This window comes from Corynebacterium macclintockiae (assembly GCF_027570165.1).
GTDB lineage: Bacteria > Actinomycetota > Actinomycetes > Mycobacteriales > Mycobacteriaceae > Corynebacterium > Corynebacterium macclintockiae.
In genome coordinates, this window is sequence record NZ_JAKMUV010000002.1 from 57,672 (window position 1) to 114,344 (window position 56,673).

At 63.5% G+C, this 56,673-nt stretch carries 56 protein-coding genes (2 of these 56 running past the window's edge); 43 read left to right on the forward strand and 13 right to left on the reverse strand.

Annotated elements, in window-relative coordinates:
- The 9 genes from L8U58_RS01900 to L8U58_RS01940 form a co-directional block, all read left to right on the forward strand.
- Window positions 1-1,272 carry the 3' portion of a Tex family protein gene (locus L8U58_RS01900; protein WP_269954573.1) on the forward strand. 1,002 nt of this gene lie to the left of the window's left edge, so only the last 1,272 of its 2,274 coding nucleotides appear in the window; the start codon falls outside the window, past its left edge; it ends in the stop codon at window positions 1,270-1,272.
- A 111-nt stretch (window positions 1,273-1,383) separates the two neighbouring features.
- Window positions 1,384-1,725, forward strand: coding sequence for a 50S ribosomal protein L19 (gene rplS / locus L8U58_RS01905; protein ID WP_034970496.1), 342 nt, complete (start codon window positions 1,384-1,386; stop codon window positions 1,723-1,725).
- Window positions 1,726-1,810: 85 nt separating this feature from the next.
- Window positions 1,811-2,644, forward strand: a complete 834-nt coding sequence (lepB, locus tag L8U58_RS01910) for a signal peptidase I (protein ID WP_034970500.1) — start codon at window positions 1,811-1,813, stop codon at window positions 2,642-2,644.
- 12 nt (window positions 2,645-2,656) lie between these two features.
- The gene (locus tag L8U58_RS01915) at window positions 2,657-3,283 is read left to right on the forward strand and encodes a ribonuclease HII (RefSeq protein ID WP_034970504.1); all 627 of its coding nucleotides are present in this window, start codon (window positions 2,657-2,659) and stop codon (window positions 3,281-3,283) included.
- Between the two features lie 4 nt (window positions 3,284-3,287).
- A complete protein-coding gene (locus L8U58_RS01920; protein ID WP_005295294.1) occupies window positions 3,288-3,593 on the forward strand; it encodes a DUF2469 domain-containing protein in 306 nt (101 codons plus the stop codon).
- A gap of 165 nt (window positions 3,594-3,758) precedes the next feature.
- Entirely contained in the window at window positions 3,759-4,118 is a 360-nt protein-coding gene (locus L8U58_RS01925) for a YraN family protein (protein ID WP_051873926.1), read from the forward strand.
- Window positions 4,119-4,121: 3 nt separating this feature from the next.
- A complete protein-coding gene (locus L8U58_RS01930; RefSeq protein ID WP_269954574.1) occupies window positions 4,122-5,684 on the forward strand; it encodes a YifB family Mg chelatase-like AAA ATPase in 1,563 nt (520 codons plus the stop codon).
- Window positions 5,681-6,871: a DNA-processing protein DprA gene (dprA, locus tag L8U58_RS01935; RefSeq protein WP_269954575.1), complete on the forward strand. Its 1,191-nt coding sequence runs from the start codon at window positions 5,681-5,683 to the stop codon at window positions 6,869-6,871. Before L8U58_RS01930 ends, dprA begins: the two co-directional genes overlap by 4 nt.
- Window positions 6,872-6,888: 17 nt before the next feature.
- Window positions 6,889-7,812, forward strand: a complete 924-nt coding sequence (locus L8U58_RS01940; RefSeq protein ID WP_269954576.1) for a tyrosine recombinase XerC — start codon at window positions 6,889-6,891, stop codon at window positions 7,810-7,812.
- Here L8U58_RS01940 and L8U58_RS01945 read toward each other — a convergent pair.
- Window positions 7,787-8,368: a M23 family metallopeptidase gene (locus L8U58_RS01945; protein WP_043012568.1), complete on the reverse strand. Its 582-nt coding sequence runs from the start codon at window positions 8,366-8,368 to the stop codon at window positions 7,787-7,789. The genes L8U58_RS01940 and L8U58_RS01945 overlap by 26 nt on opposite strands.
- 478 nt (window positions 8,369-8,846) lie before the next feature.
- Between L8U58_RS01945 and rpsB the strand changes: the two genes are divergently transcribed.
- The 5 genes from rpsB to L8U58_RS01970 all read left to right on the forward strand — a co-directional run bounded on the left by rpsB (window position 8,847) and on the right by L8U58_RS01970 (window position 13,024).
- Window positions 8,847-9,656, forward strand: a complete 810-nt coding sequence (gene rpsB, locus L8U58_RS01950; RefSeq protein WP_034970518.1) for a 30S ribosomal protein S2 — start codon at window positions 8,847-8,849, stop codon at window positions 9,654-9,656.
- 170 nt (window positions 9,657-9,826) lie between these two features.
- Entirely contained in the window at window positions 9,827-10,645 is an 819-nt protein-coding gene (tsf, locus tag L8U58_RS01955; protein WP_034970521.1) for a translation elongation factor Ts, read from the forward strand.
- A 172-nt stretch (window positions 10,646-10,817) separates the two neighbouring features.
- Window positions 10,818-11,519, forward strand: a complete 702-nt coding sequence (pyrH, locus tag L8U58_RS01960) for a UMP kinase (RefSeq protein WP_222866530.1) — start codon at window positions 10,818-10,820, stop codon at window positions 11,517-11,519.
- A 56-nt stretch (window positions 11,520-11,575) separates the two neighbouring features.
- Complete coding sequence (frr, locus tag L8U58_RS01965; RefSeq protein ID WP_034970527.1) at window positions 11,576-12,133, forward strand: ribosome recycling factor; 558 nt, start codon at window positions 11,576-11,578, stop codon at window positions 12,131-12,133.
- Between the two features lie 36 nt (window positions 12,134-12,169).
- Window positions 12,170-13,024, forward strand: a complete 855-nt coding sequence (locus L8U58_RS01970; protein ID WP_034970530.1) for a phosphatidate cytidylyltransferase — start codon at window positions 12,170-12,172, stop codon at window positions 13,022-13,024.
- A 4-nt stretch (window positions 13,025-13,028) separates the two neighbouring features.
- On the opposite strand, the gene L8U58_RS01975 is transcribed toward L8U58_RS01970, so the two are convergent.
- Window positions 13,029-13,391, reverse strand: coding sequence for a LapA family protein (locus L8U58_RS01975; RefSeq protein ID WP_420839819.1), 363 nt, complete (start codon window positions 13,389-13,391; stop codon window positions 13,029-13,031).
- Between the two features lie 98 nt (window positions 13,392-13,489).
- Between L8U58_RS01975 and rlmN the strand changes: the two genes are divergently transcribed.
- Window positions 13,490-14,602, forward strand: a complete 1,113-nt coding sequence (rlmN, locus tag L8U58_RS01980; RefSeq protein ID WP_034972950.1) for a dual-specificity RNA methyltransferase RlmN — start codon at window positions 13,490-13,492, stop codon at window positions 14,600-14,602.
- A gap of 5 nt (window positions 14,603-14,607) precedes the next feature.
- Here the strand turns inward: rlmN and L8U58_RS01985 are convergent, their stop codons facing one another.
- A complete protein-coding gene (locus L8U58_RS01985; protein ID WP_034970539.1) occupies window positions 14,608-15,009 on the reverse strand; it encodes a DUF2631 domain-containing protein in 402 nt (133 codons plus the stop codon).
- Between the two features lie 153 nt (window positions 15,010-15,162).
- Here L8U58_RS01985 and dxr point away from each other — a divergent pair, with 153 nt between their 5' ends.
- The 3 genes from dxr (at window position 15,163) to ispG (ending at window position 18,820) form a co-directional block, all read left to right on the forward strand.
- The gene (gene dxr, locus L8U58_RS01990) at window positions 15,163-16,347 is read left to right on the forward strand and encodes a 1-deoxy-D-xylulose-5-phosphate reductoisomerase (protein WP_420839820.1); all 1,185 of its coding nucleotides are present in this window, start codon (window positions 15,163-15,165) and stop codon (window positions 16,345-16,347) included.
- Window positions 16,332-17,576: a M50 family metallopeptidase gene (locus L8U58_RS01995; protein ID WP_269954577.1), complete on the forward strand. Its 1,245-nt coding sequence runs from the start codon at window positions 16,332-16,334 to the stop codon at window positions 17,574-17,576. The genes dxr and L8U58_RS01995 overlap by 16 nt, the downstream gene beginning before the upstream one ends.
- 83 nt (window positions 17,577-17,659) lie before the next feature.
- Window positions 17,660-18,820 (forward strand): flavodoxin-dependent (E)-4-hydroxy-3-methylbut-2-enyl-diphosphate synthase, encoded by a 1,161-nt coding sequence (gene ispG, locus L8U58_RS02000; protein ID WP_034972946.1) that lies wholly within the window; start codon window positions 17,660-17,662, stop codon window positions 18,818-18,820.
- Here the strand turns inward: ispG and L8U58_RS02005 are convergent.
- Together L8U58_RS02005 and L8U58_RS02010 are read right to left on the reverse strand one after the other, a co-directional pair.
- A complete protein-coding gene (locus L8U58_RS02005) occupies window positions 18,813-19,535 on the reverse strand; it encodes an ABC transporter ATP-binding protein (RefSeq protein ID WP_269954578.1) in 723 nt (240 codons plus the stop codon). The genes ispG and L8U58_RS02005 overlap by 8 nt on opposite strands.
- Window positions 19,532-20,452: an FtsX-like permease family protein gene (locus tag L8U58_RS02010; RefSeq protein ID WP_269954579.1), complete on the reverse strand. Its 921-nt coding sequence runs from the start codon at window positions 20,450-20,452 to the stop codon at window positions 19,532-19,534. The genes L8U58_RS02005 and L8U58_RS02010 overlap by 4 nt, the downstream gene beginning before the upstream one ends.
- A gap of 115 nt (window positions 20,453-20,567) precedes the next feature.
- On the opposite strand from L8U58_RS02010, the gene L8U58_RS02015 reads away from it, so the two are divergent.
- From L8U58_RS02015 to L8U58_RS02035, 5 genes are read left to right on the forward strand one after another with little or no spacing between them, the layout of a single operon-like run.
- Entirely contained in the window at window positions 20,568-21,638 is a 1,071-nt protein-coding gene (locus tag L8U58_RS02015) for a sensor histidine kinase (protein WP_269954580.1), read from the forward strand.
- Between the two features lie 9 nt (window positions 21,639-21,647).
- Entirely contained in the window at window positions 21,648-22,298 is a 651-nt protein-coding gene (locus L8U58_RS02020) for a response regulator (protein WP_043012564.1), read from the forward strand.
- A gap of 20 nt (window positions 22,299-22,318) precedes the next feature.
- A complete protein-coding gene (locus tag L8U58_RS02025) occupies window positions 22,319-24,211 on the forward strand; it encodes a penicillin-binding transpeptidase domain-containing protein (protein ID WP_269954581.1) in 1,893 nt (630 codons plus the stop codon).
- Between the two features lie 11 nt (window positions 24,212-24,222).
- Entirely contained in the window at window positions 24,223-25,092 is an 870-nt protein-coding gene (gene map, locus L8U58_RS02030; protein WP_269954582.1) for a type I methionyl aminopeptidase, read from the forward strand.
- Window positions 25,093-25,117: 25 nt separating this feature from the next.
- Complete coding sequence (locus L8U58_RS02035) at window positions 25,118-25,669, forward strand: carboxymuconolactone decarboxylase family protein (protein ID WP_269954583.1); 552 nt, start codon at window positions 25,118-25,120, stop codon at window positions 25,667-25,669.
- Here the strand turns inward: L8U58_RS02035 and L8U58_RS02040 are convergent.
- Window positions 25,666-26,817 carry an HNH endonuclease signature motif containing protein gene (locus L8U58_RS02040; protein WP_070551545.1) on the reverse strand — a complete coding sequence of 384 codons (1,152 nt, stop codon included), beginning with the start codon at window positions 26,815-26,817 and terminating at the stop codon, window positions 25,666-25,668. The two genes, L8U58_RS02035 and L8U58_RS02040, sit on opposite strands and share 4 nt — an antisense overlap.
- Before the next feature lie 214 nt (window positions 26,818-27,031).
- On the opposite strand from L8U58_RS02040, the gene L8U58_RS02045 reads away from it, so the two are divergent.
- Entirely contained in the window at window positions 27,032-27,403 is a 372-nt protein-coding gene (locus L8U58_RS02045; protein ID WP_034982077.1) for a GntR family transcriptional regulator, read from the forward strand.
- 10 nt (window positions 27,404-27,413) lie between these two features.
- Window positions 27,414-28,493: a DUF1648 domain-containing protein gene (locus L8U58_RS02050; protein ID WP_269954584.1), complete on the forward strand. Its 1,080-nt coding sequence runs from the start codon at window positions 27,414-27,416 to the stop codon at window positions 28,491-28,493.
- Here L8U58_RS02050 and L8U58_RS02055 read toward each other — a convergent pair.
- The 3 genes from L8U58_RS02055 to L8U58_RS02065 are packed head-to-tail and all read right to left on the reverse strand — an operon-like array spanning window position 28,485 to window position 31,731.
- Complete coding sequence (locus L8U58_RS02055) at window positions 28,485-29,306, reverse strand: SDR family oxidoreductase (protein ID WP_269954585.1); 822 nt, start codon at window positions 29,304-29,306, stop codon at window positions 28,485-28,487. The two genes, L8U58_RS02050 and L8U58_RS02055, sit on opposite strands and share 9 nt — an antisense overlap.
- Before the next feature lie 18 nt (window positions 29,307-29,324).
- Entirely contained in the window at window positions 29,325-30,695 is a 1,371-nt protein-coding gene (gene mtr, locus L8U58_RS02060; RefSeq protein ID WP_269954586.1) for a mycothione reductase, read from the reverse strand.
- A complete protein-coding gene (locus L8U58_RS02065) occupies window positions 30,688-31,731 on the reverse strand; it encodes an alpha/beta hydrolase (RefSeq protein ID WP_269954587.1) in 1,044 nt (347 codons plus the stop codon). The genes mtr and L8U58_RS02065 overlap by 8 nt, the downstream gene beginning before the upstream one ends.
- A gap of 114 nt (window positions 31,732-31,845) precedes the next feature.
- On the opposite strand from L8U58_RS02065, the gene mqo reads away from it, so the two are divergent.
- Window positions 31,846-33,318, forward strand: a complete 1,473-nt coding sequence (mqo, locus tag L8U58_RS02070; protein ID WP_080716033.1) for a malate dehydrogenase (quinone) — start codon at window positions 31,846-31,848, stop codon at window positions 33,316-33,318.
- Here the strand turns inward: mqo and L8U58_RS02075 are convergent.
- Entirely contained in the window at window positions 33,315-34,685 is a 1,371-nt protein-coding gene (locus tag L8U58_RS02075; protein ID WP_420839821.1) for a protein adenylyltransferase SelO family protein, read from the reverse strand. The two genes, mqo and L8U58_RS02075, sit on opposite strands and share 4 nt — an antisense overlap.
- On the opposite strand from L8U58_RS02075, the gene cobA reads away from it, so the two are divergent.
- Entirely contained in the window at window positions 34,684-35,415 is a 732-nt protein-coding gene (gene cobA / locus L8U58_RS02080; RefSeq protein ID WP_051879472.1) for a uroporphyrinogen-III C-methyltransferase, read from the forward strand. The genes L8U58_RS02075 and cobA overlap by 2 nt on opposite strands.
- Here cobA and yaaA read toward each other — a convergent pair.
- Window positions 35,412-36,137: a peroxide stress protein YaaA gene (yaaA, locus tag L8U58_RS02085; RefSeq protein WP_269954589.1), complete on the reverse strand. Its 726-nt coding sequence runs from the start codon at window positions 36,135-36,137 to the stop codon at window positions 35,412-35,414. The two genes, cobA and yaaA, sit on opposite strands and share 4 nt — an antisense overlap.
- A 69-nt stretch (window positions 36,138-36,206) precedes the next feature.
- On the opposite strand from yaaA, the gene L8U58_RS02090 reads away from it, so the two are divergent.
- Window positions 36,207-37,985 (forward strand): proline--tRNA ligase, encoded by a 1,779-nt coding sequence (locus L8U58_RS02090; RefSeq protein ID WP_269954590.1) that lies wholly within the window; start codon window positions 36,207-36,209, stop codon window positions 37,983-37,985.
- On the opposite strand, the gene L8U58_RS02095 is transcribed toward L8U58_RS02090, so the two are convergent.
- Entirely contained in the window at window positions 37,982-38,935 is a 954-nt protein-coding gene (locus L8U58_RS02095) for a ferritin family protein (protein ID WP_269954591.1), read from the reverse strand. The two genes, L8U58_RS02090 and L8U58_RS02095, sit on opposite strands and share 4 nt — an antisense overlap.
- A gap of 42 nt (window positions 38,936-38,977) precedes the next feature.
- Here L8U58_RS02095 and rimP point away from each other — a divergent pair, with 42 nt between their 5' ends.
- From rimP to L8U58_RS02135, 8 genes are all read left to right on the forward strand, one after another.
- Window positions 38,978-39,541 (forward strand): ribosome maturation factor RimP, encoded by a 564-nt coding sequence (gene rimP / locus L8U58_RS02100; protein WP_034972920.1) that lies wholly within the window; start codon window positions 38,978-38,980, stop codon window positions 39,539-39,541.
- A 10-nt stretch (window positions 39,542-39,551) separates the two neighbouring features.
- Window positions 39,552-40,565, forward strand: coding sequence for a transcription termination factor NusA (gene nusA, locus L8U58_RS02105; protein WP_034972918.1), 1,014 nt, complete (start codon window positions 39,552-39,554; stop codon window positions 40,563-40,565).
- A gap of 33 nt (window positions 40,566-40,598) precedes the next feature.
- On the forward strand, window positions 40,599-40,991 hold the full coding sequence (locus L8U58_RS02110) for a DUF448 domain-containing protein (protein ID WP_080716034.1): 393 nt from the start codon (window positions 40,599-40,601) through the stop codon (window positions 40,989-40,991).
- A gap of 125 nt (window positions 40,992-41,116) precedes the next feature.
- Window positions 41,117-43,873, forward strand: coding sequence for a translation initiation factor IF-2 (gene infB / locus L8U58_RS02115; RefSeq protein ID WP_034970609.1), 2,757 nt, complete (start codon window positions 41,117-41,119; stop codon window positions 43,871-43,873).
- Window positions 43,874-43,909: 36 nt separating this feature from the next.
- Complete coding sequence (rbfA, locus tag L8U58_RS02120) at window positions 43,910-44,335, forward strand: 30S ribosome-binding factor RbfA (protein WP_034970610.1); 426 nt, start codon at window positions 43,910-43,912, stop codon at window positions 44,333-44,335.
- Window positions 44,332-45,648 carry an MATE family efflux transporter gene (locus L8U58_RS02125; protein ID WP_420839824.1) on the forward strand — a complete coding sequence of 439 codons (1,317 nt, stop codon included), beginning with the start codon at window positions 44,332-44,334 and terminating at the stop codon, window positions 45,646-45,648. Before rbfA ends, L8U58_RS02125 begins: the two co-directional genes overlap by 4 nt.
- 74 nt (window positions 45,649-45,722) lie before the next feature.
- A complete protein-coding gene (locus L8U58_RS02130; RefSeq protein WP_034982063.1) occupies window positions 45,723-46,532 on the forward strand; it encodes a metallophosphoesterase family protein in 810 nt (269 codons plus the stop codon).
- Between the two features lie 67 nt (window positions 46,533-46,599).
- The gene (locus L8U58_RS02135) at window positions 46,600-47,310 is read left to right on the forward strand and encodes a 4'-phosphopantetheinyl transferase family protein (RefSeq protein WP_155269868.1); all 711 of its coding nucleotides are present in this window, start codon (window positions 46,600-46,602) and stop codon (window positions 47,308-47,310) included.
- On the opposite strand, the gene truB is transcribed toward L8U58_RS02135, so the two are convergent.
- A complete protein-coding gene (gene truB / locus L8U58_RS02140; RefSeq protein WP_269954592.1) occupies window positions 47,307-48,236 on the reverse strand; it encodes a tRNA pseudouridine(55) synthase TruB in 930 nt (309 codons plus the stop codon). The two genes, L8U58_RS02135 and truB, sit on opposite strands and share 4 nt — an antisense overlap.
- A 30-nt stretch (window positions 48,237-48,266) precedes the next feature.
- On the opposite strand from truB, the gene L8U58_RS02145 reads away from it, so the two are divergent.
- The 7 genes from L8U58_RS02145 to L8U58_RS02175 form a co-directional block, all read left to right on the forward strand.
- A complete protein-coding gene (locus L8U58_RS02145) occupies window positions 48,267-49,247 on the forward strand; it encodes a bifunctional riboflavin kinase/FAD synthetase (RefSeq protein ID WP_269954593.1) in 981 nt (326 codons plus the stop codon).
- A gap of 132 nt (window positions 49,248-49,379) precedes the next feature.
- Window positions 49,380-49,649 (forward strand): 30S ribosomal protein S15, encoded by a 270-nt coding sequence (gene rpsO / locus L8U58_RS02150; RefSeq protein ID WP_034970619.1) that lies wholly within the window; start codon window positions 49,380-49,382, stop codon window positions 49,647-49,649.
- Between the two features lie 233 nt (window positions 49,650-49,882).
- Window positions 49,883-52,177 (forward strand): polyribonucleotide nucleotidyltransferase, encoded by a 2,295-nt coding sequence (locus tag L8U58_RS02155; RefSeq protein WP_034976016.1) that lies wholly within the window; start codon window positions 49,883-49,885, stop codon window positions 52,175-52,177.
- A gap of 54 nt (window positions 52,178-52,231) precedes the next feature.
- A complete protein-coding gene (dapB, locus tag L8U58_RS02160) occupies window positions 52,232-53,005 on the forward strand; it encodes a 4-hydroxy-tetrahydrodipicolinate reductase (RefSeq protein WP_034972902.1) in 774 nt (257 codons plus the stop codon).
- A gap of 4 nt (window positions 53,006-53,009) precedes the next feature.
- Window positions 53,010-53,762, forward strand: a complete 753-nt coding sequence (gene thyX / locus L8U58_RS02165; protein WP_269954594.1) for an FAD-dependent thymidylate synthase — start codon at window positions 53,010-53,012, stop codon at window positions 53,760-53,762.
- Between the two features lie 75 nt (window positions 53,763-53,837).
- On the forward strand, window positions 53,838-54,740 hold the full coding sequence (gene dapA / locus L8U58_RS02170; protein ID WP_269954595.1) for a 4-hydroxy-tetrahydrodipicolinate synthase: 903 nt from the start codon (window positions 53,838-53,840) through the stop codon (window positions 54,738-54,740).
- A 7-nt stretch (window positions 54,741-54,747) separates the two neighbouring features.
- Window positions 54,748-56,673 carry the 5' portion of a ribonuclease J gene (locus L8U58_RS02175; protein WP_034991656.1) on the forward strand. 195 nt of this gene lie beyond the right edge of the window, so only the first 1,926 of its 2,121 coding nucleotides appear in the window; it begins with the start codon at window positions 54,748-54,750; the stop codon falls past the right edge of the window.

Sequence of the window (56,673 nt, forward strand, 5' to 3'; positions counted from 1 at the left end):
GGCACCGGCAAGGTGCTGGACACTGTGGTGGTCTACCCGCACTCCGGCCAGTGGGATAAGGCGCGGGCAATCCTCAGCGCGCTGGTGAATAAGCACGGCGTGGAGCTGCTGGCGGTCGGTAACGGCACGGCCAGCCGCGAAACCGAGAAGCTGGCCAAGGAGATCGCCGGTCTGGCCGAGGGAACCAGGCCGCAGACGGTTGTTATCTCCGAGGCGGGCGCCTCTGTGTACTCGGCCTCCGAGGTGGCGGCCCAGGAATTTCCGGACATGGATGTCTCGCTGCGCGGTGCGGTCTCCATCGCCCGCCGCCTGCAGGATCCGTTGGCGGAGCTGGTCAAGATCGACCCGAAGTCCATCGGCGTGGGACAGTACCAGCACGACGTGAACCAGACCATGCTGGCCGCTGGCCTGGATAGCGTGGTCGAAGACGCGGTGAATTCCGTGGGCGTGGACGTGAACCTGGCTAGTGCATCCTTGCTGAACCGGGTGGCGGGCGTTACCCCGACGCTGGCGGAAAACATCGTGGCCTACCGCGACGAAAACGGCGCATTTAAGTCCCGCAAGGAGCTGCTGAAGGTGCCGCGTCTGGGGCCGAAGGCTTTCGAACAGGCCGCGGGCTTCCTGCGCATCAACGGCGCGGCCGATCCGCTGGACGGCTCCGCCGTGCACCCGGAGGCCTACCCACTGGTGCGCCGCATCGTGGAATCCACCGGAGTGGAGGTTGCCCAACTGGTGGGGAACACCGCCGTGTTGAGCAAGCTGCGGGCCGGGGACTTCGCCGACGATACGTTCGGTATCCCCACGGTCACGGACGTGCTGGCTGAGCTGGACAAGCCGGGGCGCGACCCGCGCCCGACGTTCAAGACGGCTACGCTCGCCGAGGGGATTGAGACCATCAAGGACCTCACACCTGGCATGGTGCTAGAAGGCACCGTGACGAATGTCGCCGCCTTCGGTGCCTTCGTCGACATCGGAGTGCACCAGGACGGCCTGGTCCATGTCTCCGCCATGAGCAACAGCTTCGTCAAGGATCCGCACGACGTGGTCAGCTCCGGCGAGGTTGTGAAGGTGCGGGTCGTCGACGTGGATATTCCCCGCAACCGCATCGGCCTGTCGCTACGCCTGCAGGACGAACCCAACGGCCAGACCAAGCCGCAGAAGGGGGCGGGGCAGAAGCGCAACCCTAGGAAGAAACCCAGCTCCCGAAACCAGGCGCCCCAGGGCAGCATGGCCGCCGCGCTGAAGAACGCGGGATTTGGAAATAGCCGCTAGTCGGTGGCATACTACTCAAGTTAATTTCTGTTGTGGGTACGAACCCGTAGGCGCGCGCCACGCGAAAAGCCGCGAGGATCCTCTATCCAGACGAGCAAAAGGATTTCATCCATGCACATTCTAGATAAGGTCGATGCAGCTCAGCTGCGCGACGACATTCCAGACTTCCGTCCCGGCGATACCCTGGACGTCCACGTCAAGGTTATCGAGGGCTCCAAGTCCCGTCTGCAGGTTTTCCGTGGCGTTGTGATCCGTCGCCAGAACTCCGGCATCCGTGAGACCTTCACCATCCGCAAGATCTCCTTCGGCATTGGTGTGGAGCGTACCTTCCCGGTTCACTCCCCGAACATCGACCACATCGACGTTCTGTCCCGCGGTAAGGTCCGCCGTGCGAAGCTGTACTACCTGCGCGATCGTCGCGGTAAGGCAGCCCGCATCAAGGAGCGCCGCTAACCCTTCACCCCGAAGCGGTACCAACCCAGTCACACTCGTGTGGCTGGGTTTTTTGCTGTTGAGGGCACTGGTATCCTGATTCCTTGTGACTCATCGACAGGATTCGAACGACCCCAACGCAAACCCCGACAAGCGCCCCGAAACGGATTACGTCAACGGTGCGCCGCAAGGCGAGGCACAGCCGGAGGAGGGGGCGTCACCAAAAAAGAAACAGAAGAAGACCTACCCATGGTGGGTAGAGATGCCGATAATCATCTTGATTACGATGCTGGTGCTCGGCGCCTTCAACAACTTCGTTGGGCGCATGTACCTGATTCCTTCCGAGTCGATGGAACCCACCCTGCACGGCTGCCACGGCTGCACGCCCGACCGCATCTTCGTGAACAAGCTGGCTTACCGCGGGGACAAGAGCCCGGAGCCGGGCGACGTGATCGTCTTCGTCGGCACGGAATCGTGGAATGAGGAATACGTTTCCCGCCGCAGCTCCAACGGCGTGATGCGTGGCCTGCAGAACCTCGGCGCCACGATCGGCATCATTGCACCGGACGAGAACACCCTGGTCAAGCGCGTAATCGCCACCGGCGGCCAGACCGTGCAGTGCCAGGAAGGTGACCCGGGCATCATGGTCAACGGCAAGAAGGTCGACGATTCCTACACAATGAACCCGCCGGTCAACCCGATCGACCCCACCACGGGCTCCAAGGAGTGCCAGGGTGACTACTTCGGGCCGGTGACCGTGCCGGAAAACTCCGTGTGGGTGATGGGCGATAACCGTACGAACTCGCTGGATTCCCGCGCGCACATGGGCGACGAGTACCAGGGCACGATCCCGGAGGAGAACATCGTCGGCGAGGTCGAGTCCATCCTGCTGCCGTTCAGCCGCATCGGCGGCGTGGATTCCCTGCCGATCCAGGGCTAGATCCCAGGCTCGATGGAAAGTGAGCTCATCGCCGCGGGACTGGGGCCAGTCGCCGGAGTGGACGAGGCCGGTCGCGGGGCGTGCTGCGGGCCGATTTCGATCGCAGCCTGCATTCTGCCCGCGGAGTTGGAGAACACGGGGCTAGACCGCCTGACCGATTCCAAGAAGCTGACGGAGAGGACCCGCGAGCGCCTCTACGACGTCATCCGGGACGTCGCCGTTGCCTATTCGATCATCCACATCAGCGCCGAAGACATCGACCGCTTTGGTATTCAGCACGCCAACGTGTCCGGCATGCGACGGGCAGTGGCGGCGCTGGAGGTGCAGCCCGGCTACGTGTTGACGGACGCGGTCAAGGTTCCCGGCCTGCCTATGCCTCACCTGCCTGTGGTGAAGGGCGATCAGATGGCCAAGTGCATCAGCGCGGCAAGCGTGCTGGCAAAGGTTTCCAGGGATCGAGTGTTGCGAACGCTCGACGAGGAATTCCCGGGGTATGGTTTGGCTAGTCACAAGGGTTATGGCACCAAGGCTCACATGGACGCGGTGAGTCTGCACGGTGGCACCCCGTATCACCGCTACAGTTACAAGAACGTGGCTGCTGCGCACCGGCAGTGGCTCGAGGGAAAGGATCGAGGGTAGGTTCGTGAGCGCTGAGGAACTAGACGACTACGAAGCAAACGTCGAGCTGTCGATGTACCGCGAGTACCGCGACGTGGTCAGCCAGTTTTCCTATGTGGTGGAGACCGAGCGCCGCTTCTACCTGGCCAACGCCGTGGAGCTGATCCCGCGCAACTCCGGCGGCGAGGTCTACTACGAGGTCCGCATGTCCGACGCTTGGGTGTGGGACATGTACCGCCCCGCCCGTTTCGTCCGCTACGTGCGCGTGATTACCTACAAGGACGTCAACATCGAGGAGCTCGACAAGCCCGAGCTGCAATTACCGGACTGACCTGCTTTTTCTCTTGTGAACTCACAGCCCAGGGGTTTTCCACAGCCCCCTGGGCTTTTGTTGTTCTTGTTTGTTTAGTGACGCCCCCTTGCGGGGATAATGCCCCACACTTGTGAACCAGGTGCCGACCGTGGGGGTCGGTGCCGGTATCAAGAAGGGGACGCAATGGCGGTAAACAAGCGCGCGGTGGGCGACGCGGGGGAGAGTCTGGCCACCGAGTATCTACAGCGGGCGGGGTACGAGGTGCTGGATCGGAACTTCTATACCCGCTACGGGGAGCTGGACGTGGTGGCGCGGACACCCGAGGACGGCCTGGCTTTTATCGAGGTGAAGTATCGTACTTCGGACTCCGACGGGGGCGGAGTGGCGGCGGTGGGGCCGCGGAAACTGAGGCGGATCCGCACGCTGGCCGGATTGTGGTTGGAACAGAACCGCGAGGGGGTGCAGTTTTCTGGGGGACTGCGCGTGGACGTGATCGATGTTGGTCCCGATGGGGTACGCGAGCACGTCGAAGGGGTGTGGTGACCAGTGGCCGTGGGGCACGCGCAGTCGATTGCGTTGGAAGGGACACGGCGGACGGTGATCACCGTCGAGTGTGATGTGAGTAGGGGGCTTCCCGGCATCTCGATCGTCGGTATGGGGGATACCGCAGTGGTGCAGGCGAAGGATCGCATCCGTTCGGCGCTGAAGAACTCCGGCGTGGGGTGGCCGGGGTCGCGGACTGTCATGAGCCTATCGCCTGCCGGGTTGCCGAAGCAGGGGGCGGGTTACGACCTGGCGATGGTGTGCGCGATGTTGTCGGCGGTCGCTGACGATGCGCTGGGGGCGGGGAGGCTTTCGGGTGCAGTCCTAGTGGGGGAGCTGGGACTGGACGGGCAGGTCCGTCCGGTGCAGGGGGTATTCGCACTGGTGCTGGCCGCAGCGATGGAGGGCTTTTCCACGGTCGTGGTGCCCGTCGGCAATGAGGCCGAAGCTGCCGAGGCAGCCGCTGCCGTCGACGGATCTATCACTGTCCTGGTCGCCCGCAACCTGGGCGGGGTGATCGATTGGCTGCGCGGTGGGGTGTTGCCGGAAGCGTGCCCGGGGGAGCACGCTGCACCCCGCCCGGTGGGGGATCTGGCGGACGTTCTGGGGCAGCCTGCCGCGTGCCGGGCCGTGGAGGTCGCCGCAGCCGGGGGCCATAACCTGCTGCTGACCGGGCCGCCAGGCAGTGGCAAATCCATGTTGGCCGAACGGTTGCCGGGGATTCTGCCACCGATGACGGACAGTGAGCGCATAGAGGCCGCCGGCGTCCACTCGTTGGCGGGGGTGAAGGGGAACCTGCCGGAGGTACTTGCGGGGCAACGGCCGTTCATCGCCCCACACCACAACGTCACACCAGCGGCCCTGATCGGCGGCGGGCGGATCCCGGTGCCCGGGGCGGTGAGCCTGGCACACCACGGAGTGTTGTTTATCGACGAGGTCGCCGAGGCACGCCGGGATTCCTTGGAATGTCTGCGCGTGCCGATGGAGCAGCGGCGCGTAGAGCTCATGCGCGCGCAGAGGATTTCCAGCTTCCCCGCCGATTTTCAGCTGGTGCTGGCCGCAAACCCCTGCCCATGCGGGGCGGAGCTGCCCATAGATTGCCGCTGCCCGTCGGGCATTCGTAGCCGGTATCAGGCGAAGCTATCCGGACCGCTGCGGGATCGCGTGGACGTGTTCGCAGCCACCACCGGCAAGCCGCAGATCGAGGGGCTTAAAAATTTTGGAGAGCCCAGCGCCACCGTAGCCCAGCGGGTGGCCGAGGCCCGGGATCGTGCCCGACAGCGATGGGGCGCCGCTAGTAACGCGCTGGTGCCCGGAAAAATTTTGCGCCAGGTCGGGGTGGACGAATCCGGCTCGCTACTGCTGGAGGACATGCTGCGCACCGGCACCATCACACAGCGGGGAGTGGACCGCGCCATTCGCGTTGCCTGGACCCTTGCGGACTTGGACCACGCCGCCGCCCCGCATCTGGGCCACATCAGCGACGCGGTCGAACTTTTCGGCGCAGACAGCGAGCTAGCGAGCAGAGAACCGGCGAGTAGAGAACCAGCGGAGGCACAGCGATGACTACTCAAGAAAAATTTTTAACGTGGGCCTACGTGCGGCGAGTCGTTGAGGCCTCCCGCGTGGACCTGCTGGACATGCTCTGGCCCGACGGCTGGGATCAGGCCGGCCCCTCCCAGGTGCGGGCCGTAGCCGATGCCCTGGCGCGCCGGGCTGGGACCCTGCCCGATGCTCTGGCCGACGCGACCTCCCAGCGCTACGACCACGACCCCACGGCCGACGCGGAGCTCGCGGCTGCCCGCGGCTGGCGCCTGGTAACGCCAGAGGATGACGAGTGGCCTACGGAACTGACCGCCAGCTTCGTCCGCATGGCGGATTCGGGCGCGGATCATGATTCTTCCGTCCGTGGCCAGGCTGCCGCTCCTTTCGCCCTGTGGGTGCGCGGCGATATGCGTCTGGACACGGCCGTGCGCCGTTCCGTCACGGTCGTCGGCACCCGCGCGGCCACGCGCTACGGCGAGCAGGTTACCAAGTCCTTTGCAGGAGACCTGGCGGATGCGGGCTTCAGCCTGATCTCCGGCGGCGCGATCGGTATCGACGCACTCGTCCATCGCGCGGCGTTGCAGTCCCAGATTCCCACCCTGGTGGTCATGGCATGTGGCCTTGACGTGCCCTATCCCAAGGCGCACGCGGAGCTGTTCGAGCAGATCGTCGCCGCCGGTGGACTCCTCATTAGCGAGTATCCGCCGGGCACTCCGCCGGCTCGCCATCGCTTCCTCACCCGTAACCGTTTGGCCGCGGCTCTCAGCCAGGCAACCCTGGTCGTGGAGGCGCCCCTGCGCAGCGGCGCACTGAACACCCTGAACTGGGCCGAGGCCTTCGTGAAGCCGACCTTCGCCGTCCCCGGCCCCGTCACCTCGCATGCCTCGCTGGGGTGCCTCGAACGCATCCGCACGTCGCGCGCCACCCTGGCCGTCAGCGCCCGCGACCTCATCGAGGAGCTCAGTCCCCTCGGCGAGCAGATGGCCTTGGGGTTTGGTGCGGAGGATCGCTCGGAGCTGTTGAATTGGGAACATGTCGCGGTTATCGACGCCGCCGCCCTCCCCAGCGGCCGTGGTCCCGAAGGCCGGCTGCCCCAGTTGGTGGAGGCCACCGGTTTGCCCGCGCGCACGGTGATCCGTTGCCTGCGCGACTTGGAGGGGATGGGCAGGCTTCGCCGAGAGGCCGATCGCTGGATTAGGGTCGAGTGACCAGCTAAATTGGTCACATGAACAACTCTCGTCCCACTGGCACCACGGCGCCGCTGTGGTCTGCGCTGGACGACTACGAACAGCACCTGCGCCACGTCGTGGGGCGCAGCGAGAACACAATCCGCGCTTACCGACGGGACCTCGACAGCGCTCTGGAGGGTCTGAAACGCATCGAACAATTCGACCTCGACCGCGCCCGAGACGTGCTCGGCTGGGCGGTTGATAACGGCGCCAGCAGGGCCAGCCTGTCCCGTCTGGCCTCCAGCATGCGCGGTTTCGGGGCGTTCCTGGCCCACCGTGGATTCGTGCAGGCCAACCCCGTCGCAGCGCTGAAGGCACCCAAGCCGCAGCGCACGCTTCCGCGCGTGTTGCGGGCCGATCAGGCCGCCGACTTGCTGGACGGCTTGCGCACGGACGGCTTGCGCACGGAACCGCAGGATTCCGACCCGCAGAGCATCCGCGACTGGGCGATGGTCGAGCTGCTCTACGCCACCGGTATCCGCGTATCGGAACTGGCGGGGTGCGACGTTGACGACGTGGATTTCTCCAATAACCTCCTCCGGGTCACGGGTAAGGGCAACAAGACCCGGGTTGTGCCCTTCGGCGCTACGGTCTCGGCTGCTTTGGAACAGTGGCTTTCGGCTCGCACCACTATGGCCAAGGGAACCCCGGCACTATTCGTCGGGACTAGAGGCAAGAGGATCGACCCCCGCCAAGTGCGCACCGTTGTGAACCGCGTAACCCAGGCAGGCCCTGGCCCGCGCCTGTCGCCGCACGGCCTGCGGCACTCCGCGGCCACGGCAATCCTCGAGGGCGGTGCAGATCTGCGAGTAGTGCAGGAGCTGCTCGGCCACGCCAACATGTCCACCACGCAGATCTATACTCACGTGGGTACAGAACGGCTGAAGGCCGTGTTTAACCAGGCGCATCCCAGAGCCTGACCCGCACGCTGCCGAGCAGAGTCATTGGGTCGATATAGACCCTCCTCTTGTCCTCCAGCTTGGCGCCCCAGGACAGTCCGGGGGAACTGCGGGCGTAGTCGGGCAGGGCAGTGGCATCCGCCAGCACTCCAATGGCCTCGCCCCGGCGGACCTTTTGCCCCGCACGGACGCGGGCGAGCACCGGCTCATACGTGGTGCGAATGCCATCCGAATGGCTGATCGAGACCACAGGAGTGCCCGCCACCACGCCAGCGAAGGCCACGATGCCACCCCTGCTGGCCACGATCACCTGGCCGGGCGCGGCTTGCAGATCCACGCCACGGTGCCCGGGCTTCCAGACCGCGTCCGGAATGTCCGCAGCGCGGATCACCTGCGCATGCTTCGCTGTGGGCAGTCGGTGGGAGCGGACGATGCGGGGTGAATCTGATTGAATCGTTGCAGATTGGGGCTCTGCAGATTGGGATAGGGCAGAAGGCGCAGGGGATAACGGAACGCCCGCACAGAAGAAGACCAGTGCAAGAGTGAGGTAGAGGGTGCGGTTAAGCCGTGGGATCATGGTTAAAGATGATGCGTGGGGGCGTCATAAAAAAGAAAGGGCATAGGCGTGAGGTTGTGGATAACTAAAAGTTGTCCACAGGACACGCGCGGGTGGACTTGTTTCAGCAGCGTGAGTGGGGGTAGGGTAGCAGTCGCAGTATGTCCGGGCTCGTCCTCATGCAACTCGCATGTGACATTCACATGGAGGGCAAGCGGTTTCGCGAAGACCGTGGGGTAGAGCAAGGCTACTGACTACGCGTAGATAATTCGCACCCCACACAATGGCTCACCAGCACGGTCCCGCTATCGACAGCGGGCGAACATGGCGAGTCACAGCTACACCGGGGAAGTATCTGCCAGGATGGTGCATAAGCCACGCACGTACAGTGAGTGTCGAGTGCATCGTGAAGAAAACCGTCAAACCCTAAACTTTGAAAGCGAGGAAGGGGCGGCGCCGACCACACGGTCGGCTAGAAGAAATACGCCCCTGTAACACCATGGCTGTTGTTACTATGCGCGAGCTGCTGGACGCTGGTGTCCACTTCGGTCACCAGACCCGTCGTTGGAACCCGAAGATGAAGCGCTTCATCTTCACCGACCGCAACGGCATCTACATCATCGACCTGCAGCAGACCCTGACCTACATCGATGAGGCTTACGAGTTCGTCAAGGAGACCGTAGCCCACGGCGGCAACATCCTGTACGTCGGCACCAAGAAGCAGGCTCAGGAAGCAGTTGCTAACGAGGCTGAGCGCGTTGGCATGCCTTACGTCAACCACCGCTGGCTGGGCGGCATGCTGACCAACTTCCAGACCGTTGCTAAGCGTCTGCACCGCCTGAAGGAACTGCAGGCAATGGACGCAGCTGAGGACGGCTACAAGGGCCGCACCAAGAAGGAAGTTCTGATGCTGACCCGCGAGCGCAACAAGCTGGAGCGCGTCCTGGGCGGTATCGCGGACATGACCAAGACCCCGTCCGCACTGTGGATCGTCGACACCAACAAGGAGCACATCGCTGTCTCCGAGGCGCAGAAGCTGAACATCCCGGTTGTCGCAATCCTGGATACCAACTGCGACCCGGACGTTGTCGACTACCCGATCCCGGGCAACGACGATGCCATCCGTTCCGCAAACCTGCTGACCAGCATCATTTCCTCCGCTGTTGAGGCCGGCCGCCAGGCTCGCGCCGAGCGCCAGGAAGCTGCTGCAAAGGAAGCTGCAGGCGACGCTGACAAGGCTCCGGCTGAGGCTGAGAAGTCCGAGGCTCCGGCTGAGGCTGAGACCGCCGAGGAAAAGTCTGAGGCATAAGCTGTTGTAGAACAGCTATAAAGCGCCCACCCCCGTATGGGACACAGATTGAATCCCGTGTCCAACGGGCGTGGGCGTTACTTGTAACCTAGGCTGGAAAACAGGACTGAGTTTAGAAACTGTAATTTCAGCCACCATTAATACTTCCACCAGAAGGAGGATCGCCCCACATGGCGAACTACACCGCTGCAGACGTTAAGAAGCTCCGCGAGATCACCGGCTCCGGCATGATGGACTGCAAGAAGGCCCTGGAAGAAGCCGCAGGCGACTTCGACAAGGCCATCGAGATCCTGCGCATCAAGGGTGCAAAGGACGTTGGCAAGCGCGCAGAGCGCTCCGCTTCCGAGGGCCTGATCGCTATCTCCGGCAACACCATGATCGAGGTCAACGCTGAGACCGACTTCGTGGCAAAGAACGCCGAGTTCATCGAGTTCGCCGACAAGGTAGCTGCCGCAGCTGCCGAGGCCAAGGCTAACTCCCGCGAAGAGCTCGAGGCAGTTGAGGTTGACGGCCAGAAGGCTGTTGACGCTCTGCAGCAGCTGTCCGCAAAGATCGGTGAGAAGCTGGAGCTGAAGCGCGCCACCACCATCGAGGGCGACAAGGTTGCTGTTTACAAGCACCACCGCTCCGCTGACCTGCCGCCGGCAGTTGGCGTGCTGGTTTCCTACGAGGGCGACGACGAGGGTGCTGCCAAGGCTGCCGCTATGCAGGTTGCCGCTCTGAAGGCTAAGTACCTGAGCAGCGACGAGGTTCCGGCCGAGACCGTTGCCAAGGAGCGCGAGATCGCCGAGGCTACCGCTCGCGAGGAGGGCAAGCCGGAGAAGGCTCTGCCGAACATCATCGAGGGTCGCCTGAAGGGCTACTTCAAGGACGTTTGCCTGCTGGATCAGCCGTCCGTCACCGAGTCCAAGAAGTCTGTTAAGCAGGTTATGGACGAGGCCGGCGTGACCCTGAAGGGCTTCAAGCGCTTCGAGGTTGGCCAGGCTTAAGGTCTGCACACTCCGAAAATTTTTTCGGCAGAGGCTCCGGCACACGAATGGGTGCCGGGGCCTCTTTTGTGTGTCCGGGTGGGGTATTATGACCACCAGTGCCAAACACGTCTACCTCAAGGAGCAAACCCCGGTGAGTACAGCCGAAAACCGCGAAGGCTACAAGCGCGTTATGTTGAAGCTGGGGGGTGAGATGTTCGGCGGAGGAAAGGTCGGCATCGACCCCGACGTTGTCCAGAACGTCGCACGGCAGATCGCGGAAGTCTCCAAGTCTGGCGTAGAAGTAGCCGTGGTTATCGGCGGCGGTAACTTCTTCCGCGGTGCCGAGCTGCAGCAGCGCGGCCTGGAGCGCTCCCGCTCCGACTACATGGGAATGCTCGGCACGGTGATGAACTGCCTGGCTCTACAGGACTTCCTGGAGCAGGAGGGCGTGGACTGCCGCGTACAGACCGCCATCCAGATGACCCAGGTCGCAGAGCCCTACCTGCCTCTGCGCGCACGCCGCCACCTCGAAAAGGGACGCGTGGTTATCTTCGGTGCAGGCATGGGCATGCCGTACTTCTCCACCGACACCACGGCCGCCCAACGCGCCCTGGAAATTGGCTGCGAGGTCCTGCTGATGGCCAAGGCCGTCGACGGCGTGTACAGCGACGACCCGCGCACCAACCCGGACGCGGAGCTGTTCCACGAGATCACCCCATGGGAGGTCATCGAGAAGGGCTTGAAGGTCGCAGACGCCACCGCGTTCTCCCTCTGCATGGACAACAAGATGCCGATCCTGGTGTTCAACCTGCTTACCGAGGGCAACATCGCCCGCGCGGTCGCCGGCGAGCGCATCGGCACCTTGGTCGACAGTAACGTCCGTACCAGCTAGCCATACAAGCGGGTCACTCAACACTTTCCCCACCGTAGACTGGTAAATTCTTAAACATGATTGACGATATTCTGCTTGAATCCGAAGAGCGCATGACTAGCTCTGTGGAGCACGCTCGCGAAGACCTGACGACCATTCGTACCGGTCGCGCGAACCCGTCGATGTTCAACGGCGTGGTAGCCGAGTACTACGGGGTTCCCACTCCGATTACCCAGATGGCCACCATCAGCGTGCCGGAGCCCCGCATGCTGCTGATCAAGCCCTACGAGCAGTCCACCATGGACGAGATCGAGAACGCTATCCGCAACTCCGACCTGGGCGTCAACCCCACCAACGACGGCCAGGTGCTGCGCGTAACCATCCCGCAGCTCACCGAGGAGCGCCGCAAGGAAATGGTCAAGATGGCCAAGTCCAAGGGCGAGGACGCGAAGATCGCCATCCGCAACATCCGCCGCAAGGGCATGGAGCAGCTGGGCAAGATCCAGAAGGACGGCGAGGCCGGCGAGGACGAAGTCCGCGCGGCGGAGAAGGATCTGGAGAAGATCACCCACAACTACGTCGAGCAGGTCGATGCCCTGGTGGAGGCCAAGGAGAAGGAACTGCTCGAGGTCTAAAGAGGACCTCCTCGGCGCAAGAAAGGTTCTGTACCCATCGTTGCTCGCCCGAAGCCCAAGAACAGCGCCGGCCGCGACCTAAAGCAGGCAATCGCGGTCGGCGTGTTCTTGGGCGCCATCGCAATCGGGGGGCTGTTCACGCCCTTCGCCTGGTATCCGCTGGTCGCCCTGGCCCTGTCCCTGGCGGTCTACGAAGTATGGCGCCGACTGTACGAGGCCGGATACGTACTGAACCTGCCGGTCCTGATCCTGGGATCTCAGGTGATCGTGTGGTTGTCCTGGCCATTCGGGCCGACGGGCGCGCTGGGGGGATTCGTCATCAGTGTTCTGCTGGTGATGGTCACGCGCCTGTTCCACCACGGCCGTTCTTCGCCGCCGCATAACTATCTACGCGACACGGCGGTCGGCATTTTCCTGTTGACGTGGATACCCCTGTTCGGCAGTTTCGCCGCCATGCTGTCGCGCATGCAACGCGATCACATTGATGGCTGGGCCTTTATCGTCACGTTTATGCTGTGCGTCGTCGGTTCCGACGTCGGCGGTTATATCGCGGGAGTGCTCTTCGGCTCGCACTCGATGGCTCCCGCGGTGAGCCCGAAGAAGTCCTGGGAAGGCTTTGTCGGCTCGCTGATTTTGTCCACCGCCATCGGCGTGGCGTGTGTGACTCTGCTGCTCTCCGGCCCGTTCTGGGTGGGGCTGCTGTTGGGGCCGGGTCTGGCTTGCTGCGCTACCCTCGGCGATCTTGTGGAGTCGCAGTTCAAGCGCGACCTCGGCATCAAGGACATGTCCGGCATGCTGCCGGGCCACGGTGGTTTGATGGATCGCCTGGACGGCATGTTGCCGTCGGCGATGATCACCTGGGTGGTGCTGAATATGCTGAGCGGCGTGTAGCCCCCTAGCGGGTGACCTGCTTGCGCAGCTGGATGATGCGCACGCCACCGACCAGCGCCATAATTAGCGCGCCGACGATCGCGGCAATCAGCATGCCCACGCCGATCGGGAAGGTCATCGTCCAGCCCAGCAGCTGCAGCTCCACGGACTCCTGATTCTGCAGGATGAACACCAGCAGCAGGATCAGCAGCAGCACACCCACAATCAGGCCGACCCACGTCGTGCCTGCCAGCGACTTCTGTACTTCGCGGTGTTCTTCGGGGTTCTTTGGTGTTGACGCCACCGGCTCCACCCCAGCCGGCGGTCCCTGCACTGGCTCGTTGCCAACGGGCTGAGCGTTGTTCTCTGGCATGGGTGGGCGGTTCATATTGTCGTTCATACCTCCCATTCAACGGCATATCCGGGCGCACTTCAGATTTTGGCAATGTGAGGGTTACCCCCGGTACGTGCAATAATGGGCGCATTATGGCTACACCAGTGAAACTTCAGTTCGCCGCGCCTAAAAGGGGCATGCCGCCTGCACACATGGCGGATCTAGATCAGGAAACTCTGCAGCAGAAGGTCCAGGAGCTCGGTTTGCCGAAGTTCCGGGCCGACCAGATTCGGCGTCAATACTACGGGCGCCTGCAGGGCGACCCGATGGAGATGACGGACCTGCCAGAGGCGAAGCGAGCAGCGGTGAAGGAGGCGCTGTTCCCCGAACTGATGCGCCCGCTGCGCAACATGGAGGCCGACGACGGCGAAACGCGCAAGACGCTCTGGCAGCTGCACGACGGCACGATGCTGGAGAGCGTGCTGATGCGCTACCCGGGGCGCGCGACGCTGTGCATTTCCTCCCAGGCTGGCTGCGGAATGGCATGCCCGTTCTGCGCTACCGGTCAGGGAGGACTGGACCGCAACCTCTCCGTCGGCGAGATGGTGGAGCAGGCCCGCGCCGCCGCCGTGGCGATGCGCGACGGGGAAGTCGATGGGGAAGAGGGGCGCCTGTCTAACATCGTGTTCATGGGCATGGGCGAGCCGCTGGCGAACTACAAGCGAGTGGTGGAGACCATCCGTAAGGTGTCGGCCCCCGCGCCGGAGGGATTTGGCATTTCTCAGCGCAACATCACCGTCTCCACGGTGGGGCTGGCTCCGGCGATCCGCAAACTGGCGGACGAGGATATGAAGGTGCGCCTCGCGGTCTCCCTGCACACTCCCGACGACGAACTGCGCGATGAGCTAGTTCCGGTGAACAACCGCTGGTCGGTGGAGGAAGTGCTGGATGCTGCGCGCTACTACGCGGATACTTCCGGGCGCCGCGTATCCATTGAATACGCCCTGATCCGAGATATGAACGATCAGGATTGGCGTGCCGACCTCTTGGGCAAGAAGCTGCGCGGAGCGCTGGGCTCGAAGGTGCACGTTAATGTGATTCCACTGAACCCGACTCCGGGCTCCAAGTGGGATGCGTCCCCGAAGGAACGCCAGGATGAGTTCGTCCGCCGCGTGGAGGCCCAGGGCGTGCCGTGTACCGTGCGCGATACGAAGGGCCAGGAAATTGCTGCGGCCTGTGGCCAGCTAGCGGCGGAAGAGCGCTAGGAAAACTAGCGCGCGACCGTCGTCGGGTCGATGTTCTGAGCGCGCAGTTCGTCGTCGCTCAGGTTGGAGTATGCACCGGTCAGGTTCAGCTGGTCAGCGGACCATACCGGCTCGACGTGGCCTTCCGGCTTGTTGCGCGCGGTGACGGTCTTGCGCTGCTTGAACTTCGGGGTAGCCAGCCACAGGCCCAGGCCGAGGAAAACCACGACGGCCAGGACGATCAGCCAGATGTTCTCAACATTGCCCTTGTGGTTGCCGAACAGCATGCCCAGCAAGAACAGGCCACCGATTACACCGGCAGTAATGATTCCGCGACGCGGAAGCTCGCTCCAGCCCCAAGCCGCAGACGGTACGTCCGCGGTGGATACGCCGTTGTAAACTTCAGCTTCCTTAGAGTGGTGCGCCACCGTTTCCTCCTGAATGTCAAAAGAATTCTATCTCTCGTATTTTGACACACCCGACCCCAATTGTCCCTATCCGCGCGCGGGGAATGGCAGGAAAATACCTACTTTGGGTGGGGATGTGCGGGCGTCCCAAAGAAAAGAAATAGAATAGGCCGCGTGAAAACGCGTGTAGTAGTTCTAGGCAGTACCGGCTCCATAGGCACCCAAGCTTTGGAGGTGATGGCGGATAACCCGGAGCGTTTCGAACTCGTCGGGATTTCCGCGCACGGATCGAAGCCGGAGCTGCTGGCGGATCAGGTGCGCCAGTTCGGGTTGGAGCTCAGCCACGTGGCGGTGGCCTCCGAGCGGGCAGCCGAGTGGCTGGACGGGGAGATCAGCGGGGGACGTTGCATCCGCGGCAAGGATTCCGCCCGCGAGTTGGTTGAGGCGCTCGGGCCGGGACTCACCGAGAACGACGTGATCCTCAACGCCCTGGTGGGGTCGTTAGGGCTGGACGCCACCCTGGCCGCCTTAGGAACGAAGGCGAAGCTGGCACTGGCGAACAAGGAATCCCTCGTGGCCGGTGGGCAGCTGGTGCTCGAGGCCGCCGCGGAAGGGCAGCTGATTCCCGTGGACTCGGAGCACTCCGCGATGGCTCAGTGCCTGCGCTCTGGGCGGGTGGATGAGGTCGACTCGCTGGTGCTGACCGCCTCCGGTGGCCCCTTCCGCGGCTACACCCGCGCGCAGCTGGAGGATGTTACCCCGCTGCAGGCCGCCAACCACCCGACCTGGTCGATGGGCCAGATGAACACGCTGAACTCCGCGACGATGGTCAACAAGGGGCTGGAGCTGATCGAGGCCAGCCTGCTGTTCGGCATTCCCGCCGAGAAGATCGACGTGACCGTCCATCCGCAGTCCATCGTCCACTCCATGGTTACCTTTATCGACGGGGCGACGATCGCCCAGGCCTCCCCGCCGTCGATGAAGCTGCCGATCTCCCTGGCCCTCGGCTGGCCAGATCGCATTGCCGATGCCCAGCCGAAGCTGGACTTCTCCACGGCTGCGGATTGGCATTTCGAGCCGCTGGACGACGACGTCTTCCCGGCCGTCACGTTGGCACGCCAGGCCGTCACTGCCGGCGGAACGATGCCCGCGGTTTATAATGCAGCGAACGAGGAAGCGGCCGTCGAGTTCCTGAACGGCAGGCTGAGCTTCCCCCGCATTGTGGATACTGTGGCGGCCACCATGGAGGCTTGCCAACACCTGTCCGCCGAACCCAACGACCTGGAAGATGTGCTGGCAGCGGAGCGCGAAGCCCGCGCCAAGGCGCATGAAAGGATGGCCACGTGGCTTTCGGACTAGGGGTAGTTCTTTTCGCCCTAGGCATCGCCGTCTCTATTGCCCTGCACGAGGCCGGGCACCTCATTACCGCCCGCATGTCGGGTATGCGCGTACGGCGCTACTTCATCGGCTTCGGCCCGACGATCTTTAGCTTCCGCAAGGGGCACACCGAATACGGCCTGAAGGGCGTCCCCCTGGGTGGTTTCTGCGACATCGCCGGCATGACGAAGCTGGACGAGATGACCGACGAGGAGCGCCCGTACGCCATGTACGACAAGCCGGCGCACCGGCGCATCTTCGTCATGCTCGGCGGCATCATCATGAACATCGTCCTGGCCCTGGGCATCCTCTACGGCGTGGCCTTGGCCTGGGGATTGCCGGACCGCAGCGTGGTGTTCACTCCCACCGTCGAATCCACCCAGTGCGCACCGGCGAAGCAAAATTCGGACGGCACGCTCGCCAAGTGCTCGGGCGACGGTCCGGCGGCGGAGTCCGGCGTCCAGACCGGCGACACCTTCCTATCCGTCAACGGCGAAGAAACAAAGGACTTCCGGGCCTTCACCAAGGCCATCGCCGACGAGGCGAAGCACGCGGCCGACAACGGCAAGAAGGTTGGCGACCGCATTACGGTGCCCGCCGTTGTAGACCGCGAAGGTAAGCACCAGAACCTCGACCTGCAGATCGAGCTGGTGGAGCGCCTGAACTCCGCCGGCAACCCCATGACCTCCGGCGCCGTCGGCATCAGCGCGAAGCGGCCGAAGTTCGTCATCAACCAGTACAACCCGGCTAGCGCGGTGGGCGGCACGCTGTCCTTCACCGGGGGAATGGTCAATGACACGTTCCATGGCCTCATCGAGCTGCCACAGCGCGTGCCGGGTGTGGTCGCGTCCATCTTCGGTGGCCACCGCGCCGACGATTCCCCGATGAGCGTGGTCGGCGCCTCCCGCGTCGGCGGCGAGTTGGTGCAGTACCAGCAGTGGATGAGCTTCCTCATGACCCTGGCGAGCCTGAACCTCTTCCTCGCCGCCTTCAACCTGGTGCCGCTGCCACCGCTGGACGGCGGCCACATCGCCGTGGTGATCTACGAGAAGATCCGCGATTTCTTCCGCCGCCTGCGCGGTAAGCAGCCGGGTGGCCCCGCCGATTACACCAAGCTGATGCCCCTGACCTACGCGGCCACGGCGGTGTTGTTGGTGTTCGGCATTATCGTCATCGTCGCTGATGTAGTTAATCCGATCCGCATTTTCTGACGCCCACATCTGCGCGCCTGCAACGACGCGTAGAATTGTTGAAGGTTCAACGGCATTCACAACTGAAAGGTTTGTCTTCGTACATGTCTGGTATTTCCCTGGGTATCCCCGACGGTCCGCCCCCGGTCCTGGCCCCGCGCCGTAAGACCCGCCAGCTGATGGTCGGCGGGGTAGGGGTGGGCAGTGATCACCCGATCTCGGTGCAGTCGATGACCACGACGAAGACGCACGACGTTAACGCGACGTTGCAGCAGATCGCCCAGCTGACCGCCTCGGGCTGCGATATCGTCCGCGTGGCGTGCCCGAAGACGGTGGACGCCGAGGCGCTGCCCGCCATCGCCGCCAAGTCACCGATCCCGGTCATCGCGGACATTCACTTCCAGCCGAAGTACATCTTCAGCGCCATCGACGCGGGCTGCGCGGCCGTGCGCGTGAACCCTGGCAACATCAAGGAGTTCGACGGCCGGGTCAAGGAGGTCGCGAAGGCGGCCGGGGATGCTGGCATTCCGATCCGTATTGGCGTCAATGCCGGTTCGCTGGATAAGCGCATCATGGAGAAGTACGGCAAGGCCACGCCCGAAGCGCTGGTCGAGTCCGCCATGTGGGAGGCCAGCCTGTTCGAGGAGCACGGCTTCGGCGACATCGCCATCTCTGTGAAGCACAACGACCCGGTCGTGATGGTGGAGGCCTACCGCCAGCTGGCCGCGCAGTCTGACTACCCGCTGCACCTCGGCGTGACGGAGGCCGGCCCGGCCTTTCAGGGCACCATCAAGTCCTCCGTCGCTTTCGGCGCGCTGCTGGCCGAGGGCATCGGTGACACGATCCGCGTGTCCCTGTCCGCCGATCCGGTCGAAGAGATCAAGGTCGGCGACCAGATCCTGCAGTCGCTGAACCTGCGCCCCCGCAAGCTCGAGATCGTGTCTTGCCCTTCCTGTGGTCGCGCGCAGGTGGATGTGTACAAGCTGGCCGACGAGGTCACCGCTGGCCTGGAAGGCATGGAGTTCCCACTGCGCGTGGCCGTCATGGGCTGTGTGGTGAATGGCCCGGGCGAGGCCCGCGATGCCGACCTGGGCGTGGCCTCCGGAAACGGCAAGGGGCAGATCTTCGTGAAGGGCGAGGTTATTAAGACCGTGCCCGAGGATCAGATCGTGGAGACCCTCATCGAAGAGGCCATGCGCATCGCCGAGGAAGAGGGCCTAGAGGCCGTCGAGGGCCAGAAGGCCGACGTGCGCGTGACTAAGTAGTCACGGGCGCTGCCTCGCTGGCTTTGCCGTCCACCAGCTCGATGCGGCGGCCCAACGTGGCCAGCTGCTCCTGGTCGTGCGACACGTACAGCACTGGGGTGTTGCGCTCGCGTGCCAGACCCACGATCAGCTCCGTGACGCGCTGCGCGTTGGTGGTATCCAGCGCCGCGGTCGGCTCGTCGACCAGCAGTAGCGCCGGGTCGTTCATCATTGCGCGTGCCAGGTTAACGCGTGCCTGCTGGCCGCCGGAAAGCTCGGAGACCTTCGCGTTCTCTCGCCCTTCCAGGCCCACTTCCTTGAGCATGTGCTCGGCTTTCTCTTCTTGCTGACGCCACACTTTTCCGCTGATACCGAATGGCTTATCCAGGCGGCTCATCACCATGAGCTGTTCCTTGGCGTTCAGTGCGGGCAGGAGGTTCGGCTGCTGAAACACAATGCCCAGGTGGCGGCGGCGGATCTCGGCGGCCTGGCGACCCGACACAGTACCGAGCTCCAGTGTCTCCTCGCTGTGCAGGGTGGCCGACCCGCTGGTGGCGGTTTCCAGGCAGCCGATGATGGACAGCAGGGTGGACTTACCGGAGCCGGAGGGGCCGGTGATGCCGACGACTTCGCCGGGATCCACGTTGAAGCTGACGTCGCTCAGCAGGTTGCGCTTGGTGGTCCCGTCGGTGATCTCCAGGGAGATGTTCTTGACTTCGAGTGCGGGGAAGATCATGAGTTCATTGCCTTTCGCGGATCGACCTTCGTAACGGGGATGATGGATAGGCCAGCGCCGAGGAGGCCTGCGGCCAGCAGCATGCCGGCGGGGACGAGGGTGGTGTTGGCGGTGACCTCCATGGGAATTCCATCCAGGAACCCACCGACGCCGACGGTCATCAGGGTGCCCGCCGCGATGCCCACGATCAGGACAACCAGCGCCTGGCCGACCGCGTCGCTTAAGATGTTGGAGCGCGTGCCGCCCAGCGCGACCGTGATGGCCACGCCTCGTAGGCGCTGCATCGTCCACACGGTGAAGAAGGCACCCAGCACCAGGGCGGAGATGACGTAGAGCAGTACAATCATGAGGTTCAGCGACGACTGTTCGCCCTTGTAGGAGGCGCTAGCGTTTAAGGCCTCCTTGCCCTTCATCATGACCGCCCCGTTGATTGGTTCTGCGTCGCCAGCAACTACGCCGAAGGCGGAGGCGCCGGGCAGGTCCTTTACCTCATCGGTACTCATCCAGTGGATGGGCTGGTGCTCTAGGTAGAGTTCCTCACTGGGCTTTTCACCCTTGTAGGACATTGCAATGAACGGCTGACCTTCCGCATCCTTCGAGCGGGCCATCGTGACGACCTCTCCGCCACGGCTCTCAACGGCGCGGGCTTGGGCGTCACTAAGAGAACCCGTACTCAGGTTCACAGTGCCGCCGGCATCGTTGAGCACGAGTTGACGGTCACTTCCGACCTTGTGCTGCAACGCGGAGGCGGACTGGAAGCTCAGACCTGCAGACAGGGAGCTCAAGAGAGTGACCATCGCGGTGATCAGAAGGACGGTGGTGATAATAAGCGCCGTCTTACCGCGGGATACGCGCAGTTCGCGGATCCCTTGAAACATAAAGCCCCGGACGGGGGTTAACGACTTATTACTTAGCATGGCTCCTATTCTTCGCGCGGAGAAGAAGGAACACATCGGGCAAAGTAGTAGTCTTCGACTCATACTTTTGGTGGAGGTGCGCTGCACCTTGTGGCCGTTAGACTTGGGGACAATCATGATTCACACATCAAAGTCGACCGCCAAGTCGAACAAGGTCATTGCGCTGAACCGGGCGTGGATTTACCTGGGCATGGGGCTGCACCTGCTGATGGCGCTTCTGATGGCGGTGACCGTCATCCGCGACGGATGGTCGTGGAACGCCGCAGCGCTGTGCTTCATCTACGTCATGGGGCTATGGCTGCGCCCCAGGTGGCTGTGGTTGACTCTGGTGATTGCCGCCTGGGCGTGCCTGCTGTTGGTGGCCCCGAGTGCTGCGTTTATGGCATTTGCCCTGTTCTTCCTGTGCGTCGGCGTGCTGCCCATGTGGCCGGCGATCGTGTGCAACACAGTGGTCACCGTGCTGTCCATCTACCACAGCGGCGAGGCGCTGGGGCCGATCGTCGCCGCGGTGGTCGCGACGGTTGTCGGCTTGGGCTTCAAGGAGCTGCGCGACGAAGCCAGCGCCCGGGAAACTGCCAGCCGCCTCGCCGGCGAAATGGACGAACGCACCCGTCTGGCAGGGGAGATCCACGACACGGTCGCGCAGGGCTTGAGTTCCATTCACATGATCCTGCAGGCCGTGGAGAAGCGCGTCGATGACCCCGAAATCCTGGAGGATCTGCGGCTGGCGCGCACCACCGCCGAAGACAACCTGGCGGAAACTCGCCGCATTATTGCCGCGCTGCAGCCCGGACCGCTGGTCGGCGGAGACCTGCCCATCGCTCTGGCCCGCGTGTGTTCGGGCACCCCGCTGGGCGAGGCCTTAAGCTTCGACGTTGAGGGCGATCCCTACGACCTGGACGAAAAGGTGGAACAGGAGCTCACGCGCATCACCCAATCGCTCGTGTCTAACGTGGTGAAGCATTCGGAGGCCACGCGCGCCCGCGTGACCCTGACCTACCAGGACGACATGCTGAGCCTCGATGTTGTGGACAATGGCCGCGGAATGGACGCGGAGCAGGTGAGCCTGTCGCCCGTCGGCCTGGCGGGCGTCCGCCGTCGCGCTAATCTAATCGGGGCAACCATGCACGTGGAGAGCTCCCCAGGGGCCGGGTGTGGCGTTTCCATCCAAGTGCCGATGCGTTAGGAGCTGACTATGCCAGACCAACTTCGTGTGCTGATCTGCGATGATCACCCCGTTGTGCGCGCCGGAATCGAAGCCATGCTGCGGGGTACCGGGGACGTGGAGGTCGTCGCCTCCGTCGGCGAACCCGAGCGGGCCGTCGCGATCTGCAAGATGGAACGCCCCGACGTTGTACTGATGGATCTGCGCTTCGGCGAAGGCCCCGGCAGCGAGGGCGCCGAGTCCGGGGGAGTGCGCGCCACCCGCGCCATCCGCACGCAGCGGCCCGCCCCGCAGGTGCTGATCCTGACGAACTATTCCACCGACAGTGACGTGCTGGGCGCCATTTCCGCAGGCGCGGTCGGCTACCTGCTGAAGGACTGCTCCCCGGAGGAGCTCGCGGAGGGTATCCGCCAAGCCGCCCGCGGCCAGACCGTGATGAACAAGAGCATCATCGGCAAGCTCCGCGGCCGCCTGGCCAACCCCTTCGAATCGCTGACTAACCGCGAGCAGGAGGTGCTTACCCTGGCCAGCCACGGCAAGTCGAACCGCGCCATCGCCAAGGAGCTGATTCTTACAGAGGCGACCGTGAAATCCCACATGGCGCACGTATTTTCCAAACTCAATGTGAAAAACAGAACAGCTGCCGTCGCCGTGGCGCGGGAACGCGGAATCATCGATTAACCCTGCTAACCTCTGTGCCTATGCGCACCCCCACTTTTTCCCTCAGCTCCGCCACCCGACGGAGTATCACCGCGGCCGTCACTACGGCAGGGCTAGTGCTGGGGGCTGCGGCTTGTACGCCGAAACCGGATGTTGCTGATGACGCCGCCCAGGCCTTTCTTTCTGCCCTTTCCACACCGGGGGAGGCTTCCGTAGCTGGCGGGGAGACCGATAACCCCGATAAGGCGTCCCAGGCCATTGACCAGGTGTGGAAGTCCCTGCAGGCCGAGGGGCTGCGGACGGAACTGAAGAACGTCAACTCCAAGGACAACCAGGCCACCGCCCAGTACTCGATGCACTGGCAACTGCCGGGTGGCCGCGATTTTTCCTATGACTCGTCCATGAGTCTGACCCGCACCGGCGACGACTGGTCCGTGCGTTGGCAGCCGGCTGTGCTGCACCCGGAGCTCGGCGCGAATCAGCACCTGGAGCTGCGTAGCGTGCCAGCGCCGGTGGCGAACGTCGTGGGCTCCGATGGTGCGGTGTTGCTGAAGCCGGGTACCCAGTACCGCATCCTCGTGGACACGAAGAAGGTGGCCAGCGTACTTGGAACGATGCGCCGCATCGCCGGTGAACTCGACGCCCTGCGTGCGGGCGACAAGTCCGTGCCCGCCATCAACCCCGAAAAGAAGGCCGAGGAAGCCGACGGGGTGGACGGCGAGTACTCCGTCGTGAGCGTCAACCAGGCTCAGGGCAAGCGCTTGCAGGAAGTCCTCGGCAACATCGAGGGCGTCCGCATGAACGAAGAGCCCGCTTTGGTGCGCCCCGATCCTTCCTTTGCCCCGGACATCATGTCGCGCGTGAGCAGCGTGGTGGAAAAGGACCTGCAGGGCGTCAACGGCTGGAAGGTCGTCGCCGCCACCAACGAGGGTAACGAGGTTGCCCAGGTCGGCGGCGAGGAAGCGAAGTCCGCGCCGAGCGTGCGCGTCTCCCTGTCCCGCAAGGTGCAGGAGGCCGCCCAGAAGGCCGTGAATACCCGCGCCGACTCGAAGGTGATGATGGTGGTCATGCGCCCATCGACCGGCGAAGTGCTGGCCGTCGCGCAGTCGGAAAAGGCCGACGAGGACGGCAACACGGCTCTCATGGGCCAGTACCCGCCGGGCTCGACGTTCAAGATGCTCACCGCATACGCCGGCTTGCAGAAGCAGGGGCTTACTCCGGATTCGATTGTCGACTGCCCCGGAACTCAGGACATCGGCGGACGCGTGGTGACCAACTACAACGGTTTCTCGCTGGGCAGCACCCCTCTGGAAAATGCCTTCGCCAAGTCGTGCAACACCACCTTCGCGGACATCTCGACCAAGCTAAAGCCGGGCGAGTTGAAGGACGTCGCAGCGCAGTTTGGTCTCGGCGCGGACTACGACATCGAGGGCCTGGAGACCATCACCGGCTCCGTACCCGAGGGCGAGACGATGCTCGACCGCACCGAAGCCGGCTACGGCCAGGGCCTCGACCTGGCCAGCCCCTTCGGCATAGCCCTGGTCGCTTCCGCTGTGGCAGCCGGCAAGGTGCCCACCCCGTACCTCATCGCCGGCGACAACCACCACACGGAGGCCAATAACGACGAGGCCAAAAAGGACGCCAAGAAGAAGCTGGATCCGAAAATCATTCAAGAACTCCGCCGCATGATGCGGGCAGTAGTGACCAATGGCTCGGGCTCCGGAGTGGCTGGCGCCGGAGAGGTCTACGCCAAGACCGGTGAGGCGGAAATCAATGAAGGTTCTCACAGTTGGCTAGCCGGATACCGCGGCGACCTGGCCTTTGCGACTCTCATTGTGCTCGGCGGCGGATCCGAGCACGCTACCGCCGTGACTGCCGATTTCTTTAAGAACCTGGATGGCCCGGGCGCGGAGGCGGAAGGGCGTCAAGAGTAGAATAAGGACCCATGACTCGAGCACCATTGACCCCCGGTAACCCCACGCCCATCCGTAACGTCCCGGCCAACATCGAAAGGCCAGAGTACGCCTGGAAGGACAGCGTGCAGGAGAACATCGGCGAGCCGTGGGTGCAGACGCCCGAGACGATCGAAAAGATGCGTGAAGCTAGCCGCATCGCCGCCGACGCACTGCAAGCCGCCGGGGCTGCCGTCGCCCCCGGTGTGACCACCGACGAAATTGACCGGGTGGCGCACGAATACATGTGCGACCACGGCGCGTACCCCTCCACCCTCGGCTACCGGCACTTCCCGAAGTCCTGCTGCGTGAGCCTCAACGAGATCATCTGCCACGGCATCCCCGACAGCACCGTTATTCAGGACGGCGACATCGTCAACATCGACGTCACCGCCTACAAGAACGGCGTGCACGGAGACACCAACGCGACCTTCCTAGCCGGCGACGTCTCTGAAGAACACCGCCTGCTGGTCGAACGCACCGAAAAGGCTATGTGGCGCGGCATCAAGGCCGTCAAGCCGGGCCGCCAGATCAACATCATCGGCCGCGTGATCGAGAGCTACGCCAAGCGCTTCGGCTACAACGTCGTGGAGGACTTCACCGGCCACGGCGTTGGTCCGACCTTCCACAACGGCCTTGTTGTGCTGCACTACGACCGCCCAACCATGTACACCGACCTGCTGGAGCCGGGCATGACCCTGACCATCGAGCCGATGATCAACCTCGGCGGCCTTGACTACGAAGTCTGGGACGACGACTGGACCGTCCAGACCAAGGATCGCCAGTGGACCGCGCAGTTCGAGCACACCCTGCTGGTCACCGAGGACGGCTACGAGGTTCTCACAATTCCCAGCGAGTCCTAGCCCGACCGACTAACCTCCCAGAAGTATGGGAGACAAAACTACACCTCTGGGGCCCGGCCCTGTACTGCGCAAGCAGCACCTGCGCCGCCTCGGCCCGTTCGGCGCCTTCGCCACGCGCATCGGGGCCCGCATAACCAAGAAGACGAACCTCGGAGTGTTCGCCACCATCGGCCGCGCCCCGCGGTTGTTCTTTTTCTGGCTGCTCTACGGCGGCTCGATGATGCCCTTCGGTTACCTCTCGCGCGTCGAAACCGAAATGATCATCCTCCGCGTCGCCTACCTGCGCGGCAGCGCCTACGAAGCCGACCAGCACCGTGCCCTCGCCGCACGGGTTGGGGTTAAACGTATTGACGCCCTATTCCAACCCGACCACGGCTTCACCGGCCGTCACGGCACCTTGCTGGACGCCGCTGAGCAGCTAGTCCGCGACCGTGGACTGACCGCCGACATGGCCCAGCGCGTGCGGGATCTGCTGAGCGAGCGGGAGCAGGTTGCGTTCGTCATGCTAGTCACCAACTACGACGGTCTGGCTACGGCGCTGGACGTCATGGGAGTCCCAGTCGACGAGCCGCGCTAGGCTGCCCGTCGACGATTCTCCGCTCGCTGGGCGAAGGTTTCCCGGCCCAGTGGCCCGTTGGGAGCCGTCATCACCGTGTGCCCGTCGCCGTGGCTCGTCCAGGTCTCGTTGCCGTCGGGATGGATGGTGACGTCCCAGGAGCCAGTCGTCTTCGCGTTGTGGTGCTTGGCGCACAGGCAATGCAGGTTTGACGTCGCCGTTGGCCCTCCTGCCTGCGGGTTTTCATGGTTATAGCGCTGCACGTGGTCCAGCTGGCACTTGTGTGCGGGCACCGAACATCCCGGGAAGCGGCAGGTTCCGTCGCGCCCCTCCACGCTGGCCCGCACCAGAGGTGTGGGGGAGTAGCCCTCGTTGCTTGCGGCACCGGGGAACTGGACGTGCGTAACGCGATCTTTCCATCTCTGCGTGGCCTTTGAGCTGACCCAGCCACCCGCGGCCCAGATGGGGGCGTCTGGCTGATCCGTACTCTGATACAGGTTTAGCGTGATGTCCGCCGTGGTCTGCCTGCGCACCAGGCGCATCAGGGCTTCGGCGCGAGAGCAAGAACTGTTTTTGACCACGTTATTGAGCGTTCGTTGGAGCTCTAACCCTTCGAGTTTGGGCAGCGTCAAGAAGAAAACAGTGGTGGTGTCGGGGCGATCGTCGATGTCGAGGCGCGCGGAGGAACCCGTGTCCGTATCCTTCGACTCCTCCGGCAGGGCCTGGGGATCGTGCTTGCGGATCACTTGCTCGATGCGACTGCGAATGGTGGCCCGGGCAAGCATGGCCTGGTTGGGGACGGTGGGGGAGATCGCCTGAAAAATTTTTTCCTCGAAAATCTCGGGCACGTCCATCTTGACGGGGCTGAGGCACTCGGCCATGCATCGCAGCAGGTCAAGCGAGTAGGCGCCGGTACGGGCGAGTTCGAGGATGGTGGGGAAGCGGCGGAACATGTGGCCGATCTCTACCAGGGTGAGTGCGCGGTATTCCGTCAGGCCGAGGCGCACGGCCAGGCGGGTGGATACGTCGATGACGCACTCGTCCATCTCGGGCGTGCAGGCCACGGCGAGGTTTACGTGCCCGCGGTTTACTTCGCACGCTGCGGCGCTTAGTGGATCGTTTGGGTCGGTGATGCGCCAGCAGGGTGTGGTGGTGGAATGCTCGAACATGGTCTTTCCTCTTTTGCCTGTTCGGAGGTGGTTTTATGGTGTAGCCAAAAATTTTTCCGGCTTGTGCGTGCAGTATATAAACCGACCCGGACAACCCCCTTGCGTAGAAGCTAGAAAAATCGAACATCGGGCATAGAGATCTTTTTGTGTTGCTCATGGCGATACAGTTTGTGTTACTATCTGTAATACAGATTCTGAAGGAGGTTCTCGTCCCATGTATCTCATCGTGGAGCCCGACTCGCCCGTGCCGATCGCTCAACAGATCCACGACGGAATCGTGGCGGGGATTATCTCCGGCGAACTGCAAGACGGACAACCCTTGCCTTCGGTGAGGCGGTTGGCGGTGGAATATGGCGTCAATCCCGCAACAGTCAAGAAGGCATACGACCAGCTACAAGAAGACGGGCTAGTGCTCACGGCGGCGCGATCGGGCACCGTGATTACGCGGCCTAAGCGGCCTAGCGCGCAACAGCGCGAACGGCTGCGCGAGGATCTGCGAGCCACGGTGTGGCGGGCGCTCGCGCAAGGCTTCAATGCAGACGACATTTCCGCGACGGTTGAAGACCTCGCGGTGAAGTGGGAATAGGAGAACCATCATGATTGCATTCGATCCATTCCTTGCAGGCGTGTTCTGCGTAACAGCGCTGCTTGTAGGGCTGATCCTGCTGTATACGCCAAAGCTGTCGTCGCCGGGCGTACGGTTGGGCGTGCGCGTGCCGGAGGCGCATTGGGGCGACGATGTTGTGCGGCGACAAGAGGGTACGTTCCTTAAACGCCAGGTTGCGGCGGCTGTGGTTTCTGCGCTGCTGGCGATACCGGCCGCTGTGGTGCCAGTGGTTGGCGCAGTGCTGACCCTCGTGCCGGTGGGTTTCTTTATGTGGAATCTCAACCAGGCCGGACAGCCAATACGCGAGGCCAAGCAGCGGGAAGGCTGGTTCGACGGCGTGCGCACGGTCGTGGCCGGGGAGATCACGCCGGCAGAGGACACACTCCCGCAACGTGCATGGGCCTTCACCTGGGCAGCGCTGGCTGTGCTCGCCGTCGCGGCCGGGTACGTGGCCGCGCGGTGGGGTGATATTCCGGAGCGCTTCGCCACTCACTTCGGCAGTGGTTTCGAACCGGATAGCTGGGATAACAAATCTGTGGGTTCGGTGTTCTTCCCGACGTTCTTTGGTTTGGGAATGGTGCTGCTTTTTGCGCTGATTACGGTCGCATTGTTGCGCGTTAGCGTGCCGGCCCGAGCGGATACGTCGCTGCGGGGGAAGGTTTCGCAGAAGATTGTTTGGCGTCATACGGCGATGTGGCTGGCGGTGATGAACGTTGCGGGGGCCATCATGCTCGCTAGCCTGCAGGTTGTGACCGTGCTGCACACGGACTGGGTGGCTCCGGCCATAATCGGTTCGCTCGTGCTCGTGTTTGCGGTTTGTCTGGCCATGGTCGTGGCTCTGGCGAGGAAGCAGTCCGCGCTAGCGAACACGAGCGGCGAGGGGCGGGACAACGACGAGCACTACAAGTGGGGCATGTTTTACCACAACCCGGAGGATCCGGCCGTGATGGTCGACAAGCGCCACGGGGTGGGGGTGGACTTCAACTACGCCCACTGGCAGGGCAAGGCGTTCCTCGCTTTTGTTGCGCTCGTGCTGCTCGCTTCAATCTCGTTGCCCTTCTTACTTTGACGCCCACCGGAACCCAGCGTTAAGCGCTTTCATCACGCCCTTGTAGGCCCAGGGGGCGTTTACTTGCGCCCACCGGGCGACAGGGATGTCCCCGCTGGTGTTGATGAGGTACTTGCCCTTGTCCACGCCCTTCAAAATTTTTTGAGCAGCCTTGGCGGGGGTTACGGCGTGGCCCTGGAACAGTGCCGTTGCCTTCTGGATGCGCTTCTTGGAGCGATCCACGCCGTGGATGTCGATGGTGCGAACCAGGGGAGTGTCCACCGCGCCCGGGGCGACGGCGTGCACATCCACGCCGTAAGGGGCTAGATCGAAGCGCAGCACCTCGCACATGCCCAGCACGCCACCCTTAGAAGCAGAATATGCCGCGTGCCACGGCAGGCCGATAATGCCCGCGGCGGAGGAGACGAACACGAACTTCCGGCGCCCCTCGCCGCGTTCCATGAGCCCCGGTGCGAAGGCCTCCACCATGTGCACGGACCCCATCAGGTTCACGTCGATCACGCGCTGCCATTTCTCGTGCGGCATCGTTCGCACGTCGCCCCAGATGGCAATGCCAGCCACGTGGTGCACCTGGTCGGGAATGCCGTGGGCGGCAATGATGTCCTCCGCCCAGGCCTTTACAGCATCCACGTCAGTGACGTCGACAGTGCGCTGATCGGCGACGGTGCCGCCACGAGTGGAGATGTCACTGGCGGTGGAGGCGAGTCCTTTCTCGTCGCGGTCGCTGATGGCCACTGCATAGCCACGTTCGGCCAGTTGCAGTGCCACCTCCCGGCCGATACCTGAGGCTGCTCCGGTGACTACTGCAAGCATGGCGAAAAGGCTCCTTCGTTAGTTTTCGAGATCTAACCCCAGCAGGGCGTTCTCGACCAATTCTGTCAGAGCAGGGTGGGGCCAATACTGCTTTTCGGCGAAATCCCGTGCATTGATGCCGAAGGCCATGGCGGTGACGAAGCACTGAATCAGCGAGCTGGCTTCCGGGCCGATGATGTGCGCGCCGAGAATCTCGCCGGTGTTACGGTCGGCGATGACCTTGCAGAACCCGGTTGTGTCTTCCATCGCCCAGCCGTAGGCCACGTCGCCGTACTTCTGGATCTTCACAGTAATGGGGCGGCCGGTCTCGCGGGCCTCCTGTTCGGTCATGCCGACCACGCCGATCTGCGGGTGAGTGAACACGCCACTGGGCACCACGTCGTGGTTAAACTTCCGCAGGTCATCGGGGTGCGCCAGGTTGTGCGCCACCACGCGTGCCTCGGCGTTGGCGACGTGCTTGAGCTCGAAGTCGTTGCACGCATCGCCTAGCGCCCACACGCCGTCGGCGCTGGTGCGACCGTATTTGTCGACCTCAATTCGGCCGTTTTCTTTGGTGTTGACGCCACCCTTTTCACAGTCCAACGTGTCCGAATTGTTGACCCGCCCCATCGCGACCAACACCTCCTGGCCAGTGACGGTCGTTCCATCGTCGAGGGTGAGGGAGATTTGGCCGTCGGCGGTTTCTTGTGCGGCGGTGATGGTACGCCCCAGGTGATTGGTCCACTGCTGCTTGGCTTGGGTGGTGAAGGCTTCGGAGATGTCGGCGTCCAGCTTCCGCAATAGCTTGTCCGAGCGATTGATGAGCGTGACCTGCGTGCCGAGGCCAGAGAACATCGCGGCGAACTCCACGGCGACGATGCCGCCGCCGACGACGATGAGGGACTCGGGCAGTTCATCGAGGCGCATGATGTCCTCGTTGGTGCGATAGCGCACGTCGGCGAGGGCGGGGTGGATGCGCGGGCGGCCGCCGGTGGCGAGCACGATGTTGGTGCCGGTGATGGTGGGGCCGTCGTCGATCTGGAAGGTGCGGGGGCCGACGAAGCGGGCAGCTCCTTCGAAGAGGGTGATGTTCGGGGTCTCGTCACCCGCGCGGTAGGCGGCGCCGCTTTCGCTGATGGGATCGATGCGATCTGCGAAGACGCGGCGCTGGATGTCCTTCCAATCGACGTCTTTGAGCTCGCCGGTGAGGCTGAGGCGGGAGGCCTCGGAAAAACTGCGGGCGACGTCGGCGGTGTGGACGAACATCTTGGTCGGGATGCAGCCTACGTTGATGCAGGTTCCGCCGAAGGTGCCCTTTTCCACGATGGCGATTTTCTGGTGCTCGTTGGCGGGGCTGGGTAGGGAATTGCCGGAGCCGGTGCCGACGATGATGAGGTCGAAATCAGGCACGGTGGACCTTCCTTTCTTTGAAAACGTCGCTAAGCCACTCGTCGGTGGCGGCGAGGGCGTTGTCGCGGACCTTGGGGCGGGACAGGAAAACGTCGTGCAGCGCGCCCTCGATGACGATGGTGGTGGACAGCGAGGAGGCGTTGGAAGCCTGCTGCCACATCTGGCTGGGCATGAGGATTAGGTCGGCGTTGTAGGACTGCCGGGAGAGGTGCTTGGAGAAGTGGTGGGTGTGGCTGGTGAGGATCAGCGTGGGCACGCCCGTGTCTCCCTTGCCGGAGTGCAGGCGGCGGATCTCGCGGGCCACGCCCAGGAGCCACTGCAGATATTTGGGGCGCGGCTCCAGAGGCTTGAGGCGCAGGTTGTAGCTCCACTCGCCAGCTTCGGTGACGTGCAGGGATTGGCCATAGACCGGGTTGATTCCGCCGGGCAGCAGCATGTTGGGCTTCAGTTTGTGGACGATCGGCAGCACTCGATTGATGACGAAGCGGACGGCCGGGTTGAATTGCAGGCCAAACCACGGCGAGTTCAAAACGATGGCGGCGATGGAATTGTGGAGGGGGGAGTTGGCGTCAAAAAGGCGATGAGCCCACATCGTGACGTCCAACCCGCCGGTCGAGTGCCCCACAGGAACCACCGCACCGTGGGCGGCGGCGAGCAACGCCGTGGCGGTGGTGAGGTCGACGTCGTAAAGAGACTGGTCGCTGACGTGGTGCCAGGTCTGGCCCTCGCGCCAGGAACGACCGCACTTGCGAAGGTCGAGGCCATAGACGGCATAGCCGCGGTCGTGGAAATGGCGGGCGACGTGGTCCTGGAAGAAATAGTCCGTCATTCCGTGGACGAAAAGCATGGCGGGGCGGGCGAAGAAGGAATCGTCCGGCGCGGCGGGGCAGTAACGCACCAGAGTGCAACGAATGGGGGACTCGCCGTCCGGATCGTCGCCCAGCTCGAGGAAGCAGTGGCCGAAGCCTTCGCCCAGCTCATCGGGCAAAAAATCGAGGTCGGCGGCGGAAGAAGGGAGCGCGGAACTGTTAGGCATGCCCTCATGCTAGCGCCACGTGGGGCGAAATAGCGTTGAAACATAGAGCTACAGGCGTAGAGTAAATGTGAAGCAATAAAGATCTGACTTTTCCTCCGAAGGAATGAATACATAGTGGCAAACAAAGATTCTGTGGATGTAGCACTAGTCGGCGCTGGTGTTATTTCCAGCACCCTGTCCGTCATGCTCAAGGAGCTGCAGCCAGACTGGAGCCAGGTGATCATCGAGCGTCTGGACACCCCGGGTGCGGAATCCTCCGATCCGTGGAACAACGCAGGCACCGGTCACTCCGCACTGTGCGAGCTGAACTACACCCCCGAGGTCAACGGAAAGATCGACATTTCCAAGGCCGTCGGTGTGAACGAGAAGTTCCAGGTCTCCCGCCAGTTCTGGAGCTACCTGGTGGAACAGAACGTGCTGGGCGACCCGTCCGAGTTCATCAACAAGGTGCCGCACGTCTCCTTTGCCCAGGGCATGGATCAGGTCGACTACCTGAAGGCCCGCTACGAGGCGCTGAAGGATCACCCGCTGTTCCCGAACATGCAGTACAGCGACTCTGACGAGAAGTTCGCCGAGTTCCTGCCGCTGATGGCTCGCGGCCGTGACTTCAACAACCCGGTCGCGATCTCCTGGTTCGACGACGGAACGGACATCAACTACGGCGCCCTGACCCGCCAGTACCTGGATGCCGTGACCGCGAAGGGCGTTGAGGTTCGCTACGGCAACGAGGTCAAGAACATCGACCGCGACGGCTCGAAGTGGAAAATCACCACCAAGAACCTGCACACGGGCGATACCTCCGTAATCACTGCCAACTTCGTCTTCATCGGCGCAGGCGGTATGGCTCTGCCGCTGCTGCAGAAGTCCGGCATCCCGGAGATCAAGGGCTACGGTGGCTTCCCGGTCTCCGGCCAGTGGCTGCGCTGCACCAACCAGGAGCTGGTGGAGCAGCACCAGGCGAAGGTCTACGGCAAGGCTTCCGTCGGCGCCCCGCCGATGTCCGTCCCGCACCTGGATACCCGCGTGATCGACGGCAAGAAGGGTCTGCTGTTCGGCCCCTACGCCGGTTGGACCCCGAAGTTCCTGAAGAAGGGCAGCTACCTGGACCTGGTCAAGTCCCTGCGCCTGGGCAACATCCCGTCCTACCTGGGTGTTGGTGTGCAGGAGATGGGCCTGACGAAGTACCTCATCGAGGAGGTGCTGAAGGACCAGGCAGCCCGCGTGGAATCCCTGCGCGAGTACATGCCGGAAGCCCGTGCCGAGGATTGGGAGCTTGTCACCGCTGGCCAGCGCGTGCAGGTCATCAAGCCGATCGGCGCCCCGAAGTTCGGCTCCCTGGAGTTCGGCACCGCGCTGATCAACTCCAACGACGGCACCATTGCCGGACTGATGGGTGCTTCCCCGGGTGCGTCCATTGCACCGTCCGCAATGCTCGAGGTTCTGGAGCGCTGCTTCGGCAACCGCATCGCCGACTGGGCTCCGAAGCTGAAGGAAATGATTCCTTCCTACGGCACCCGCCTGTCCAAGGACTCCAACCTGTTTAACGAGCAGTGGGATCGCTCCCAGAAGGCTCTGAAGCTGGTCTAGGTTCCGCAATACGTCGTGAACTCGGCCTCCGCGCGCGGCACCGCCGCATGGAGGCCGAGTTTTTCGTATTTGTCGTCCCACTCGTAGGGATTGCGCAGCGCCTCAAGGGTTAGCAGGTAGCGGCCGATGTCTCCCTGTTCGGCCTCCACAAGCGCCGCCTGTAGGCCGTGGTTCCGCGGCAGATAGATCGGATTGCGGGGCTGCGGATCCAGCGCCGACCAGCGCTCGGTCCACTCCGCGGCGCCAGGAATTCCTTCGAGGCCTGGCGGGACCTCGCCCGGAGTGAGTCCCGCCAGCAGCGCGTTGTAATCGGGCGCCGCGACCTCCAACAAACCCAAGAGCTGCTCCGCGCAACCTTCCGCCCCCAACGCTGCTGCCATCGCCTTGTCCCACGCCGCGCCGTACTGCGGCTGGTAGCGCTGTAGCCGTTCTGTAAATTTTTTGACGCCCTCATCGACCAGCGGCACGAGCGCCTCAGCCAGGCGCGCAAGGTTCCACATCATCACGGCGGGCTGCTGGGCGTAGGCGTAGCGGCCACGGGTGTCGATGGAGCTATAAACAGTGTCCGTGGCGAAATAGTCCATGAACGCGCACGGGCCGAAGTCGATCGTCTCGCCGGAAATCGCCACGTTGTCGGTGTTCATCACACCGTGGATAAACCCGAAGCGCATCCAGTTGGCGACGAGTTCGGCTTGGCGGACGACGGTGGCGTCAAAAAGATCGAGGGGCGAGGAGCCAGCGGGGAAGTGGCGGGCCAGGGCGTAACGGGTGAGGCGGTCGGTGACGGACGGGCCCAAAAGCGCGGCGTATTGAAAGGTGCCGATGCGGATGTGGGAGCTGGCGACGCGCACTCCGATCGCGCCCGGGTGGAGGCGCCTGCGGGGAACGGTGCCGCCCGTGGTGAGGACGGCTAGGGAACGGGCGGTGGGGACGCCGAGCGCGTGGAGGGACTCGGCGAAGGCGAACTCCTTGAGGGCGGCGTCGAGGGGGTAGTGCCCGTCGCCGCCTCGGGAGAAGGGCGTGCGACCGGTGCCTTTGGCGTGGATGTCCCAGTTCTTGCCGTGGGGATCCGTGTGCTCGGACAGCAGGAGGGCGCGACCGTCGCCCATGCGCGGGTTGAACTGGCCGAACTGGTGGCCGGCGTAGCCCAGCGCGACACAATCGCCCTGGCCGGTGAGGAAGTCTATGCCCGCGGGGCTGCGGAGCCATTGGGGGTCGAGGCCCAGCTCGGTGGCGAGGGGTTCGTTGAGGACCAGCACCTGCGGGTTTGGGAAAACCTCGCCGGTGGCGGGGAGCGCGAGTTCCGGGAATTCTTCGGCGAAGGTATTCATGGTGCTGACCATTGTAGGGGTAGGCTGAGAACCCATGAGTGAGACAGGCAAAGTAGTGCTGATCGGCGGCGGACCGGGCGCATGGGATCTGATTACGGTGCGGGGCATGCGCGCGCTGCAGGCGGCCGACGTGATCCTGACGGATCACCTGGGGCCCACGAGCGAGCTGCACAAGCTGTGCGACGTGGAGGCCAAGGAGGTCATCGATGTGGCCAAACTGCCTTACTCGAAGCAGGTCAGCCAGGAGCGGACCAACGAGCTGCTGATCGAACATGCCCGGGCGGGGAAGAACGTCGTCCGGCTGAAGGGCGGGGATCCGTTTGTGTTCGGGCGGGGGTTTGAGGAAGTGCAGGCGTGTGCTGCAAGTGGCGTGCCCTGCGAGGTGATCCCGGGCGTGACCAGCGCGGTGAGCGTTCCCGCGGCCATTGGGGTGCCAGTCACCCAGCGGGGAATGGTGCACGCGTTCACCGTGGTCTCCGGCCACGTGAAGCCCAACGACCCGCGCAGCCTGGTGGATTGGCGGGCTTTAGCAGCATCGGGGGCCACGCTATGCGTGATCATGGGCGTGCGTAACGTCGCCGCCATCGCCGCGGAGCTGCAGGCCGGAGGGCTGAGCGCAGACACCCCGGCGGCGATCATTCAGGAGGGCACCACGGAGCAGCAGCGCTCCTTCCGGTGCACGCTGGGCACGCTGGCGGAAACCTTCGAGGTCAACGGGGTGACCTCGCCCGTGGTGTACGTCATCGGGGACGTCGCGGGACTCTAGACGACCAGGGTGAGCTCGGCGGAGTTTAGCTCCACCGTGAATCCGGCGGCGCGGGCGATGTCCGCGACCTCGGCGGCAGTGGTGCCGGTGGGGTTCTGCGCCAACGCGCGGGCCAGCAGACCCTTGTAGTGCTTGTTGAAGTGGCTGACGACCTTGCGACTGCCGTCCGGGCGCACGGATTCCACCCGCACAGTCACGGCAGTCTTGAGCTTGCCGAGCTGCTGATAAGCACCGGATCGCAAGTCGACCACCAAGCCGTGCTCCGCCTCCGCCCGCTGGAGTGCCTCGGTGATCGCGGAGCCCCAGCGCTTCTTCATGGTGGTGCCGGGGGTCAGCTTGGTGCCGCCTGACAGGCGGTAATGGGGGATCGGGTCCCCGCCCATGACTAGGCCAAACAGTGCTGAACCGATGGCTAGGTGGTGCGTAGTGGCGTCCGAAAGAGAAGACACATCGAGCACATCGTAGAGCACGCCCGTGTAACGGTGCAGGGCAGGCAACGTCGGGGCGGTGTGGAGGACTTGGTTGGCCTCGACCTCGCTGCGTAGCTTCTCGGACAGGCCCAGGACCTGCATGGCGGCATCCGGATCGTCGGTGCACAAGGCCACCAGGTCGCGGGCGATGTCCTCGCGGATGGGGTCGAGTTCCGGGAAGTGCAGCGGCGCACCGGCAGGCAGGGAACCGCCGGGGGCCTTGGTCTCGGATGGGGGAAGCACGATCAGCATTCCCACAGACTAGCTAAAACCCCTACCGAACGACACAAGTCACAAGGCGAAAAGGTAAAGTCAAGATTCATGATTACTCGGATGTCACAACTCTTCTTGCGCACCCTTCGCGACGACCCCGCGGATGCAGAGGTGCCCAGCCACAAGCTGCTGGTACGCGCGGGATACATCCGCCGCGTGGCCCCCGGCGTGTACTCGTGGTTGCCGCTAGGCCTGCGGGTTCTGCGCAACATTGAAAAGATCGTCCGCGAGGAAATGAACGCCATCGGCGCACAGGAACTATCCTTCCCAGCGCTGCTGCCTCGCGAGCCCTACGACACTACCGGACGCTGGGTGGAGTACGGCGACGCACTGTTTAGGCTGAAGGACCGGAAGGGCGCCGACTACCTGCTGGGACCGACGCACGAGGAGATGTTCGCCTCCGTCGTGAAGTCTGAGTACAACTCCTACAAGGACTTCCCGGTCATCCTGTACCAGATCCAGACGAAGTACCGCGACGAGGAGCGTCCGCGCGCCGGCATCCTGCGTGGCCGCGAGTTCGTGATGAAGGATTCCTACTCCTTCAACATGAACGACGAGGGGCTGGACGAGTCCTACCAGCTGCACCGCAAGGCCTACCAGAACATCTTCGACCGACTGGGCATCGAGTACGCTATCTGCTCCGCGACCTCCGGCGCTATGGGCGGTTCCGCGTCCGAGGAGTTCCTGGCTGTCGCGGCCAACGGCGAGGACACATTCGTGCGTTCGACCGAGAGCGACTACGCGGCGAACGTCGAGGCTGTGGTGACGCAGGTCCCGCCGACGCAGCCGATCGAAGGCCAGCCGGAGGCCAAGGAATACGACACCCCGGATAGCGAAACCATCGAAGCGCTGGTGGAGTGGGCCAACAGTGAGGGCATCACGGTCGATGGCCGTGCCGTGGAGGCCGCGGACACGCTGAAGTGCATCGTGGTGAAGGTCAACGATCCGACCCTGGATAAGGAAGGCAAGCCCCGGGGCGAATCCCTGACCGGTGTGCTGGTGCCGGGCAACCGCGAAGTTGACATGAAGCGCCTGGAGGCGGCCATGGAGCCCGCACAGGTGGAGCTGGCCGACGAGGCGGACTTCAAGAAGCACCCGTTCCTGGTTAAGGGCTACGTCGGACCGAAGGGTCTGGCGGACAACGGCGTGCGCGTGCTGGCCGACCCGCGCGTGGTCGAGGGAACCTCCTGGATCACTGGCGCGGACGCGAAGAACCGCCACGTCGTGGGTATGGTCGCCGGACGCGACTTCACCCCGGATGGCGTGATCGAAGCCGCCGAGGTGTTGGAAGGCGATCCGTCGCCGGACGGCAAGGGCACCCTGACCCTGGCCCGCGGCATCGAGATCGGACACATCTTCCAGCTGGGCCGCAAGTACACCGAGGCCTTCGACGTGAAGATCCTGGACGAGGCTGGGCGCCTGTCGATTCCGACGATGGGCTCCTACGGCGTGGGCGTATCGCGCCTGGTGGGCGTTATCGCCGAGCAGATGCTGGACGAATCCGGGCTGCGCTGGCCGGCCTCCGTGGCTCCTTTCGACGTGCACGTGGTCATCGCCAACAAGGACGCCGCCGCGGGTGAAGCTGCCGTGGAGCTGGTGGAGACGCTGTCCAACGACGGTCTGGAGGTTCTTTTCGACGACCGCCCGAAGGTATCCCCGGGCGTGAAGTTCAAGGATTCCGAGCTGCTGGGTATGCCGCTGGTCATCGTGGTCGGCCGCGGTTTTGCCGACGGCAAGGTGGAGCTGCGCAATCGGATGACGAAGGAGACCTACGAGGTTGACTACGCCAACGCACTCACTGAGGCGAAGCGGGTGCTGAACTCCTAGTTCGACTGCCCGCGCAGGTGCATGTCCAGGGGATCCTTCCCCTGGAGGCGCTCTAGGGTCGCCTCCGCGTGAGAGTTGGCCCGCACCCAGCCCGCCGCGAACTGGACGGCGCGATCGTCGTTGGCGTGTTCGGTAATGCGACGCAGCTGAACGCTGATGGGGGTCAGCGTGGGGTAGAGGTACGCCGCAGCGTCCGTTTTCCCGTCCGCGTCGCCTTGGCTATAGCCGGACTCCGGGGAGGGCACATCGGCGCCATGACTGCGCAGAACGTCGATGGACTGATCACGCAGAACTCGCAGCTGGTCGGCCACATCTTGAATCTGCGAGCGTGTTTGTCCGTCCGCGGCAGGCACCTTCGCCAGGGCCACTCCCGAGGCGTAGATCGCCCCATAGGTCAGCGGCAGTAGAGCCTGGAAGTCCTCCGCATTCCCCACGCCGCGGGAGAACTCGGGAAGGCTGTAATCGGATTTCTTGGCCGCGCTGTACGCGCCCCATAGACCCGCGATGAGGGAGTTCTGCGCCCCCAATTGTTCCCGTTGATCTGCGGAAAGCTCCTTGCCGTCGTTGCTGAGCGCAGCGGGGTAGAGCTTGTCCAAAAAAATTTCTTCTGAGCCCGACGTTGCCTCGTCCGCCTCGTCGCCGCATTGTTGCGGCGGGTTGCCGTCCTTGTCGCTGCCGCATTGACGCCGAACTTCCTTGGCCAACAGGTCGTGCTGCTGGCCGAGGAATGCATGCCACTTTTCGAGCTTGGCGGAGGCCATCTTTTGCTGTTGGTTTTTCACCGCCGCCGCCAGTTCCACCAGTTGCTCCGTCGGTGCTGGCTGACCACCGAATGCCAGCCCTTTGTCGCAGGAGGCAAGGGTAAGCCCGGCGCCTACAAGCGCCCCGGCGCTGAGAAAACGGCGACGGGAGAGGAGCGGGAGAGGGAAGCTGGAACTGGTCGTATTCATCAGTGTTAGAAGTCTACTAGAAGCCGCCTGCTGCTAGACTGCATGGTCATGGCATTTCCCCACAAGGAACAGTTGGCAGACTCGCTACGCGGGCTGGTTGAAGAATTCGGATTGGTGATCGAAGACATCAAGATCACCAAGGCCGGAGCGAAGTCCGCGATCAGGATTGCGGTGGATACCGCCGATCCGCGCGCGGAAAGGCCGGATCTGGATCGGTTGGAAGAACTCAGCCGCGAGGTGTCCGCCCACTTGGATGACGCCGAAGCGAAGGGGGACATGAGCTTTGGACCGGGATACACCTTGGAGCTATCCACTCCGGGCGTCGATTTCCCCCTGACGGAGCGGCGCCACTGGGTGCGCAACATTGGGCGGCAGGTGCGACTGGCCGATGGTGTGCACCGCATTGCTCAGGTGGGCGACGAAGATGTCGTGTTGATCACACCACACAAGAAGTCTCCACGTGTGCGGCGCGTGCGATTCGCAGATCACGCAGGAGCGGTGGTAGAAGTGGAATTCTCTCCGGCGCCTAACGCCGAAGCGGAGCTCGTCGGACTGGCGATCGAAGCTTATGACGTGCCGGAAGCGCAAGACCCTGCAGAAGACTAGGAGCAAACAAGTGAATATTGACATGGCGGCACTGCGTGCAGTCGAAAAGCAAGAGTCGGTACCCTTTGACGACTTGCTGGAGGGGGTTAAGCGGGGTCTGCGGGAGGCCTACCGCGCCAACAGTCGTTTCACCGGCCCGGTCGATGTGGACATCGATCCCATCAGCGGCGAAGTGACCATCTACCAGGTCGAGAAGGACGAAGATGGCAACGTCATCGGGCGCCTGGACGACACTCCGAAAAATTTTGGACGCGACGGCGCACTCGCGGTGCGTGAGGCAATCCGCTTCCGCATCAACTCCGCGCGCGTGCAGAACCGCTATGACGAGTATGCAGAGCTGCGCTACCGCGTGGTCTCCGGTGTGGTCTCCGCGGATGCACGCGCCAATGAGCGCGGCGTGACCATCGTTCACCTGGGTACCGAGGCTAACGGTCAGGACGGTCAGATCCTGCCGGCTGAGCACATTCCGGGGGAGAAGCTGGAACACGGCATGCGGGTGAAGGCGTTCGTGACCGACGTGATCAACAACGCCAACCGCATGGTGCAGATCAACCTGTCCCGCACCCACCCGGAACTGGTGAAGGGACTGTTTGCGCTCGAGGTGCCCGAGGTTGCGGATGGTTCGGTGGAGATCGTCTCCGTCGCCCGCGAAGCCGGCCACCGTACCAAGATCGCCGTGCGCTCCACGGTGAAGGGGCTGAACGCCAAGGGAGCCTGTATTGGTCCACGTGGCCAGCGCGTGAGCAACATCATGAGCGAGCTGGGCGGGGAGAAGATCGACATTATCGACTACTCCGATGATCCGGCGACGTTCGTTGGCAACGCCTTGTCGCCTTCCAAGATCGTCAGCGTCAAGGTCACCGACCCGGAGATGCAGGTTGCCCGTGCCGTTGTCCCGGACTACCAGCTGAGCCTGGCCATCGGCCGCGAAGGTCAAAACGCCCGCCTGGCAGCACGTCTGACCGGCTGGAAGATCGATATTCGCTCGGAGACGGACGCGGCTGCGGAGGACACGCCCAGTTAACTGTTTCCACCGTGAGCGGGGTACAGTGGACAGGTGGTATCCCATGAAAGTCCTACGGGTAAGCACCTTCCCGAACGGACGTGCATTGCTACCAAGCAGGTGATCGGAATAGATCAGCTGCTGCGTTGCGTTGCACGTCATGCTGCGGAAGGCACCGAGGGTAAGGTTCAGGTTGTCCCGGACCCGGAAAGGAAGCTTTCCGGGCGGGGCGCGTGGATCACTCCCACCGTGGAGGCATGGGAAATCGCCGTGAAGCGTAGGGCTTTCAGCCGTGCGCTTAGGGTATCCGCCACCGTGGATGCAGACCCTGTACGTGACTACATCGTCACACTGCCAGTGACAGTGGAAGTAGGTGACGGCCGCGAAAGTGGGCGTCAACAAAAAGGACGAGGAACTTACGTCGACATGAAGAACAACGAAGCCTGATGAGACCGCGATGAAGCAGCATCAGCGATGAGTATCTACAAGTACGGGAGTCGTACGTAGCCCCGGCTGCAGGTAAGCCTGCATGCTAGAGCGCACTACGGCTCCGCAAGACATGAAGGAGAGTAGTGGCCGGAAAGCTACGCGTACACGAGTTGGCCAAGGAACTCGGGGTGACGAGCAAGGAGTTGCTCGCCACGCTGAAGGAACAGGGCGAGTTCGTTAAGACCGCTTCCTCGACGGTGCAGCCGCCCGTCGTGAAGAAGATGAAGAAGCACTACGGGGTGGGCGAGCAGAGCCCCGCCGAGAGTGCCGCTGGCCCGAAGACCAGCCCGCAGCCGACCCCGCAGGCAGGTCCGAAGCCTGCAGCAAAGCCGGGTCCGAAGCCCGCAGCTAAGCCAGGTCCGAAGCCTGGTCCGAAGCCGGTGAAGAACACCAACCCGGTCGCGAATGCTGGCACGAAGCCGACCTCCTCCGTCAAGCCGGGCGAGGCTCCGAAGCCGAAGCAGGCCCCGAAGCCGGCAGCCAAGCCAGCTCCGAAGCCGGCAGCCAAGCCAGGTGCAAAGCCGGGCCCGAAGCCGGGGAACAAGCCGGGTAGCAAGCCAGGCCCGAAGCCGGGCGGTCGTGCTCCGCGGGTCGCTAACAACCCGTTCTCCTCTGGCGCTCCTGCCGAGCGTCCGGCTCCGCGTCCGCGTGGTGGCCAGGCCGCTCCAGGTGACATGCCGCGTCCGGGCGCTCGTCCGGGTGGCAAGAAGCCCAGCCCGAAGCAGGGCGGCGGCCGTCGTCCATCGCCGGCAATGATGCCGAGCCACCCGAACCCCGCGCAGATGCCGTCGAAGTCCGACAACTTCGGTGGTGGCCGCGGTCGTGGTGGTCGCCACGGCGGACCAGGTGGTCCGGGAGGCCCCGGTGGCCCGGGTGGTCCGGGAGGCCCGCGCGGCGGTCGTGGCGGCCGTCGCGGCGGCACCGCCGGCGCATTCGGTCGTCCGGGTGGTGCACCGCGTAAGGGACGCAAGTCGAAGCGTCAGAAGCGCAACGAGTACGAGGCAATGCAGGCGCCGAGCGTCGTTGGCGGCGTGAAGCTGCCTAACGGCAAGGGCGCGAAGATTCGCCTGGCTCGTGGTGCATCCCTGATGGACTTCGCCGAGAAGATCGAGGCGGACGCAGCGGCACTGGTCCAGGCACTGTTCAACCTGGGCGAGATGGTCACGGCTACCCAGTCCGTGTCTGACGAGACCCTGATGCTGCTGGGCGAAGAGATGGACTACAAGGTCGAGGTCGTCTCCCCAGAGGACGAGGACCGCGAGCTGCTGGAGTCTTTCGACCTGCAGTTCGGTGAGGACGAGGGCGAGGATGAAGACCTGGCTCAGCGTCCTCCGGTGGTTACCGTCATGGGTCACGTCGACCACGGTAAGACCCGCCTGCTGGATACGATCCGTAAGGCCAACGTCGGTTCCGGCGAGGCCGGCGGTATTACCCAGCACATTGGTGCTTACCAGGTCGCCGTGACCATGGAAGGCGAGGATCGACTGGTCACCTTCTTGGATACCCCTGGTCACGAGGCATTCACCGCCATGCGTGCCCGTGGTGCGAAGTCCACCGATATTGCGATCCTGGTGGTCGCTGCGGACGACGGCGTGATGCCGCAGACCGTGGAGGCCATTAACCACGCCAAGGCTGCGGACATCCCGGTCGTGGTCGCGGTGAACAAGATCGATAAGGAAGGCGCACAGCCGGACAAGATCCGTGGCCAGCTGACCGAGTACGGCCTGATCCCGGAGGAGTACGGCGGCGAGACGATGTTCGTGGACATCTCTGCAAAGCAGGGCACCAACATCGACCAGTTGCTGGAGTCCGTCCTGCTGACCGCCGATGCATCGCTGGATCTGCGCGCGAACCCGGATATGGACGCCCAGGGTGTGGCCATCGAAGCACACCTCGACCGTGGTCGCGGACCTGTGGCCACCATCATCGTTCAGCGCGGTACCCTGCGCATCGGTGATTCCATCGTCGTTGGTGACGCCTACGGTCGCGTGCGCCGCATGATCGACGAGCACGGCAACGACGTCCAGGAAGCTGGCCCGTCCCGCCCGGTCCAGGTGCTGGGCCTGACCAGCGTGTCCGGTGCTGGAGATAACCTGTTGGTTGTCGACGAGGACCGTACGGCTCGCCAGATCGCGGATCGTCGTGACGCTCGCCGCCGCAACGCGCTGGCTGCACGCAGCCGCAAGCGCGTCTCCCTGGAGGATCTGGATGCGGTGTTGAAGGAAACCAACACCCTGAACCTGATCCTGAAGGGCGACAACGCCGGTACGGTCGAGGCGCTGGAAGACGCGCTGCTGAAGATCGAGGTCGACGACGAGGTCGAGCTGAACATCATCGACCGTGGTGTCGGTGCTGTGACGGAGACTAACGTCAACCTGGCCGCCGCCTCCGACGCGGTGATCATCGGCTTCAACGTCCGCGCCGAGGGCAAGGCAACCGAGGTTGCCAACGCCGAGGGCGTGGATATCCGCTACTACTCGATCATCTACAAGGCGATCGAGGAGGTCGAGGCTGCGCTGAAGGGCATGCTGAAGCCCATCTACGAGGAGAAGGAGATCGGTACCGCGGAAATCCGCCAGATCTTCAAGGCTTCCTCTGTGGGCCTCATCGCAGGTTGCATGGTGGAAACCGGCAAGGTGCGCCGCAACGCTCAGATCCGCCTGATCCGCGACGGAAACGTCGTGGCGGAGAAGGCGACCATCGAGTCGCTGCGCCGCGAGAAGGACGATGTCACCGAGGTCACCGCTGGCTACGAGTGCGGTATGGTGCTGTCGTACCCGGACATCCAGGTTGACGACATCATCGAGGTCTTCGAGCTGGTTGAGGTGCCGCGCGACTAAGGCGTGGTGGCGTCAAGAGAAAAATAGGAGAGGCTCATGGTTGATCACGCACGTGCTGCCCGCATGGCAAAGCGCATTCAGCAGATTGTCGCTACCGCCATCGAGCGGCAGATCAAAGATCCGCGCCTGGAGTTCGTGACCATCACGGACACGCGGCTGACGGGCGACCTGCACGATGCAACGGTGTTCTACACAGTCCGCGGCAAGACCGTGGACTCGGAGCCGGACACCGACGCAGCTGAGGCCGCCCTGGCCAAGGCGAAGGGGCAGCTGCGCAAGATCGTCGGCGACCAGCTGAGCGTGCGCTTCACCCCGACGCTGAGCTTTAGCCTAGACACGGTGCCGGAGGCCTCCGCGCACTTCGAGGAGCTGCTTGCCCGGGCGAAAGCCCAGGATGCGGCTCTGAAGGAGCAGTCCGCCGGCGCACGTCCGGCAGGCGACGAGGACCCGTACAAGGCATAGTGACTAAGCACTCTGACACCGGCCAGGCCGATGCCCGCACAATTGTGGGGCTGGCCTGGCCGGCTCTCGTTGTACTGGCGGCCACACCGCTGTATTTGCTGCTGGATACGGCCGTCGTGGGACGGTTGGGCGCGACAGATCTGGCGGCGCTGGCTGCCGGCGCGACGGTGTTGAGCACCGTCACTACGCAGCTGACGTTCCTTTCCTATGGCACGACCGCCCGTGCGGCCCGCCACTATGGGGCCGGGCGCCGCTCCGCCGCGATCTACGAGGGCGTGCAGGCCACCTGGGTCGCCGTGGCCGTGGGAATGCTGCTGGCCGGGGTTGTTTTCGCCTTCGCGCCGTCGATCATGGGGTTCTTTTCTAGTGACGCCACCGTGGTCTCCGAGGCGACGACGTGGATGCGGGTGACCTGCGCGTCGATCATCCCGGCGCTGTGCACCATGGCGGGGAACGGTTGGTTGCGCGGCATGTCGAACACAAAGCTGCCGCTGTGGTTCACGCTTGCCGGGGTGATTCCGATGGCGGTGATCGTGCCGTTGTCGGTGAAACACTTCGGGCTTGTCGGTTCGGCGTATGCGAATGTGTTGGGGGAGTCCATCACCGCCGTGTGTTTCCTTGGGGCGCTGGTTGTGTACTGGCGGGCGGAGGGGGACGGGAAGTCCCTGGCGCCGAACTGGACCGTGATTAAGTCACAGCTGGTCATGGGGCGGGATCTGATCCTGCGCAGCCTCAGCTTTCAGGTCGCCTTTATCTCCGCCGCGGCGGTGGCCGGGCGCATGGGGCCGGCTCCGCTGGGTGCCCATCAGGTGCTGCTGCAGCTGTGGAACTTCCTGACGTTGGTGCTGGATTCCGTCGCCATCGCTGCTCAGGCGTTGGTGGGTGCGGCGCTGGGCGCGGGGTCCTATGCGACGGCCCGCAAGGTCGGCGTGTCCGTGCTGCGCTTTTCGGTCGGCGCCAGCCTGTTGCTGGCCGGTGCGCTGGCGGCGGGTGCGCACGCGATCCCGCGGATCTTCACGTCCGATGCCGACGTTCTGGCGACGATCGGCGGCCCGTGGTGGCTGCTGGTGTTGCTGGTGCTGGCCGGGGGCGTGGTCTTTGCCCTGGATGGGGTGCTGCTCGGGGCCGCGGATGCCGCGTTCTTGCGCACCGCGACGATCGCTTCCGTGTTGGCGGGGTTCATACCTTTGGTCTGGTTGTCCTGGATCTTCGGCTGGGGTTTGGTCGGCGTGTGGTGGGGCCTGTTTGCCTTCATTTTGATCCGTTTGGCCTTTGTCTGGCAGCGCTTCGCCGGGGATGAATGGATGAACTAGGTCAGTAACTATTGTTGACTAGTGTTAAGCTTGTTAACAATTGTGACTTGATCTGGTGAAAGGGGGAGTGTGGAATGCCTCGCACGCTATGGGCCGTCAGCGATTTGCATGTGCGCGCCCCCGGCAACCTGGATCTGGTGCGCGAACACGTCCGCCCTACCAATGCGGGGGACTGGCTGATCGTCGCCGGGGACATCGCCGAGGATCTGGACTCTATCGAACGCACCCTTGGGCTGCTGCAAAGTAGGTTCGCACAGGTCATTTACACACCCGGCAACCATGAGCTCTTCAGCCGTACCAGCGATACCGTCCACGGTCGCGCGAAGTACGATGCCGTCATCGCCGCCGCGCAGCGCCTCGGGGTGCTCACCCCGGAGGATCCCTACCCGACGTTCGCGGGGCGCACGATTGTGCCGCTGTTTACCCTGTACGACCACTCGTGGCGTGATTCTTTAATGACGCCCACCGCCGCGCTGGCTGCCGCTCGCGACAAAGGCATCGTACTGATGGATGACCTGGCGATTGCCCCGTATGAGGACATAGCAATGTGGTGCCGCGATCGCCTGCGCTACTCGGTGCGCCGCCTATCGGCGGTGCGCGGGCCGACGATCCTGGTCAACCACTGGCCGCTGGTGCGTGAGGCCATGCAGAACGTTCGGCACCAGGAGATCGGCCTGTGGTCGGGCACGCGGCACACTCAGCAGTGGCCGCAGCGCTACCGCGCAGACGCAGTGGTTTATGGGCATTTGCATATTCCGGTAGAATTCTCGCTCGGCAATGTAACGCATACGGAGGTCTCCCTCGGTTACCCAAGGGAGAGGAAGGTGAGCCTTCCGCCCCGGTTAGAAAAAAATTTGTGGCCCTACCCAGTTGTTACCGAGTAGAGACAAAACACGCAGAGGAGGTGACAGCATGATGTACCCAGCAACAACCACAGCAACAACAACCGCCATGCAGGACGCGGCAGTAGTGGAAAGCTTCGGCGCGGCTCAGTCGACGATCCCGCGCGGATTACTGCCTCACGGTGCGGCCTGCGCAGAGTTGCATAGCGCGCCGACCAAGCAGCCGGACTTGCAGTACTTCCAGTCTCTGCCTGTGGAGGAGCAGGCGCTGGTCGGCACCGCCGTGGATCGGCGCAAGGCCGACTTCGGCGATTCCCGCTGGTGTGCGCACCAGGCGCTGAAAAGCTTCATGGACGTCCAGCCTCCGATTCTGCGCGGCCCGCGCGGAATGCCTCTGTTCCCAGACGGCATCGCGGGATCCCTGACGCACACGGAGGGCTTCCGGGCCGCCCTGCTGGCGCCGACTCACCGCTGGCAGTCGGTGGGCATAGACGCGGAGGTTGCCCGCCCGTTGCCAGAAGGAGTGTTCTCCACCATCGCGCGTCCCGGAGAGCAGCGCCGGATCCGCAACACCATGCGCTCCGAGGACCTGCAGCTGCTGGATACCGTCTTGTTCAGCGCCAAGGAGGCCACCTACAAGGCCTGGTTCCCGCTGACCCACCGCTTCCTGGACTTCGACCAAGCGGACATCGACCTCCGCGCCGACGGCACTTTCACCTCCTACCTGCTGGCGCGTCCGGTTCCGGTGCCTTTCATTCAGGGGCGGTGGACCATCCGCAACGGATACGTCATCACCGTCACAGCCGTTCCGGCCAACTAGTCCATTCCCGCGGGGCGCGCGACGAAGACGCTGGCGGCCCGCTTGCCCTTTTCTTCGACCAGAGCGATCGCCCGGCCCGACGGGGTCACCGCCGCGTGCACACCCTTGTGGCCGACGGGCTGTAGCCATTTGCCCAGGGACAGGTCGACCCCCTCCGATTCGCTGACCTCGCGCACGTCGAAACAGCGCACCATCGCTTCGTCCAGGTTGAGGGACAGCTGCGGAGCCTTCTCGAGCTGTTCCAGCGTGCGTGCCTCGGAGATGTCGAAAGGGCCCACCGACGTGCGCCGGAGCTGCGTCAGGTGGCCGCCCACGCCCAGGGCTTCGCCGACGTCCCGGGCAATCGCCCGGATATACGTCCCACTAGAACAGTGCACTGAGATACGAACGTCGATGCAAGAGGTGGCGTCCACACCAAAAACAACATCGAGCACCTCCAGCGAGAAGATGGTGACGGGCCGCTCCGGTAGCACGACCTCCTGGCCTTCGCGGACGAGTTCGTGGGCGCGCTTGCCATCGATCTTGATGGAGGACACGGACGTGGGGCGCTGCATGATGTCGCCGCGCTGGGCATCAAAGGCTGCGTGGATGCGCTCTTCGGTCAGCGCTTCGAGGTCTGCGGGCGCGGCGGTGGACAGCACCTCACCCTCCGCGTCATCGGTGTGGGTCGCGGCGCCCAGGCGCACAGTTGCCTCGTAACGTTTATCGTGCGCGACGACGTGGGCCAAAAATTTTGTGCCTCTTTCGACGCCCACAACGAGCAGCCCCGTAGCCATGGGATCTAAGGTGCCCGAATGGCCCACCCGGCGCGTGCCCATGATCCGGCGAAGCTTGGCGACCATGTCGTGGGAGGTGGGGCCGGAGGGCTTATCCACCAGAACCACCCCGGAACGATCCAGGATTGAAGTGCCAGTGCGTTGATTCATACCCACACACTATCGGCTAGCATGCAACGTGTGAGTATCTGGTACGGACTGGACAGAATTCCCGAACACCTGGCCGTCGGCGGGACCGTCGTAACCATCGGCGTGTTCGACGGTGTGCACCGCGGACATCAAGAACTGCTGAAGCGAGCGGTCGAGCTCGCGCGCGAGCGGGGAGTGCCCAGCGTGATGTTCACCTTCGACCCGCACCCGACGGTGGTATTCCGCCCGGATGCCGTGCCGCCACTGCTGTCTACCGTGCGGCGGCGTGCGGAGCTAGCGCACGAGTACGGCATCGACCACGTGGTCGTCGTGTCCTTCACCAAGGAGATCGCCAGCTGGTCGCCCCAAGAGTACGTGGACACTGTGCTGGTGAAAATGCTCAACGCCAAGGCAGTGGTGGTGGGGGATAACTTCACCTTCGGGCACAAGGCCGCCGGTACCTCCCAGACGTTGCAGGAGCTGGGCGAGGCCCGCGGCATGCGTGTCGACGTGCTGGGGCTGCTGGAAGATGGCGACCATGTGGTGTGCTCGACCTGGATCCGCCAGGCGTTGGCGACAGGCGATGTGGACGGGGCGAACGCGGCCCTGGGCCGCAGCTTCTGCGTATCCGGGGAAGTCACGCACGGCGCGGGGCGCGGCGGTCGCGCGCTGGGATTCCCCACGGCAAACCTTTACTTCGCAGAGAAGTACGCGCTGCCCGCGGATGGCGTGTACGCGGGATATGTGACGGTGCTGCCGGGGCACGGAATTGCTGCGGGGGCACAGGTGGGAACCATGCCGGTGGGCGAGCGGCTGCCCGCGGCAATCTCCGTGGGCACCAACCCCACCTTCGGCCACGAGCCGCGCAGCGTGGAGAGCTTCATCTTGGACCACGATGCCGACCTATACGGGCTGGATATCGCCGTGGAGTTCATCCACCGTCTGCGGGGGATGGAGACCTATAGCTCCCTGGACGAGCTAATCGAGGCCATCAGTAGGGACGTCACCGAGACCCGCAAGGCGCTGGGATAGCGTTTGGGATTCCAGTTTTGGGATCTGCAGGGAGTGCGTGCTAAACTCCCCAGGTCGAGCGACTGTGGTCTGCGGTAGTCGCTGGTTAAAACCTTTCGCGCAGACTGAAATAACTATCAAGGAGAAAAATCCATGGCACTGTCCAAGGAAAAGAAGACCGAAACTCTGAAGGAGTTCGGCCTGCACGAGACCGACACCGGCTCCCCGGAGGCTCAGATCGCCCTGCTGACCGTTCGCATCCGTCAGCTGACCGAGCACCTGAAGTACCACAAGCACGACCACCACTCCCGCCGTGGCCTGCTGCTGCTGGTTGGTCGCCGCAAGGGCCTGCTGAAGTACCTGGCAGAGAACAACGTTGACCGCTACCGCTCCTTGATCGAGCGCCTGGGTCTGCGCCGCTAAGCGCTATCCCCTCGGGAAACTTCCGCCCGCCACCTTTTGACGTCGCTACTGCGACGAGGTGGCGGGCGTTTGTGCTTTTCGTGCTAGTGTTGGTGCCGGTTAAAACCTAAAAAGCTAATTGAATATTTAACAGGCCACCACGGCGGCGTCGGCACCGAAGACCAGACGAACAACAGTGAGTGCCGTGGCGTGCTACGCAAGGTAACGCAGAAAGGCGATTGCGAAACTTCATCATGAGTACGAAGAAGCAGAACATTCAGGCAGAGCTCGTCGACCCGGATGCAGGGGTGTGGGAGGCAGAGGCCACCATCGACAACGGCGACTTTGGTACCCGCACCATCCGCTTCGAGACCGGGTTGCTGGCCCGCCAGGCTGACGGCGCAGTGACGGCCTACCTGGACGAGGACACGATGCTGCTGTCCACCACCGCCGCCTCCCGCCAGCCCCGTGAGGGCATTGACTTCTTCCCGCTGACGGTCGACGTGGAGGAGCGCATGTACTCCGTCGGCCGCATCCCGGGAAGCTTTTTCCGCCGCGAGGGGCGCCCGGGCACCGATGCGATCCTGGCCGCCCGCCTGATCGACCGCCCGCTGCGCCCGACCTTCGTCCGTGGCCTGCGCAACGAGGTGCAGGTCATCGTCACGGTCCTGTCGATGGATCCGAATGATCGCTACGACGCGCTGGCTATCAACGGCGCCTCCGCCTCTACGCAGCTGTCCGGCCTGCCGGTGTCCGGTCCAGTCGGTGGCGTGCGCATGGCGCTGGTCGTCGATGACAAGCACCCGGAGGGCCAGTGGGTTGCTTTCCCGACGCGCGAACAGGAAGAAAAGGCCATCTTCGAACTGGTCGTGGCCGGTCGCGTGACTGAGCCGGTGAAGCCCGCCCGGGGGCGCGGACGTGGCCGCGGCAAGGGCTCTAACAATGGGGCGCCGAACGTTGCCGTCATGATGGTGGAGGCCGGCGCTACCGATTCTGTTGTGGAGCGCATCGCCCAGGGTGCGCCCGCCCCGACCGAGGAGGTTGTGGCGCAGGGTATCGAGGCCGCCAAGCCGTTCATCGCCACTCTGTGTGAGGCGCAGGACGCTCTGGCCAAGGCTGTGGACGCCGAAACGCGTGAATTCGAGCTGTTCCCGCCCTATGGCGAGGACGTTTTCGCCTCGGTAGAGGCGGAGGCGCTCGACGCGCTGGAGGACATCATGACTATCGCCGACAAGCAGGAGCGCGATGAGGCGCTGGCGGCGAACATGCAGGCCAACGTCGACCAACTGCTGCCGGAGTTCCCGGAGCGAGAGGCCGAGATCCGCGCGGCGCACAACGAGATCACCAAGACGGTGGTGCGTCGCCGCATCCTGGAGGATGGCTTCCGCATCGACGGCCGCGACAGCACCACCATCCGCGACCTGGGCATTGTCGTGCAGCTGATCCCGCGCGCCCACGGTTCTGCTCTGTTCGAGCGTGGCGAAACCCAGATTCTGGGCGTCACCACGCTGGACATGCTGAAGATGGAGCAGCAGATTGATTCTCTGGGTCCGGAGACCACGAAGCGCTACATCCACCACTACAACTTCCCGCCGTACTCCACGGGTGAGACCGGCCGCGTGGGCTCCCCGAAGCGCCGCGAGATCGGCCACGGTGCGCTCGCGGAGCGCGCATTGACGCCTGTCATTCCCAGCCGTGACGACTTCCCGTACACGATTCGTCAGGTCTCTGAGGCTTTGGGCTCCAACGGCTCGACCTCCATGGGCTCCGTGTGCGCCTCGACCTTGAGCTTGTACAACGCTGGCGTGCCGCTGAAGGCACCGGTGGCGGGTATCGCCATGGGTCTGGTTACCGGCAAGGTCGGCAAGTCCGGCAAGGACAAGTACGTCACCCTGACGGACATTCTGGGCGCGGAGGATGCCTTCGGCGACATGGACTTCAAGGTGGCCGGCACCGCCGACTTCGTCACCGCATTGCAGCTGGATACCAAGCTGGATGGCATTCCGTCTGACGTGCTGGCCGAGGCTTTGCAGCAGGCCCGTACCGCACGCCTGGAGATCCTGCAGCTGATGGGGGAGGCCATTGACTCTCCGGATGATATGAGCGATCTGGCTCCGCACATCACCAGCATCAACATCCCGCAAAACAAGATCGGTGAGGTTATCGGCCCGAAGGGCAAGACCATCAACCAGATCACCGAGGAGACCGGTGCGAACATCACCATCGAGGACGATGGCACGGTGTTCATCTCCGCGATCGGGGGAGAGGCTGCCCGCGAGGCGGAAGAGAAGATCAACGCTATCGCGAACCCGCAGCAGCCGAAGGTGGGCGACCGTTTCCTGGGAACCATCGTGAAGACCACCGCATTCGGTGCCTTCGTTTCCCTGCTGCCAGGAAAGGATGGCCTGATCCACATTTCCAACCTGGGTGGGGATCGTCGCATCGAGCGCGTGGAGGACGAGGTCTCTGTCGGTGACAAGCTCGAGGTGGAGATCGCGGACATCGACAACCGCGGCAAGATCTCCCTGGTACTGGTGGACGAGGACTAGTTCAGAACTAGCCGAGAAACTAGCCACAAACTAGCTGGAAAGAGTGATTTCTTTATGACTCGCATTGGTGTTTTGGGCGCTCGCGGCCGAGTAGGCAGCGCAGTGGTTGCCGCCGTTGAGGCAGACTCGAACCACGAGCTGGTCGCCGCCATCGACCACGGCGATGATTTGCAGGCGCTGGTGGATAACCAGGCAGAGGTCGTGGTGGACTTCACCGTGCCGGATGCCGTCATGGGCAACCTGGAATTCTGCATCAAGAACGGCATCCACGCGGTCGTGGGCACCACGGGCTGGACTGAGGAACGCTTCGAGACCGTCCGCGGTTGGCTGCAGCCCTCCCCGGAGGTCGGCGTGCTGGTCGCCCCAAACTTCGCAATCTCCGCCGTGCTGACCATGAAGTTCGCGGAGATCGCCGCGCCCTTCTTCGAGTCCGCCGAGGTAGTGGAGCTGCACCACCCGAACAAGGTCGATGCACCGTCGGGAACTGCGGTGCACACCGCGGAGGGCATTGCGCGCGCTCGCAAGGCCGCCGGTCTTGCCGAGCAGCCGGACGCCACCACGCAGTCCCTCGATGGGGCTCGCGGCGCTGACGTGCAGGGCGTGCCGGTGCATGCCGTGCGCATGACCGGAATGGTTGCCCACGAGCAGGTCATCTTCGGCACCAAGGGGCAGACCCTGACCCTGAAGCAGGATTCCTACGACCGAGAGTCCTTTGTGCCGGGCATCATGATCGGCGTGGAAAAGATCGGCGCTAACCCGGGCCTGACCATTGGGCTGGAGAAGTTCCTGGGCCTTGATGGCAGCACGGACGGCGGTGCTAAGGCCTAAGCACATGGCTACCGTTGCACCCCTACAGATCGACCTGGTCGGCCACACCGACTTCCAATCGGTGGAGGATCTGGAGTGGCAGACAGATGCCACGGGCGGCGCCGCCCTGGTCGAGTTCGCAGGTCGCGCCTGCTACGAGACCTGGGACAAGCCCAATCCGCACACCGCGACCAACGCGGCCTATGTGCGCCACATCATGGATGTCGGCCACACGACGCTGCTGGAGCACGCCAGCGCCTCCATGTATCTGCGAGGCGTTTCGCGTTCCTGCTCCCACGAGATCATGCGGCACCGGCACTTCAGCTTCAGCCAATTGTCGCAGCGCTATGTCCCTTCCGATGAAGCACGGGTCGTGGTTCCGGAAGCGATTGAGGACAACGAGAATCTGAAGAAACTGTTCCTCCAGGCTGCGGACGTTGCCTATGACGCCTACCGGGAGATCCTGGACGGCTTGGGCGAGGACTTCGCGGAAGAGCCTAATGCAGTGCTGCGCACCAAGCAGGCCCGCCAGGCCGCCCGTGCAGTCCTGCCGAACTGCATCGAAACCCGCTTCGTCATGAGCGGTAACTTCCGCAGCTGGCGGCACTTCATCGCCATGCGGGCAGCGGAGCATGCAGATCCGGAGATCCGCCGGATCGCAGTGGCCTGTCTGCGCAAGCTACAGGCCGTAGCGCCGAACGTCTTCGAGGACTTTTCGATCACGCAGTTGCACGATGGCGGGGAGATGGCGACGAGTCCCTATGTGGGTGAATCCTAAAACTAAAACCGCAACGCATCGGACATTGCACCCAAATACGTGCGTTTCTCGGGAAGGAAGGTAGTCTGGGAAGTCATGAGTACAGGTAACGCAGCAACAAGGGGATCCGCGCATTTCGGAACTATCTCTCTTGCGATGGTGACCCCCTTTAAAAAGGACGGTTCCATCGACTTGGATGCGGGTGTGACTCTAGCGGGTCACTTCGTGGAAGAGGGCTGCGATTCTTTGGTCTTGGCCGGAACCACCGGAGAGTCTCCCACTACGGGTGCGACCGAGAAGCTTGACCTGCTCAGAGCAGTACGATCCGAGCTCGGCGACCGCGTAAAGCTCATCGCCGGAAGCGGATCGAATGATACCGCTGCCACTGTCGAACTGTCCCGCGCTTCGCAGGACGCTGGTGCTGACTCTCTGCTGGTTGTGACTCCTTACTACTCCCGTCCCAGCCAGGAGGGGCTCTATCAGCACTTCACGACCGTTGCGGACGCCGTGGATATTCCCGTCTGCGTCTACGACATCCCTTCCCGTTCCGTCGTTCCGGTAGAGCCGGAGACCCTGCACCGACTGGCTGCGCATCCACAGATCGCAGCCGTGAAGGATGCCAAGGGTGACCTGGCCGCAGCCATGGAGCTGATCGAGAACACCGACCTGGCATGGTACTCGGGCGATGACCCGCTGAACCTGCCGTGGTTGGCCGCTGGTGCCACGGGCTTTATCTCCGTGATTGGCCACGTTGCGGCGCGACAGCTGAAGGAACTGAGGGATGCTTTTGACGCCGGGGACCTCGCCACGGCCCGCAGCATCGCTGTGCGACTGCAGCCTCTGCAGAAGGCACAGGCACGGCTCGGAGGCGTGACTTTCGCAAAGGCAGCTTTGAAGCTAAAGGGGAAGGACGTGGGTGCGCCCCGTCTACCCATTATCGAACCGACAGCCGCTGAGATGGATCAGCTGGCTCAAGACCTGCAGGCAGCAGGGGTATAGGGAAAATATGACTGAACAACGTTCCCGAGGCCGCAAGGTAACTCGGAAGGCAGCTCCGCCGAGCGCTGAAGCGGAAGCACAATCGGACAACACCGCTGTCTCTAACACTGAGGCTGCGACGGTTTTCAACGACGGTGGCGTCGCTAATAACGACGGCGCTAACAACAGCGCCGATGCTGGCAACGACAACGGCAACGGCAAGAACGACGGCGGCAACAACAACGCTAAGAACAACGGTGGCGGCAACCGCAACCGTAACCGCCGTTCCCGCGGCCGGGGTCGCGGTGGCAACGGCAACAATGGCAACAACAACGGCAACAACAACGGCCGGGGGCGCAACAACCGCGGTGGCGACCGCCGCAAGGGTGCGCTGAAGGCAATGCAGGGTGCGGACCTGACACAGCGTCTGCCGAAGCCACCAAAGCAGCCTAAGGGCAGCCTGCGCATCGTCGCTCTGGGTGGCATTTCCGAGATCGGCCGCAACATGACCGTTTTCGAGTACGACGGTCGCCTGCTGATTATCGACTGTGGTGTGCTCTTCCCGAGCTCCGGTGAGCCGGGCGTGGACCTTATCCTGCCGGACTTCAGCTACCTGGAGGACAAGTGGGACCGCGTCGAGGCTCTGGTTATCACCCACGGCCACGAGGACCACATCGGCGCAATCCCGTGGCTACTAAAGCAGCGCGCGGACATTCCGATCATCGCCTCCCGCTTTACCTGCGCCCTGATCGCGGCTAAGACGCAGGAGCACCGCCAGCGTCCGAAGCTGATCGAGGTGGATGAGAACTCCCACGAGAGCCGCGGCCCATTCGACCTGCGCTTCTTCGCCGTGAACCATTCCATCCCGGACTGCCTGGGTATTGCCCTAAAGACCGGCGCTGGTCTGCTGGTTCACACCGGCGACATCAAGATGGACCAGACCCCGCTGGACGGTCGCCCGACCGATCTGCCGGCGCTGTCCCGCTTTGGCGACGAGGGCGTGGATCTGTTCCTGTGTGATTCCACCAACGCGACCACCCCGGGTATATCAGGCTCGGAGGCTGACATCGCCCCGACGCTGAAGCGCCTGGTGCGCGACGCAAAGCAGCGCGTGATCATCGCCTCCTTTGCCTCGAACGTCTCCCGCGTGCAGTCCGCTGTGGACGCTGCGGTGGCTGCCAACCGCAAGGTGGCCTTCAACGGACGCTCCATGATCCGCAACATGGAGATCGCAGAGCGCATGGGCTACCTGAACGTGCCACGCGGTACCATCGTCTCCATGGACGAGGCCTCGAAGATGGCTCCGCACAAGGTCGTTCTGATTACCACCGGTACCCAGGGCGAGCCGATGGCGGCTCTGTCCCGCATGGCGCGCCGCGAGCACCGCCAGATCACCGTCCGTGATGGCGACCTGATCATCCTGTCTTCCTCCTTGGTTCCAGGTAACGAGGAAGCTGTGTTCGGCGTGATCAACATGCTGTCCCAGATCGGCGCGACGGTTATCACCGGCCGCGATGCGAAGGTGCACACTTCCGGCCACGGTTACTCCGGTGAGCTTTTGTTCCTGTACAACGCCGTCCGCCCGCGCAACGCCATGCCCGTGCATGGCGAGTGGCGCCACCTGCGCGCCAACAAGGAGCTGGCGATCAGCACGGGTGTGAACCCGAACAACATTCCGCTGGCGCAGAACGGCGTGGTCGTGGATCTACACAAGGGTCACGCGAAGGTCGTTGGCCAGATCACCGTCGGCAACCTCTACGTCGACGGCACCCGCATGGGTGACATCGACAGTGGCGTTCTGGAGGACCGCACCGCGATGTCGGAAGGCGGCCTGATCTCCATCACCACCGTGATCGACAACCGCACTGGTCGCCCACTGGAGGCACCGAGCGTGCAGGCCAAGGGCTTCTCCGACGATGCCCGCGACATGCTCAAGGAAATCCAGGAGAAGGTC

Bases quoted from the DNA above. Each gene is read 5' to 3' on its own strand.
- L8U58_RS02095 (WP_269954591.1), bottom strand. From the start codon at position 38,935: ATGAATACGACCAGTTCCAGCTTCCCTCTCCCGCTCCTCTCCCGTCGC.
- rlmN (WP_034972950.1), top strand. From the start codon at position 13,490: ATGGCTACACCAGTGAAACTTCAGTTCGCCGCGCCTAAAAGGGGCATG.
- L8U58_RS01915 (WP_034970504.1), top strand. From the start codon at position 2,657: ATGGAAAGTGAGCTCATCGCCGCGGGACTGGGGCCAGTCGCCGGAGTG.
- L8U58_RS01940 (WP_269954576.1), top strand. From the start codon at position 6,889: ATGAACAACTCTCGTCCCACTGGCACCACGGCGCCGCTGTGGTCTGCG.
- L8U58_RS02010 (WP_269954579.1), bottom strand. From the start codon at position 20,452: ATGCTAAGTAATAAGTCGTTAACCCCCGTCCGGGGCTTTATGTTTCAA.
- rplS (WP_034970496.1), top strand. From the start codon at position 1,384: ATGCACATTCTAGATAAGGTCGATGCAGCTCAGCTGCGCGACGACATT.
- L8U58_RS02015 (WP_269954580.1), top strand. From the start codon at position 20,568: ATGATTCACACATCAAAGTCGACCGCCAAGTCGAACAAGGTCATTGCG.
- L8U58_RS02135 (WP_155269868.1), top strand. From the start codon at position 46,600: ATGCAGGACGCGGCAGTAGTGGAAAGCTTCGGCGCGGCTCAGTCGACG.
- L8U58_RS02005 (WP_269954578.1), bottom strand. From the start codon at position 19,535: ATGATCTTCCCCGCACTCGAAGTCAAGAACATCTCCCTGGAGATCACC.
- rbfA (WP_034970610.1), top strand. From the start codon at position 43,910: ATGGTTGATCACGCACGTGCTGCCCGCATGGCAAAGCGCATTCAGCAG.
- L8U58_RS02130 (WP_034982063.1), top strand. From the start codon at position 45,723: ATGCCTCGCACGCTATGGGCCGTCAGCGATTTGCATGTGCGCGCCCCC.
- L8U58_RS02020 (WP_043012564.1), top strand. From the start codon at position 21,648: ATGCCAGACCAACTTCGTGTGCTGATCTGCGATGATCACCCCGTTGTG.
- yaaA (WP_269954589.1), bottom strand. From the start codon at position 36,137: ATGCTGATCGTGCTTCCCCCATCCGAGACCAAGGCCCCCGGCGGTTCC.
- dapA (WP_269954595.1), top strand. From the start codon at position 53,838: ATGAGTACAGGTAACGCAGCAACAAGGGGATCCGCGCATTTCGGAACT.
- cobA (WP_051879472.1), top strand. From the start codon at position 34,684: ATGAGTGAGACAGGCAAAGTAGTGCTGATCGGCGGCGGACCGGGCGCA.
- ispG (WP_034972946.1), top strand. From the start codon at position 17,660: ATGTCTGGTATTTCCCTGGGTATCCCCGACGGTCCGCCCCCGGTCCTG.
- L8U58_RS02035 (WP_269954583.1), top strand. From the start codon at position 25,118: ATGGGAGACAAAACTACACCTCTGGGGCCCGGCCCTGTACTGCGCAAG.
- dapB (WP_034972902.1), top strand. From the start codon at position 52,232: ATGACTCGCATTGGTGTTTTGGGCGCTCGCGGCCGAGTAGGCAGCGCA.
- L8U58_RS02050 (WP_269954584.1), top strand. From the start codon at position 27,414: ATGATTGCATTCGATCCATTCCTTGCAGGCGTGTTCTGCGTAACAGCG.
- pyrH (WP_222866530.1), top strand. From the start codon at position 10,818: ATGTTGAAGCTGGGGGGTGAGATGTTCGGCGGAGGAAAGGTCGGCATC.
- L8U58_RS02040 (WP_070551545.1), bottom strand. From the start codon at position 26,817: ATGTTCGAGCATTCCACCACCACACCCTGCTGGCGCATCACCGACCCA.
- L8U58_RS01975 (WP_420839819.1), bottom strand. From the start codon at position 13,391: ATGAACCGCCCACCCATGCCAGAGAACAACGCTCAGCCCGTTGGCAAC.
- L8U58_RS02155 (WP_034976016.1), top strand. From the start codon at position 49,883: ATGAGTACGAAGAAGCAGAACATTCAGGCAGAGCTCGTCGACCCGGAT.
- L8U58_RS02045 (WP_034982077.1), top strand. From the start codon at position 27,032: ATGTATCTCATCGTGGAGCCCGACTCGCCCGTGCCGATCGCTCAACAG.
- L8U58_RS02025 (WP_269954581.1), top strand. From the start codon at position 22,319: ATGCGCACCCCCACTTTTTCCCTCAGCTCCGCCACCCGACGGAGTATC.
- dprA (WP_269954575.1), top strand. From the start codon at position 5,681: ATGACTACTCAAGAAAAATTTTTAACGTGGGCCTACGTGCGGCGAGTC.
- tsf (WP_034970521.1), top strand. From the start codon at position 9,827: ATGGCGAACTACACCGCTGCAGACGTTAAGAAGCTCCGCGAGATCACC.
- L8U58_RS01925 (WP_051873926.1), top strand. From the start codon at position 3,759: ATGGCGGTAAACAAGCGCGCGGTGGGCGACGCGGGGGAGAGTCTGGCC.
- rpsB (WP_034970518.1), top strand. From the start codon at position 8,847: ATGGCTGTTGTTACTATGCGCGAGCTGCTGGACGCTGGTGTCCACTTC.
- L8U58_RS02065 (WP_269954587.1), bottom strand. From the start codon at position 31,731: ATGCCTAACAGTTCCGCGCTCCCTTCTTCCGCCGCCGACCTCGATTTT.
- L8U58_RS02075 (WP_420839821.1), bottom strand. From the start codon at position 34,685: ATGGGTTCTCAGCCTACCCCTACAATGGTCAGCACCATGAATACCTTC.
- thyX (WP_269954594.1), top strand. From the start codon at position 53,010: ATGGCTACCGTTGCACCCCTACAGATCGACCTGGTCGGCCACACCGAC.
- L8U58_RS01945 (WP_043012568.1), bottom strand. From the start codon at position 8,368: ATGATCCCACGGCTTAACCGCACCCTCTACCTCACTCTTGCACTGGTC.
- frr (WP_034970527.1), top strand. From the start codon at position 11,576: ATGATTGACGATATTCTGCTTGAATCCGAAGAGCGCATGACTAGCTCT.
- rimP (WP_034972920.1), top strand. From the start codon at position 38,978: ATGGTCATGGCATTTCCCCACAAGGAACAGTTGGCAGACTCGCTACGC.
- L8U58_RS02090 (WP_269954590.1), top strand. From the start codon at position 36,207: ATGATTACTCGGATGTCACAACTCTTCTTGCGCACCCTTCGCGACGAC.
- rpsO (WP_034970619.1), top strand. From the start codon at position 49,380: ATGGCACTGTCCAAGGAAAAGAAGACCGAAACTCTGAAGGAGTTCGGC.
- truB (WP_269954592.1), bottom strand. From the start codon at position 48,236: ATGAATCAACGCACTGGCACTTCAATCCTGGATCGTTCCGGGGTGGTT.
- L8U58_RS02055 (WP_269954585.1), bottom strand. From the start codon at position 29,306: ATGCTTGCAGTAGTCACCGGAGCAGCCTCAGGTATCGGCCGGGAGGTG.
- map (WP_269954582.1), top strand. From the start codon at position 24,223: ATGACTCGAGCACCATTGACCCCCGGTAACCCCACGCCCATCCGTAAC.